The following is a 55,558-nucleotide window of genomic DNA, read 5'->3' on the forward strand; positions in this document are numbered from 1 at the left end:
GGTTTCGTCAACCGCTTCATCTACCTGACGGTGCCGCATCTCGCCCGCTCGATCACGGTTGTCATCCTGATCCAGACGATCTTCCTTCTGGGCGTCTATGCCGAAATCCTCGTCACCACTAATGGCGGCCCGGGCTACGCATCGACCAACCTGCCGTTCCTGATCTACCGCACGGCCCTTCTTGGCTACGATGTCGGCGGCGCTTCGGCAGGCGGCATCATCGCCGTCATCCTCGCCAATATCGTCGCMTTCTTCCTGATGCGCGCCGTTGGCAAGAACCTCGACAAGTAAGGGAGGCAAGACCATGGCCCGTGCCGTTTCGACCAGAAGAACCGTCGTCTTCACCATCGCCGCCTGGATCATCGCGCTGGTGATCTTCTTCCCGATCCTTTACACGATCATCACCTCGTTCAAATCCGAAACGGAGGCGATTCAAGGCTTTAACCTCATTCCTTCGGGCACGGTGGAAAGCTATCAGGCCGTTCAGGCGCAGAGCAACTACTTCAAGTTCTTCCTGAACTCGGTGATCATCTCGGTGGGCTCGACGCTGATCGCGCTGTTGATCTCTGTGCCGGCCGCCTGGTCGATGGCGTTTTCGCCGACCAATCGGACCAAGGAYATYCTGATGTGGATGCTGTCCACCAAGATGATGCCGGCCGCAGCCGTGATGGTGCCGATCTACCTTCTGTTCCGCGACTTTGGCCTGCTCGACAGCCGCTTCGGTCTGACGATCATGCTGACAATGATCAACCTGCCGATCGTCGTCTGGATGCTCTACACATACTTTCGCGAAATTCCGGGCGAAATCCTCGAAGCCTCGCGGATGGACGGGGCGTCGCTGTGGGGCGAGATCTGGTACGTGCTGACGCCGATGGCGGTGCCGGGCATTGCCTCGACCATGCTGCTCAACATCATCCTCGCCTGGAANCGGGGCGTCGCTGTGGGGCGAGATCTGGTACGTGCTGACGCCGATGGCGGTGCCGGGCATTGCCTCGACCATGCTGCTCAACATCATCCTCGCCTGGAAYGAAGCGTTCTGGACGATCCGGTTGACCACCACCAATGCAGCCCCATTGACCGCCTTCATCGCCTCGTTCTCCTCACCACAGGGCCTGTTCTGGGCAAAGCTGTCGGCGGCCTCGACGCTGGCGATCGCACCGATCCTAATCATGGGCTGGTTCAGCCAGAAGCAACTTGTCCGCGGCCTGACTTTTGGCGCCGTGAAGTAACGCACAGAAAAGACTTGGGAGGCACGCATGGGCAATATCACTCTGAAAAAGGTCAACAAGAGCTTTGTGAAGTAACGCACAGAAAAGACTTGGGAGGCACGCATGGGCAATATCACTCTGAAAAAGGTCAACAAGAGCTTTGGCGCGACGCAGGTCATTCCAGGCATCGACCTGACGATCAACGAGGGCGAGTTCGTCGTCTTCGTCGGTCCCTCGGGCTGCGGGAAATCAACGCTGCTGCGGCTGATCGCTGGCCTTGAAGATACCACGTCCGGAACGATCGAGATCGATGGGCGTGATGTGACGGGGGCCGCACCGGCCAAGCGGGGGCTTGCCATGGTGTTCCAGTCCTACGCACTCTATCCGCACATGACGGTGCGCAACAATATCGCCTTTCCCTTGAAGATGGCGAAGATGGATCAAGGGGCGATCGACAAGAAGGTGACGGAGGCGGCCNCCGGCGGCCAGCGCCAGCGCGTCGCCATCGGCCGGGCCATCGTGCGCGAGCCCTCGGCCTTCCTGTTCGACGAACCGCTGTCCAATCTCGATGCCGCCCTGCGTGGCACGATGCGGCTGGAGATCAGCGAGCTTCATCATCAGTTGAAGACGACGATGATCTACGTCACCCATGATCAGGTCGAAGCCATGACCATGGCCGACAAGATCGTCGTGTTGAGCGCCGGCAATATCGAGCAGGTCGGTTCGCCGCTTGACCTCTATCACCGGCCCGACAACATCTTCGTTGCCGGCTTCATCGGTTCGCCACGCATGAACTTTGCCACGGGCGAGTTCGCCAAGCCGCACGACGCCCATACGATCGGCGTTCGTCCGGAACATCTCAAGCTCTCGACCGAGACCGGAACATGGCGCGGCACCGTCGGTGTCGCCGAACATCTCGGATCCGATACGTTCCTGCACATCCACGTCGATGGCATCGGCCTCGTCACGGCCCGCGTCGGCGGCGACTTCGCCGTCAAACACGGCGACAAGGTCTTCCTCACGCCAGAAGACGGCCGGGTGCACAAATTCAACGACAAGGGACTGGCAATTCGATGACACGGCTTTTGGGAAAAAACGCGCTGATCACGGGATCGGCGCGTGGTATCGGACGCGCGTTCGCGGAGGCTTATATCCGCGAGGGGGCTACCGTTGCGATTGCCGATATCAATCTTGAACGGGCCAAAGTGACGGCCGGCGAGCTTGGACCTTCGGCCTATGCGGTTGAGATGGACGTGACCAGCCAGGCGTCAATCGATGCAGCGATTGCGGCAGTGGTCGCAAAGGCCGGTGGTATCGACATTCTGGTCAACAACGCGGCCCTGTTCGATCTCGCACCGATCGTCGAGATTACGCGGGACAGTTACGACAGGCTGTTTACGATCAATGTCTCCGGCACGCTGTTCACCATGCAGGCCGCTGCAAAACAGATGGTTGCGCAGGGACGCGGCGGCAAGATCATCAACATGGCCAGCCAGGCGGGGCGCCGGGGTGAAGCTCTTGTGGCCGTTTATTGCGCCACCAAGGCCGCCGTCATCAGCCTCACCCAATCCGCAGGGCTCGATCTGATCAAGCATGGCATCAACGTCAATGCGATCGCGCCCGGTGTCGTCGATGGTGAACATTGGGATGGCGTCGATGCGATGTTCGCCAAATATGAAAACCGCCCATTGGGCGAGAAGAAGAGGCTTGTCGGCGCCGAGGTTCCTTTCGGACGCATGGGCACGGCTGAAGACCTGACGGGGATGGCGGTCTTTCTCGCCTCTGCAGACAGCAACTATGTCGTTTCGCAAACCTACAATGTCGACGGCGGCAACTGGATGAGCTGAGCTAAAGCTCGTCGAAAGGAATGAACATGACGACGAAACTCTCGCTCGCCAACCTGAATGCCATCAAGGCGACAGCCGCGACCCCGGCCTATGACCGATCCTCGTTGAAGGCTGGCATCGTCCACTTTGGTGTCGGCAATTTCCATCGCGCTCATCAGGCAATCTATCTCGACGACTTGTTCAACACCGGCAGCGATCATGACTGGGCGATTGTCGGGGCAGGGGTCTTGCCGTCCGACGAGGCGATGCGGGCAAAGCTCGAAGCGCAGGACTTTCTGACGACGGTGGTCGAGCAGGACAATGACAAGAGTTCGGCCCGCGTCACCGCGCCAATGATCGATTATCTGCGGCCGGGCAACGCGGCAGCGACCATTGCTGCTCTATCGGACCCGGCGATCCGCATCGTGTCGCTGACGATCACCGAAGGCGGCTATTTCATCGACCCGGCATCCGGCGTCTTCAACCCAAGCCATCCGGCTATCGTCGCCGACAGCCAGAACCTTGGCGATCCGAAGACCGTCTTCGGTCTGATCATTGCCGGGTTGAAGGCCCGCAAGGACAAGGGCATCGTGCCGTTCACGGTGATGTCCTGCGATAATATTCCGGGCAATGGTGAAGTGACGCATGCAGCGGTGTCAGGTCTTGCACGTCTGTCCGATCCGGCGCTCGCCGAGTGGATTGAGGTCAATGTTGCCTTCCCGAACGGCATGGTGGATCGTATCACACCGGCGACTGGTCCGCGTGAAGTCGGTATCGTCGCTGACGTCTACGGTATCGACGACAACTGGCCGGTATTTTGCGAAGAGTTCAAGCAATGGGTACTGGAGGATCATTTTCCGGCCGGACGTCCGGCGCTTGAAAAGGTCGGCGTCCAGTTTGTGCTGGATGTTGCGCCCTACGAGCATATGAAGATTCGTATCCTCAACGGCGGCCATGCGGCAATCGCCTATCCGGCAGCGCTGCTCGACATCCACTTCGTCCATGAAGCGATGGAAGACAGGACGGTTTGTGCATTCCTCGCCAAGCTGGAAGAAGACGAGATCATCCCGGTCATTCCGCCTGTGCCGAACACCGATCTCACTGCCTATTTCAAGAAGGTCGAGTCGCGGCTGTTCAATCCGAAAATTGCCGACACGATCCCGCGTCTGGCGCAGGACGGTTCCAACCGTCAGCCGAAATTCATCCTGCCGACGACGGCAGACCGGCTGCGGCGCGGCGAGGATGTCGTCGGCCTTGCCTTGGTCTCGGCGCTCTGGTGCCGGTACTTTGCAGGCACCACCGATAGCGGCAAGCCGATCACGTTCAACGATGCCAGTGCCGACCGGCTGCATGCGGCGGCGGTAAAAGCCAAGGACGATCCACAGGCCTTTCTTGCGCTTTCGGACATCTTCGGCGATGTTGCGCAATCAACGCTGTTCCAGAAGCGGTTCGCGCATGCGTTGCGGACGCTCTGGGACAAGGGCACGCGGGCAACGCTGCAGCTCTATCTCGACGGAAAACTTGGAGAATGACCTCATGACGCTTCAGCCCCCGGGTAACGTCGTGGCCGCATCCTGCGGCCACTCTGGCGGGCAAGCTGTGGTTTGACGGACATGATTACGCATCCGGCAAAACTGGTGATTTTCGATTGCGATGGGGTTCTGGTCGATAGCGAGCCCTTGTCGCTTGACGTGCTGGTTCGTGTCCTTCGCAATGCCGGCGTCGATATGGACGCCGAAGAGGCAACCGAGCGCTTTCTTGGTAAAAGCCTGAAGACCATGTCGGATATTCTGCATGAGGATTACGGTCTTGCAGTCGATGATCATTTTCTGGAGCAGATGCGGCTTGATCTCTACCAGCGGTTTCGTCAGGAACTGCAGCCGGTTGCCGGGATCGCCACGGCGCTTGATCAGCTTGATTTGCCGCGCTGTGTAGCCTCGTCGAGCCAAATGGAACGTATCCGGCTCTCGCTTACCATCACCGGGCTGATCGGCAAGCTCGAGCCCCATCTGTTCAGTTCCAGCATGGTCAAGCACGGTAAGCCGGCGCCGGATCTTTTTCTGCACGCCGCAGCAGAGATGGCGACCCCGCCAGAAAACTGTATCGTCGTTGAAGACAGCCCAGCCGGGATCGAGGCGGCCAAGGCTGCAGGCATGCGGGTTTTTGCCTTCGCCGGCGCTTCTCATGCAAAGTCCGAGCGGCATCTGGAAACATTGCGGCGGCTTTCGCCCGACGTGCTGTTTGACGACATGCGGGAATTGATCCATTTTGTCCGTAAAGAACAAAGGGATGGGAACGCAGGGCTTTGATGGCGGATTTGATCGTTGCTGTCGATGTCGGAACCGGCAGCGCTCGCGCTGGCATTTTCGATCGGCATGGCAAGCAATTGGCCCGCGCGGATTATCCGATCGCCATGAACCGGCCGGAAGAAAATCACGCCGAGCATGATTCAGAAAATATCTGGGCTGCCGTCTGCATCGCCGTGAAGACGGCTCGTGCAAAGTCCGGGGTGACCGCCGAATCGATCGCCGCAATCGGTTTCGATGCGACATGCTCGCTGGTCGTCCGGGACAAGGATGGTGCTCCGTTGTCGGTCAATCGCAAGGGCGAGCCCCGTTGGGACACGATAGTCTGGCTCGATCATCGGGCGCTCAAGCAGGCTGATTTCTGCACGGCCACCGAACATCCGGTGTTGAACCATTCCGGCCGCGTCATGTCTCCGGAAATGGAAATGCCGAAGCTGATGTGGCTGAAGCAGAACCTGCCGCAGCAATGGGAAAAGACGGGCTATTTCTTCGACCTCGCCGATTTCATGTCCTGGCGGGCAACCGGCAATGCCGCCCGGTCGCGTTGCACGCTGACGGCCAAGTGGAATTATCTTTCGCACAAGGACCACGGCTGGCAGGATGAGTTTCTCCAGGAGATCGGGCTCGAGGATTTGCGCGAGCGAGGCGGTTTGCCGGAAAAGACGCTGTCCGTCGGGCAATCGGTCGGACACTTGACGGCGGCCGCTGCGGCGGAACTGGGCCTGCACGAGGGCTGCGCCGTGGCGACGGGGCTGATCGACGCTTATGCCGGCGCGATCGGCGTGCTTGGCGGATTTGCTGGCGAGCCGGACAGGCTGGAACGGCAACTCGCTTTGATCGCCGGCACCTCCAGCTGCATCGTCGCCTTTTCCAAGGACATGAAGCCGGGTTTCGGCATGTGGGGGCCTTATTACGAGGCGGCGTTTCCAGACAGCTGGCTGATCGAGGGCGGGCAATCGGCAACCGGCGCGCTGCTTGATCACGTGGTGCGCAGCCATAGCGCCGGTGGCGAGCCGGACGCGGAGGTTCATGCGCAGATCGTGCTGCGTATTCAGGAATTGCGTGCAGCCTACGGGAGCGAATTTGCAGCGCGCCTGCACGTTCTGCCGGATTTTCACGGTAACCGCTCACCGCTTGCCGATCCGCATGCGCTCGGTGTCATCAGCGGCTTGACGCTCGACAGTTCGTTCGATGCGCTCTGCCGCCTGTATTGGCGGACCTGCGTCGCAATAGCGCTCGGCATTCGCCATATTCTCGAAATGATGAAGGAGGCGGGGTACGATCTCGATACCCTGCACATCACCGGCGGTCACGTCCGCAATGTGCTGCTGATGGAACTCTATTCCGATGTGACCGGTTGCACGGTCGTTGTTCCGGAAACCAATGATGCCGTGCTGCTTGGTACGGCCATGGTTGCGGCGGTTGCTGGCGGTGTTTATCCGGACCTGCGCGCTGCCGGACCGGCCATGTCTCCCGGTGGTCATGCGCAACACCCGAATGCGGATATGCGGGAAACCTACGATCGCGATTACCGCAAGTTCTTGAGCCTCTACAGGCACCGCGCCGAGCTGGAAACGCTGTAGGCAACGGAGTTTTCAGGCTTCAAAAAAAATCGCAACTGGACGGAACCTTTTCTTTGTGCGTCCGTTTCCATGATGTCTGGATAGAGGTTCACATCGCCCCCAATGGGAACCCCAATAATTATATCCAGCAATCAACTCACACGCCCCCTCGGTGAGTTGTCAATATCAGCCAGTGCCATCCCCCGGCGCTGGCTGTTTTTTTGACCTGTTTTCTGAGGTCAGGATTTGCCGCGGGCCGCTCAGCCTTGCGGTATCATGCTTCGGCGATAATTTCGTATTCCCGGGATGGAATGATCAGGCGGTATTCGATGCGATCGGGTGCCGTCAGGTACGTCGCCTTGCCACCGATCGCCACCGGCACGACACGCTCGAGCACCGTGCGCGCAAATGTATGTTCCTCTACTTCCTGCTGGACGACTGACAGCGGCACATGTTCGACCCAGGCCATCTCGATGGCCGCATTATCATCAAACAGGGTCTCGAAACAGTCGATCGTCAGGGAGTTCACGCCCGCAGAGATGGCACCGTAGGATGCCGAATTGACGATCAGTTCGTGCAGCGCAAGGCCAATGTGCAGCGTCGCATTTGGCGACAGATGGGCATTGATGCCGGTGATCGCGATCGGCACTTGGGAATCGGGCCAATAGGCGCTGACCTGGCGCTCGGTCAACGCAAACAGATAAGCCCCCCGCCAGCTGGAATCGGTGACGAGGTCCTGTGAATAGGATAGTGACTGGATACGCCCGCGAAACTTGGTCAGGAAATAGTCGAGTGATAGGGCCTGGCGTGCAGTCTGCGTGGCAATCCCTTGAATAATGGCGAGCAGGTTCTTGGAGCGATGGCTGAGTTCGCGCAGCAGTGTCTTCAGGATACGTTCGCGATGCCGAGTTTCCGAGATGTCGGTGATCACGGAGAGAATTCCAGTCATGTCTGAAGTCTCGACGCGTTCGATATCGAGCCGGTAGGTCAGCATTCCAGTGGGCGATGGGACGTCGATTTCGGTCGATGCGGGGATTTTGGTTCCGGCAACGCCGCGTTTCAGAGCGGTCAGGCGGGCGCCGTCGTCTGCGCCAAAAACGGTTTCATCTGCGTCGGGCGCGGTTGCCAGCAGCTGCAATTCTTCAGGCAGGTTTCCGGAAAGAACAGTATCGAAATTGTCCGACTGGTAGACATAACCCGAGCCTGATTTTTTTAAAACCAGCTCCATCAGGACCTTGCTAACGCTGGCGCCGGTCTTGATCGGGGCGGGATTGCCTGCAGTGACCACACGAAGCGCCTTCCATTCTCTGATCGGCTCTGTGTGGACTTCCCTGGTTCGGGAAAGCGGCAGATTCGATCGGCTTTCTGACCGGAAATGAAACCGGCTCTATGCCAATAGATGTAGACGGGGTGCCTATTTGCCCCCCGTGAACCTTTTCAGCGAGACTGTTAACCGTGCTTTTTCAGGCGGAACCAGGCTCAGGCCGCAGCCTTGGTGGATTCATTGAAGAACAATGCCTGGCTGATCAACGCTTTGACCATGTCCGGGTTAAACGGCTTTGTGACCAGGAAGGTTGGCTCAGGACGTTCGCCGGTCAACAGTCGTTCGGGAAATGCAGTGATGAAAATCACCGGAATGGCGGTGTTCTTCAGGATGTCATTGACCGCATCGATACCGGAGCTGCCATCGGCGAGCTGGATATCGGCAAGCACCATGCTTGGCCGCGTCGCATTGAACAGTGCAACTGCCTCGTCACGCGTGCGGGCGATGCCGGTAACGGTATGCCCAAGGCTTTCGACCATCTGCTCGATATCGATCGCAATCAGCGGCTCGTCCTCGATGATCATGATGTCGGTTGCCACCTGCCGCGAAATCTCTTCGGACGCGCGCTCAAGCAACTGGTTCATCCCACTTTCGGTAGTATCGAGAACTTCGGCGGCCTCGCTGGTGCGGAACCCTTCAACCGAAACGAGGAGAAAGGCCTGGCGCGCGAGCGGCGAGACCGAAGCGAGATTGATCGAAGCACGCTTTTCCCAGGCAAAGGGTGAAACCGGTTCCGGGATGAGGACCGAGGACGAGCCGAACAACTTGGTATAAAGTTGAAACAGGGCAACCCTGTCATTGCTGGCTTCGGGAAAAATGCTGACATCGGTGATCAACGCTTCCAGAACGGCTGCGACATAGGCGTCGCCCGATGTCTGCGATCCCGTCAATGCGCGGGAATACCGGCGCAGATAGGGCAGGAACGGAGCGATCCGGGTGGAAAGTGACATGTAAAAACTCCCTCAATCTGGCCGAGGTAATGGCCATGACAGCTCGAAAACGCCAGGCGGAAAAAAAGGTTCCTTATCGGCGGAACATTTTTTTTCGCCGCGCATTATGCTGCCAGATGAATATTGAAGGTATTTGGCATTGATGACCGACAAACTTGGGGCAGGGCGCGAGACTACCAGGCCTGCGCGCACCGACAATCCAAACGCACAGATTGCAACAAAGCTTCGTGCGCTTTATCTTTCTGTACAGGAAGAAGCCATTCCGGACCGCTTTCTTGACCTGCTTGAGAAGCTCGACGCCGTCGAGCGCCAGTCGATGCCGGATGTGGCAGAATGAGTGGCGGCATGAAGTCTGAGGAGCCCAGTTTCAAGCGTGAAATGCTCGCGGCCCTTCCGAGTCTGCGTGCTTTTGCCATGTCGCTGATCGGCAGGCATGATCGTGCCGACGATTTGGTTCAGGATACCATCATGAAGGCGTGGGCCAAGCAGGACCATTTCGAGATGGGAACCAACATGAAGGCATGGCTGTTCACCATCCTTCGCAACGAACTCTATAGTCAGATGCGCAAACGCGGCCGGGAGGTTCAGGACAGCGACGGTTACTTTACCGAGTCGCTTGCCCAGCATCCCGCGCAGTACGGCTCGCTTGATCTGCAGGATTTCAAGCGGGCGCTGGAAACGCTGCCGCCGGATCAACGCGAGGCTATCATCCTCGTCGGTGCCTCCGGCTTTTCCTATGAGGAGGCGGCGGAAATTTGTGGTTGTGCGCTCGGCACGATCAAGAGCCGCGTCAATCGTGCGCGTCAGCGATTGCAGGATATCCTCAACGTGACCGGTGTAAACGAATACGGTCCGGATGCTACATCAGCGCCCATGACGTCGCGCGCTTTCATCTCCTGATTTCTGCATCGTCCGCCTGAAAAAAACCTTACCTCCAAAGTTTGGCGGGGCGGGCGATGCACAGTGTCATACGGCATGATTGCGTCGCGGGCAGCAATCGTGCAGAAACTGTGGCGGGCGCGTTGCAGCGCTAGGGCGGTACAGGATTGTGGTGCTGCCTGAGCTGGATATGGAATTCATGAACAAAGAGACGAGCCATCTGCAGCCGGCTGTGGCAGCTGCTCTGACATCAGCCGAAAGGCTTGATGTTCTGCGCGCGGTCGTACCAGATATGGCTGAATCGGATGCTGATTTCAGCGACCTTGCGGAAATCGCTGCCAATCTCTTCGATGCACCCGTCGCATTGGTGACCCTTGTCGATGCTGAAAACCAGTGGTTCAAGGCAGCCAGTGGCGTGAGCGAGACGCAGGCACCTGCGGCTGATTCCTTCTGTGTGCACACGGTCGCCGGGGCAGTGGATGGCGCATTGGTGGTTGCAGATGCAACTGCAGACGTTCGCTTCTCTAATCAGCCGCGCGTTACCGGTGAACCCTTCCTGCGGTTTTACGCAGGGGTTCCGCTGGTCATCAACGACCAATCGGTCGGCACGATCTGTGTATTCGATGTCAAGCCACGCGCCGATCTCGCACCCCATCTTGTTGTTCAGTTGCAACGGCTGTCCCGCATCGCGTCTTCTCTCTTCACCCTGAAGCACGAAGCTCGGCAGCGCGCCTTGAAGGAAGCCGTGCTGTCCCGCGAGGAGCAGCGGCATGCAATGGCGCTGGATGCGGCAAATGTCGGCAGCTGGCTGTGGGATATCCGCTCGGGCAATGTTTCCTGCAACGGGCCAATGCTGCGGATGTTCGGCATGCCATCCGCCAAAAATGTCCAGGCCCGCGATATTTTTAGTGCCATTCACCCCGAGGACCGCGTGGCGACCCTGTCGAAGTTCCGGTCCGCCATGACGCACGACCAGGAATATGACGGCACCTTCCGGGTTGCATCGACGGGACGCTGGCTGCTTGGCCGCGGCCGTGTTCACGAGCGCGATGCCGAGGGCAAGGCGACTGTTTTTCTCGGAATCAATGTCGATGTGACTGAGGAACAGGGAGCGACCCAGCGGACCCGGCTTTTGCTGCGCGAACTCAATCACCGCGTCAAGAATACGTTGGCCATGCTGCAATCCCTGGCGCGCCAGACGCTGCGGCAGACAAGTGACCCGCAAGAATTCATGATCGCCTTTGCCGGGCGGCTGCAGGCAATTTCCGAAGCGCATGGGCTGCTTTCGGACCATGAATGGGGTGAAATCCGCCTGTCGGCTTTGTTGGCCAAACAACTGGCGCCGCATGTCCGGGATTATGCGAAACAGATCGAGGTCCACAAGGACGAGATCCTGCTTGGACCGGATCAGGCTGTTGGACTGGGGCTCGTCCTGCACGAACTGGCAACCAATGCGGCGAAATACGGATCGCTGTCGGTTTATGGCGGCCGGGTGGTTTTAACCGCCCGTAGTGTCGATGAAGAGGGCCGCCGTGTCCTGCATATGACCTGGACGGAGGTCGATGGGCCGCCAGTCGAGGAGCCGAAACGGCGCGGTTTTGGCTCTATCCTGATCGAACGCAGCCTGGACAAGGTGATGGGCAGTTCGGTGAAGGTCGAGTATCTACCGGCAGGCTTGACCGCGATTGTCCGCCTGCCGCTCTGAAAAAATCTTTTGCTCTTTCTCAAGACTGGTCACTGTCGCCAGACTTTCGCATCAGTCCAAGGACTGTACCCACGCCGACCGCAAGACCTGCGGCCAGAAGCGGCTGCTTGCGGAACAGTGTCAACGCTGTGGCAATCGCAAAAGTGGTTTGCGCCTGCGATCGGCGGCGCTTTTCGGCGGCGACGCGCTTATCGCGTGCATTGAGCGCATAGATGAGGCCGATAATGATGAGGCCGATAACGATGGAGATCGCTGCCAGGATGATGGTGGCTTTCAAGGGCGTGTAGAGTGCACTCAAATAAATCGCGCCTGCGACGAGTGCGAAGATGTAGGCAGTGAGGAAGAACAGCGACGCCACAGCCCACATCGCGCCATTGCGCCTGTAGCGCGAGACGGTAGCGCTCACATCCGTCACGACAAGCGCCGAAAGCATTGCGGCCAGAGGACCCATTTTTTTCTCCAGGAGGGAGTTCACAAAGGCAGGATGACAACCGTATTGTTTCGCCAGCCTCTGACAGGAAAGCAGGCGGCCTTTTGGACTGCCGCCTGTCTCAATCGCTTTGTTTATCGGCGGATCATGGAAGCAACCAGCAGGCCGAGGGCCGCAGCGGCGCCCAAAGTTGCAACAGGGTGCTGGCGGACGGTCCGGCGAACCTGTTTCTCTGTCACCGAGTAGCGGCTGCGCAATTCGGCAAACAGCGCTTCGGCATTTTCCAAAAGATCCTGGAGCCCGGCTTCCGCTTGGTCACGTGCATCATGAGCCCGCTCGCGAACGTCCTTGGATGCTTCAGAGGCCCTTGAACGCACATCTCTCGAAGCGTCGGCGCCGCGTTGGGACAGAAGCTTGGCCAGTGAAGCGATCTCGTCACGGATTTCGCTGATCTGATCTTCAATCGGGGCATCGAGAAGGCTGCCATTGCGCTTCCTTGCGCCGGAAAAGAGACCTGTGGCCATGAATAAACTCCTTCGTGCGTCGGAACCGGAGGTTCAAGCCGTATCCCGATGTGCTGTCGTGCCGGCAAGTGACATCGTCACCGTGTCAGCGGTTCGCCACATCAACGCGCAAGTTGGAATTTGGTTCCATAGTTCGAAGTGATCTAGGCTGCCGTATGGGGCAGCACGAACGGGACATTGCCCGGCGGTGTTGCGTTGACCCGCATTGCGCAACCGAACACCGCTTCCATCACCGCATCTGTCATCACCTCGTTCGGATGCCCCGTCGCATGGACCCGTCCGGCCTTCATCATGATCATCCTGTCGGCAAACATCGCCGTCAGATTGAGGTCGTGCATGATGGCGATGACGCCGCCGCCGCGTTCGCAAAAATCCTTGGCCAGCCGCATGATGGTCAACTGATGGCGGATATCGAGGTTCGATACCGGCTCATCCAGCAACAGGAAGGCGGGTTCGCCATGCTGGACCGGTTCCCAGATCTGGCAGAGCGCCCGCGCCAGCTGAACACGCTGCTGCTCGCCGCCGGAAAGCTCTTGGTAGAAGCGACCGGCAAAACCGGACAGGTCGACGGCTTCAAGCGCATCGCGGGCAATCCGGTCGGTATCGGCGGCATCCGCTTTTGCTCCGACCGACAGGCCCATGCGGACGATTTCTCGCACGGTGAACGGAAAGGAAATGACGGTGGATTGCGGCAGTACGGCCCGTTTCAATGCCAGTTCCCAGGGCTTCAACGTCGTGATGTTATGACCGTTGATGCTGACGGTGCCGTCATAGGGGATTTCACCGGCAATGGCCTTGAGGCTGGTGGTCTTGCCGGAGCCGTTCGGCCCGACGATCGCCGTCAACTGTCCGGCCGTAGCCTCGATATTGACGCCGTGCAGCACCTGCGTGCCGGAAAGCCGGACGGAGAGATTACTGGCCTTGATCATGGTCTAAAGCCCCATATGGGAGCGGCCGCGCAGCAGGATCCATAGGAAGAACGGCGCGCCGGCAAAAGCGGTGATGATGCCGATCGGCAATTCGGCCGGCGGAACGATGGTGCGGGCGATCATATCGGCAAAGATCAGCAATGTGCCGCCGAGCAGCGCCGATGCGGGCAAAAGATACCGGTGGTCAGGCCCGATCACCATTCTCAGCACGTGCGGAACGACAATGCCGACAAAGCCGATACCGCCGCTGACGGCAACCGAAGCGCCGGTGGAGGCCGCGACGCTGACGATGGCGATGTTCTTCAGCCGCTGAACCGGAATGCCCATGTGGAAGGCCGCGGCTTCTCCAAGCGTCAGGGCGTTGAGGCCGCGCGCCAAAAAGGGAACAACTGCGAGCGATACAAGAATGATCGGACCGGCCGACAGGATTTTCATCCAGTTGGCGCCGGCCAACGAACCGAGACCCCAAAATGTCAGGTCGCGCAACTGCTTGTCGTCGGCCATGAAAATCAGAACGCCGGTGACGGCACCGGCCAGAGCGCCGAGTGCGATACCGGCGAGCAGCATGGTTGCCACCGATGTCTGGCCGCTGCGGGTAGCAATCTTGTAGAGCAGCAACGTGGTGATGAGACCGCCGACGAAGGCCGCAACCGGCAGTGCATAGAAGCCGAAGATTGCAAACAGCGGGCCGAAAAACGAACTGCCAAGCACGATCAGCAACACGGCACCAAGGCTGGCACCAGAAGAAACGCCGACCAGACCCGGGTCCGCCAGCGGATTGCGGAAGAGGCCCTGCATCACGGCGCCAGAGACGGCCAGCGACGCGCCGACCATCAGACCGAGTACGGCGCGCGGCAGGCGAATATCGAGAATGATGATACGATCGCGCACGCTTAAAGCCTGCTCGGCGCCCTCCATACCCAGGAGCCAACGCAGGACGTTACTGAGTGAGGCATCGGCTGCCCCGGTCATGATCGATGCTGCGAACATCGCTGCAGCGACCACCATGAGCACAAAGATGAGCAACTGGGCGAGCCGTGAACGGTCGCCCAGTTGCCAATCGGATTTCAAGCGTGCCGCAAAAGACTGCGACCGGCCGTCACCCATTACCATTTCACTGCGAGGCATTCGGCTTTTTTCCGTAGATGGCTGCATTGAGTTCGCGCACCGTGCTTGCGGTGCGCGGACCGAAGCCCAGCATATGCAGGCCGTCCATACGGATGACCGTCCTGGTCTTTGCCGCAGGGGTCAGGCTCAGGGCCGGATGGCCAAACAATTCATCGTCGCTGGCGGCATGGCCGCCGCTGCGGGTCATCATCAAGACAACATCGGGCTTTGCTTCGATGATCGCTTCGTCGGTCAGCGGCTTGTAGCCCTGGAATGTGCCGGTGGCGTTGATGGCGCCGGAGAGAGCGATGATGCCATCGGCAGCCGTTCCCGTACCGGATGCCATGATCTTGCCGCCCTGCGTGCTGAGGATGAAGATCACGCGCTTGCGTTCGCCTTCCGGACGCTTGGCGGCGTCGGTCACGGCTGCGTCGAGATCCACCTTCACCTGACCGGAAAGGGCGGCTGCCTTCTCCGGCACGCCGAGGAAGTCGCCGACAGCGCGGATTTTCAGGAGAATGCCTTCACGGTCATAGGTTTCCGGAACGGTCTGGAAGGGAATATTGGCGTCTTTCAGAACAGCCAGTGTTTCGGCGGGGCCACTGCCTTCGACAGCGATGATGGCGCTCGGATTGATGGCGATCACGCCTTCCGGGGATAGTTGCCGCATGTAGCCGACATCGGGAAGCTTGGTAGCCGCTTCCGGATAGAGACTGGTCGAGTCGCGGCCGACGAGCTTTCCTTCTTCACCAAGCGCGTAGATGATCTCGGTGATGGCGCCCCCGACGGAAACGAGCCGGGACGTGTCGGCCTTCTGCATTTCCTGTGCGACGGCGGTACGGACGAACGATGCACCATCCGGCAGGACTGCCGGCAGTACGAAGGGGGTGGAGACCGCGAAAATCGCCAGCGCCAGCTCCCAGGAACGCAGCCGGCGGAAATCATAGAGAGCTTTCATGACCGTTCCTTCAGGCCGCTTCGGTGATGTCGAGCCGTGCGAGATTTTCCATGACGGCGCGCCATTCCTCGCGTTCGGCAAAGCCTTCCTTACGCTTGCCAAAGAACTGGATGACCATGTCGCCCTTGGCATCGAGTGCTTCGAGCGAGGTTACATGGCCGTCGGCGGTCGGCTTGCGAACCGCCCAGACTTCGGCCAGGTGATCGCTGCGCAGGTGCAGATGCAATGTCGGATCCATGATGTTGAGCCACGGCCCCATCGTCTGGATATTGGCGACCGGTCCCGAATGGATCTGGATGATGCCGTGATTGCCGACGAAACACATGATCGGAACTTCGATCCTGGCCGCTTCGCGCAGCATCGCTTCGACAGCTTCGGGCTGCAGCTTCCAGGCATAGTCTTCGCCAACCGATTGCAGCGCCTCGCGGCGGCCGACTTTCAGCTTGCGCAGCAATCCATGAAACTGATGCGTATCGGTCATCTTGCTCCACTCGTCACGCAGCGCCGCCACATCGACTGGCGTTGTTTCGCTTTCGGCAATGCTCTCGACCTTGGCCTCAGGGATAAAATTCTGTGACTGATCCTCAAGCCGGAATGCTTCGACGATGCTGTGATAGGCGTCGAGATTGGAAGCCGGGCGCAGGTGTATCTTGTGGACGGCTGTTCCCTGCTTGTCGAAGAACTGCAGGCTGCGGCGCACGTCGTCACCATCGGTCTTGGTCACGGCAAAGCCATGGGCCCAGGCGCCCGGAAAAATGCGCAGGTCGATATTTTCGCCAAGTACGATCGAGGCGTGTTTGCCGGGGGTGATGTTTTCAAAGACGCCGATCTTTTCGTGAACCGCACTTTCGTTGCGGGTAAGCGCCATCACTTCACCAAGTTCCGCCGCCCGTTCCAGAAAGCGATTGGCGCTGCCATCGATGCGAATGCTGGTCAGGCCGCATTCCGCGGCGACGAGGGCTGCTTCCGAAATGCCAAGCTGAGCCGCGATGTCGCGCTCGCGCATCTTCGGATTGGCGGCCCGGTAGGCGCGGATTTCGGATGGAGTCGAGCGGGATGTCTGGGTCATGTGTCTGGCCTATTTGTTCAGAATAAGTTTGCCCTGGCGGGTGATCTTCATGCGGTAGATCGCGCCTTCATGTGCAATGAGGATTTCGTTTGCGCCCCGGAAAAGCTCCCGGCTTTCAACGATGCGCTGCGTCTGGCCTGCCGGCACGACGGCCGGCGCGGCATCTGATTCATTCGGTGTCACAGGTTTCCGGTCCTGATCATGCGGCCGAAAAACAAGGGTTTTCCTTCTTCTTTAGCCGGGGCATTGTGATTAGTATCTTGACTTCATTACTCACCTTTTATTATGGACGCAATACAGGATTTTTTTAGTCCAGTTTAATCGCCGGGCCGAAATGCGCGGTCGGAGGATCGGGCTGACAGGGGCTGATGGCCGGTTGCGGTACGCCACTCTGTGAGGATGGATAAACGATGATGAAATTTGTTAGACTGCTCTCTCTGGCTATTTTGGCGGCTTCGTGTTCTGCCGCGGCGGCTTTAGCGCAGGATGCGGGCACGTCCGGCAATCTGTCGATCGAGATCAATGATCTTGCGCCATCCGAAAAAGGCTGCAAGTTGACATTCGTGGCAGCGAACGAGCTGCCGCAAGCGCTGTCGAAAGTCTCCTTCGAATTCGTGCTCTTCGATGAAAAGGGCTTGGTGGAGCGGATGGCCGTCCTCGACTTCCGCGATCTGCCCGCTGGCAAGACGAAGGTTAGGCAGTTTGATCTGCCCGGAACGAAATGCGAGGCTGTGAAGAGCCTGCTGATCAACGATGCCCCGGTCTGCGCTGGTGACGGTGTTGCCAAGGACGCCTGCATGAAGGCGTTGAAGACAGGGTCGAAATCCGCTGTTGAGTTGAAGGGCTGATGCGGATTCTGCGTCGGTATCTGTGATGAACAATACGATTAAATGGACCGGAGCGATCTTGCTGTCGCTATTGGCGCATGCCGGCGCGACGCAGCTGTTTGAGCCCAACGAAAAACCGCCAGAGCAGGCACTGATCGCAGGTGGGGAGGCCATGGAAATAGCCGTCCTCGGCAACGCGTTCGAAGAGACCGTCCTGGCAGGTGATCCCAGCGAAGCGATCGAACCGGAAGAGGTGGAACCTGAGCCGGTCGAGCCGGAGCCGATGGAAGTGGCGGAGATAATGCCCGTTCAATCCGAGGTGACTGCGGAGACGCCGACCGATATCGTTCCCACCGAAGCTGACGTCATTCTTCCGGCCGAGGAAATAGTGCCGGCCACTGCCGAGCAGCCGGAGATCACGGCAACCGTTGCGCCGGTGGAGACCGTCATTCCGGAGGAAAAGCCGGAAATAAAGCCTGAACCTGAAAAGAAGCCGGAGCCGAAGAAGGAACCGGACGAGGAAAAACCGAAGAAGAAGCCTGTCCGCAAGAAGGCGGGCGATGCCGGCAAGCAGGTCGAAACGGTGACCAAGGGGCAGGCGGATGGGGTCGAAGGTGCTGCCGCCACCGCCAGTACCGGCAAGAAGGGCAAGGCTGCCCAAGAATTCGGAAATGCGGCTGAGAGCAATTACAAGGGCAAGGTCCGCTCGAAAGTACAGCGGCACTTTCGTTATCCCAAATCGGCAAATCGTGAAGGTTTGGGCGGAACGGTGACGGTGAGCTTTACGGTATCTGCGAGCGGAGGTGTATCCAGCGTCAGGATTGTCAAGGGATCCGGATCACCGGTGCTTGATGACGCTGCGGTGAGTGCGGTGAAAAAGGCGGAACCATTTCCTAAAATTCCCGAGGCCGCCAATCGCGGCAGCTGGCCTTTTGTGATCCCGCTCCAGTTCGGCCGTTAGTGCCACGTAAGCCCGTTTTGTCTGGAACATCACGGGCCTACGCCACATCTGGAATACTGCGGCAAAACGCCCGCGGATAATATGACAAAAAAACTCATCTTTATACTTTACTCTTTTTATCAAGTTAAATAGGGTTCCTGCACGATCAGCCGGACGGCCGATTCCGAAACACGCGGAGACTGACATGGGTGACAAGCGGCAGCAGCTCAAGCCGAAGCAGAAGCAGAGCCGGGAGGCAGGAGCGCGCAACGCGCCGGTTTCCGCCAAGACGCAGGAAACACGGCTTGAAGGCCGCAGCTTTCTTTATGTCGGTGGCCGCGATTGCCAGGTGGCGCATCTGCGCCAGATCGCCAGTTCCCATGGTGCAGAACTGATCCATCATGATGGCGGCCTGCGCGAGGCGGTGTCCCGCATCGACAATATCCTTCCGTCCGTCGACTGCGTCTTCTGCCCGATCGACTGTATCAGCCATGATGCGTGTCTGCGGGTAAAGACCGGCTGCAAGAAGTGGGGCAAGGCCTTCGTACCGCTTCGCAACGGCAGCAAGTCGAGCCTGGAACGCGCTTTCCTGGACCTGAAGGCGAGCCGCAGCAACGCCAGTTGATTTGCGGTTCAGGTCGATATCCGGGCGCATTTTCCTCGCCCGACTCTCTGGAGATTAGACATGAACAACGAGCGTCCCGATCAGTTCACGATGATCGGACTGCACAAACTGGCCTCGCAATTCGGCGACGGGTTGGTTCCGGAACTGTACGAGCTTCTGTCACGCCGTGCGCGCATGATTGAAGACAATCCAAACGTCACGGAATTTCCGGCCTGGCAGGCGCGCCCGCCGGTGCGCTCCGCATTGGGGCTTGCGCCTGAGCCGAGAGATAATATCCTGCCGTTTCCGTCCGGTGCTGCTGCTGCGGTACAGACCAAGGATCGAGCTTGAGGATTCTCGCATGTATTTCGCCATGAACCGCTTCCGGATCGCGATCGGCCACGAGACGGCGTTCGAAAACGTGTGGAAGAACCGTGATTCCAGCCTTGCGGACAATGCAGGTTTCAAGGAGTTCAAGCTGTTGCGTGGTGATACCGTGGCTGATGAAGGCTATACGTTGTTCATCTCCAGTTCGATCTGGGAAAGCCGTGAAGCCTTTATTGCCTGGACCAAATCTGAGAATTTCCGGGCAGCCCTTAAAAGTGCCGGCGATAACCGGGCGATGTATCTCGGCCCCCCGAAGTTTGAAGGTTTCTCGGCCGTCGAGGGCGCTTAAAGCAGTTCCAGCAAGAGTGCGGGATGAGTTTGCCGGAATGGCTCAAAAACAGAGGTAGAGCGTTTTGGCACGCACGCGAAGCTCAGCTCTCCTTGCGCATGAAGAATGCGCCGGCGGCGACGGAAAGCCAGCCGAGCATCATCAACACGCCGCCCGATGGTGCCGACATCGGGAACAGTCCTTGACCCAGGAAATGGCGTGCCGTCAGGTCGGCGGCGAACAGGGTCGTCCCTGCTGACAGTAGCAAGGCTGCAATCGGGGCCGTCCGCATGACGGGCCAGGCGGCATAAAGCGCGATCAGGGCAGGGGCGTGTGCCAGACACATCGCAGAAGCGCCGCCCAGCAGGCGCGGATCGGCGCCATGGGATGCGGCAGCGGCGCTGATGACGCCGAACAGCCCCATCAAGCCAGCGATGAAAAGGGTAACCGGCCGCAATTGCCCGTTCTGCATGTCTATTCGTCCTTGTTCTGCATATGGTGGGCGAGCCGTGTCACCGGCTCCAGAATGATCGTCCGTAATTGCGGATGCTGCACTGTCTCTTCCAGAGCCCGGGTAAAACAGAGTAACCATTCATCGCGTTCCTCGGCACCGATCGCCGCACCGAAATGGCGGCTTCTCAGGCGTGGATGGCCGCGTTTGTCGGTATACAGCGGCGGTCCACCGAGCCAGCCGGTCAGGTACTCGTAGAACTTCTCCTCGCTGCCGGAGAGGTCGGCCGGGTGGATCGCACGGCAGCGGGCAGCTTCCGGCAGCGTATCCATCAGTTCGTAGAAGCGGTGGGTGAGGGCGCGGACAATTCTGTCGCCGCCGATTGCGTTGTATAGTGTTTCGGTCTGGCCGTCCGTCATCATCGTGTCCCTGATTGCTGGTGGTTCTAGCGTGCCGCGTTTCGCCGTTCCAACCATTTTTCATGAGGGAGGCGGGGTTGCGTCGATTAACCGCGCCGTTTGCGCGCAACCCGATCGAGCTTGACAAACCGTCCAGACGGTATGATTATTTACTTATGTCTATCGCTCATCATCGCCGCAAGCAACCGGAACTGGTCCGTCAGCAATTGCTGGAGGTCGCCGCGCGTTTGTCACTTGAGCAGGGGGCTGCAGGCGTGACACTCGACGCCGTTTCGCAGGCCGCAGGCGTGAGCAAGGGCGGGCTGCTGCATCATTTCCCCAACAAGATGGCGCTTCTGAACGGCCTCTTCGATGATCTCACCGGCAAAATGGAGCGGGCGATCGAGGAAGAAATGCGCAACGATCCGGTCGCCCACGGCCGTTTCACCCGCGCCTATCTGTCCGTCGTTTTCGCATTGGGGGAGGATCCGGATGCGCAGGGTTGGCAGGTCCTGACCATCGCGCTCTTGTCGGAGCCGCAGCTGCGCGAGCGCTGGCGATTGTGGGTGGCTGATCATGCCGATGAATTCGTCGGCACCGATTCGTCACCGGGTTGCCTTTTGGCGCGGTTTGCCGCCGATGGCCTGTGGCTGGCGGATACTCTCAAGAGCCACGATATCGACCAGCCGTTGCGCCAGGCGATGCGGGCGCAACTCATCGCACTTTCCTTGCAGTAACCGGCTACCGGAGCCTCGAATGAATCCTGTCATGCTTTACGCCGTCCTGGTTGGCGCCATCGTTTTCGAAGTGCTCGGTACCTCAGCCATGCAGGCCGCTCAGCATTTTAGCAAACTGGTGCCGACGCTGGTCATGGTGGTCTGCTATGCGATCGCCTTCTATCTGCTGTCCTATACGCTGCGTGTCATTCCCGTCGGCATCGCCTACGCGATCTGGAGTGGTCTCGGCATCGTGTTGATCTCGCTCGTCGGCTATTTCGTCTTCGGGCAGAAGCTTGATCTGGCTGCCATTCTCGGTCTCGGATTGATCATTGCCGGTGTTGTCGTGCTGAACGTCTTCTCCAAATCTACTTTCCATTAAACGCATCGCGTCACCAGATTTTCACTTGCAAAAGTGCTGGACGGATTCTATCGCTGGAAATTGAAAGCGGTTTCAATTTTATCGAGCGCTGATGAACGCGGTGCTGAAGGAAGGATTGGTCATGACCATCAAAGCAGTTGTCTGGGGCGAAAACATCCATGAGCAGACCAACGAGGTTGTCAGGAGCATCTATCCGAACGGCATGCACAACACGATTGCCGCAGCGCTGAATACGGACCCGTCGATCGAGGCCACCACGGCGACATTGCAAGAGCCGGAACACGGCCTGAGTGTCGAGCGTCTGGCAAAGACCGATGTTCTGCTCTGGTGGGGACATAAGGATCATGGCGCGGTGTCCGACGAGGTCGTCGAGCGCGTTGCCAAGCGGGTCTGGGAAGGCATGGGCCTGATCGTTTTGCATTCCGGCCATTTCTCAAAACCGTTCAAGCGGCTAATGGGCACGCCTTGCGCGCTGAAATGGCGTGAGGCGGGTGAGCGGGAACGCCTGTGGGTGATCAACCCGCGCCATCCGATCGCCGAAGGCCTGGACGAGAATTTCGTTCTGGAGAACGAAGAAATGTACGGCGAGCAGTTCTCCGTGCCGGAACCGCTGGAAACGGTGTTCATCTCCTGGTTTGCCGGTGGAGAAGTGTTCCGCTCCGGTCTCACCTGGCGCCGTGGTGCGGGCAACATCTTCTATTTCCGCCCCGGTCATGAGACCTATCCGACCTATCATGACGCCAACGTCCACAATCCGCAGGGTACTTACAGCGCCATCCATGATGCGCCGAACGTTCCCGTCGAAAAGGCGCTGGAGCCGATCGTCGAACGCGGCCCGCGCCTGCATCAGGCGGGCGAGGAGGGGTACAAGTGATGAAAACCATCCGTCTTCTCGTTCTCGGTACCGGCGGCATGGCCAATACTCATGCGATGAACTTCGCCACCATTGATGGCGTCGAACTTGTGGCGGCTGTCGATGTCGATCAGGTTCGGGTCGATGCATTTGCCTTGCGTCACAAGATCGCCAAGACATTCACCTCGCTCGATGAAGCGATTGCCTGGGGCGAATTCGATGCGGTCACCAATGTGACGCCAGACAAGATCCATTATCCAACGACGCTCAAGCTTTTGGCTGCCGGCAAGCATGTGCTCTGCGAAAAGCCATTGGCCGAGGATTATGCCAAGGCTGACGAGATGGCGTCGGCAGCGGAGAAATCCGGTCTGGTGACGATGGTCAACCTCACCTACCGCAATGTCGCCGAAGTCCAGAAGGCCCGTCAGATGGTTCTCGCCGGCGAGATCGGCAAGGTCCGCCATATCGAGGCGTCCTACCTGCAGAGCTGGCTGGTTTCCAAGGCGTGGGGCGATTGGGCAACGGAATCGCAGTGGCTCTGGCGGCTGTCGACCAAGCACGGATCGAACGGGGTACTCGGCGATGTCGGCATTCATATCCTGGATTTCGCGGGTTATGGTGCGGCAACCGACGTGGAGCACATTTTCGCCCGGTTGAAGACCTTCGACAAGGCGCCTGGCAACCGGATCGGCGAATACGATCTCGACGCCAATGACAGTTTTACCATGACGGCAGAGTTCGATAACGGCGCCATGGGCGTGATCCACGCCAGCCGCTGGGCTGTTGGCCATCTCAATGAACTGCGCCTGCGTATGCACGGCGACAAGGGGGCGATCGAGGTGATCCACACGCCGGATGGTTCGACGCTCAAGGCCTGCCTGGGTGAGGACATCGAAAAGGGCATCTGGAAAGATATCGATGCCGGAACCGTGCTGACCAATTACCAGCGCTTCATCGATGCGGTGCGCGCCGGAAAGACCGTCGAGCCGGGCTTCCGCCATGCCGCCGATCTGCAGAAGGTTCTCGATCTAGCCATGGTCACCGAGAAGGAACGCCGCGAACTCGCGGTTTAAGTTCTCTTCACCGCAGCCGTCGAGTTGCGGATCACCAGTTCCACCGGCCAGACCTCGCGCAGGTTTTCGGCCGGTGTTCCCTGCAGCATTTCCAACACCATTTCGCCGATCCGCGCGCCCGCCGCGCGGATCGATGATCGTGTCGTCGACAGCGTCGGCACGAGGTGGTCCGGGCTGATATAGGGAAAGACGTCGTCATGCGCGATCAGCGAGATGTCCTCGCCGACCGTCAGGCCGGCAATGCGGATCGCCCGCATGGCGCCCAGCGCCGACATCATCGATCCGGCGACGACGGCGGTTGGTCTGTCCTTGAGTTTCAGGAAGCCCTGCATCAGGGGAAGCCCATCTCGTCGGTGAACTCGCCATGTCCACAGAGGTCCGGATCGATCGTGACGCCACGGGCGCTCAGCGCCGTCTGATAGCCATCCTGCCGGTGTTCGGCAAAAATCCGGCCGCGATAACCGTTGAGCAGGGCGATGCGGCGATGGCCGAGATCGAGCAGATGGCTGGTTGACTGGCGCACCGCGCCGAAATTGTCGATGTCCAGCCAGCCGAAATTGCCGTCCGAATTGGTTCGTCCATGTACGATGAACGGCAGACGCAACGAATTCAGCAGGGCAATGCGCGGGTCGTCGAGAAACGGCGAATGCAGGATAATGGCATCGACGCGCTTGCTGGCGGCAAGGCGGCGATAGGTGGCCAGTTCCGCCTCGGGCGAATCCACCGTCGAGACGAGGATGTCGATTTCCTCCTGCTGCAACCGCCCGCCGAGCCCGCCCATGAACTCGCTGGTATGTGGCCCGAATTCGCCGCCGCCCTTGAGCACGATGCCGATGGCACCGACCCGGCCGGTCGCAAGTCCGAGCGCGCTTGTATTCGGCCGGTAGCCATATTCGAGGGCTGCCTTCAGCACCCGTTCGCGGGTTGCCTGCTTGACTTCCGGGTAGCCGCTCAAGGCGCGGCTGACCGTCGTCTGCGACAGTTCGAGCCGGTTTGCGAACTCCTTGAGGTTCATGCGGATATCCCTGTTGTCTGCTGCCCCAGTTTAAGACGCATCATGGCTGCGGCAAGGGGGCTACGCCCGGCACGCCCTCGCGAATCCGGTTGGAGAAGTCGGGCGCGTTGTCTGCCGTCTGCGCGCGCTTGCTGATGGCGCCGCCGCTCTCGAGCTGTTCCAGCGTAAAACCGGGGGTGAAGCCATTTACGCCGATGATGTAGGAAGGCAGGTAGCCGGAAAGGATCAGCCGGTAATCCAGCGGCAGTGCGCCGGAAGCGATGTGATTGATCATGGCGAAAACGATCGTCGTGCAGTTGGCGGTGATCGTGTTGTAATATTGCGGGGTCTCGTTGAGGCCGTTGGCGATATCGACATAGGACAGGAAAAGCGACCGCATTGCCGGCTTTGGAATGTTGAGGCGGTAGAGATAGACGTCTTCCTTGCGGACATTGGTCCGCACCCTGACGATATCGCGCTCGTCGGCGGCAATGATGCTCATCTCGAACTCTTTGAAGAATCCGCCGATTTCCGAAAAGCTCTCCGTCCGCTCCTTACGGATTTCCACTGAAAACGTGACGAACTGGCCGTCCTCGAAACCGAAGGACACCAGCGTATGGGCAATCGCCGGGCTCGACCAATAGGACAGGAGTAGATCGACGGAGGCCAGCTTGTCGAGGTTGTAGGTGCGGTTTTCCCAGCGCGCCGTGTAGTCCGTCGATGTCCGCCAGTCGAAATTGCGGACATTGGCAAGCGTGACCTCGGGACCGTTGACGACGCCTGCGACGATATGGGCGACCTCGTCTGCCCAGTCGCGGCTGTTGCTCGCCGGTATTGCGTTCCACCAAAACAGGAGAGCGGCGATCAGCAGCGGATAGAGCAGGGATGCAAGACGCGGATGCCAGCGCAGATAGGCGTAGAGTGCGAAAAGCGAAACGGCGGCCCAAACTGCAGCGATGAGTATTCTCACAGGAGCCGGGCCGGGCGCCTGATAGAAGAGCGCCATCGCGCCCCAGACTGCAAAGCCGAGAATGGCGAGGGTCGAAATCACCCGGATAACGAAGCTCAAGAGGTGAAAGCGGGGGCGTTGAACAGGTTCGCTCATTGTGCGCCAACTGTCATGGCGGCCTGCATTGCAAGCCCTTTGTGCCATTTCATGTCCATGACAGCCCCCTTCGTTTCCCTATCCTGCAATGCCAGATTTTCCCGCAAACAGACATCGTTTTTTTGTTTTTCCGCATTTTCCGGCGATGCAGGCGCGCATGTCGGCCGTTTCTGCGATGGCGACAGCCTCACCGGATGCGGGCAGTTAAGCTGTTATACCACCATTGTTTTTTGCCTGTTGAATTTTGCAAGAGCCGCATTGTTATTTGTCATATGTTTGAATAGCATCGCGTTCTTGACCAATCGGACAAAAATTGGCTGACGCCGATAGATCTACTACGCAGGACGGGATTTTTTGAATGCAGGCGGTTTTCGACGGTCACAATGATGTGTTGCTGAGACTGTGGAGCAATGCCAAGACTGGCGCTGATCCGGTTGTTGAGTTTTCCGAAGGAACGACGGAAGGTCATATCGACGGCCCGCGCGCCCGGAAGGGCGGCCTCATCGGCGGATTGTCGGCGATCTATATCCCGTCCGATCACCTCGTCCTGAAGACGCCCGACGAGAACGGTCATTATGCGACGCAGTTATCCGAGCCGCTGGAGCGGCAGCCCTCTCTCGACATCGCCTTGGAATTTGCCGCCATCGCACTCCGGCTTGATCGGGCCGGTGCTTGGAAGCTTTGCCGTTCGACGGCTGATATCCGCGCCGCGATGGAAAACGACATCTTTGCCGCCGTACTGCATATGGAAGGCTGCGAGGCGATCGGTGCCGATCTCACCGCGCTTGAAACATTTCATGCTGCCGGGTTGCGTTCGCTTGGTCCCGTGTGGAGCCGCAACAACATCTTTGGCCATGGCGTGCCGTTCGCCTATCCGATGGGGCCGGACACCGGCCCAGGCCTGACGGACGCCGGTTTTGATCTGGTGCGCGAGTGCAATCGTCTCGGCATTCTCATCGATCTGGCCCATATCACGGAAAAAGGCTTCTGGGACGTGGCGAAAACCACCGACCAGCCGTTGATCGCCAGCCATTCCAATGCCCATTCCCTAACCGCCGTTGCCCGCAACCTGACAGATCGTCAGCTGGATGCGATCCGTGACAGCAAGGGGCTGGCAGGACTGAACTACGCGACGACCATGCTGCGGCCCGACGGGTTGGAAAATGCCGATACGCCGATCTCCGACATGGTGCGCCATATCGATTACATGGTCGAGCGCATGGGCATCGATTGCGTGGCACTTGGATCCGATTTTGACGGCGCAACCATTCCGGAAGGCGTAACCGATGCGGCTGGCAACCAGAACCTGATTGCTGCTCTCAGAGGCGCCGGATATGGTGACGCCGAACTGACAAAAATATGCCGGGAAAACTGGTTGAGGGTTTTGGCTCAGGCCTGGCACGAAGCCGCCTGAACCAAGAAGAGAAAGCCCAGCACGGGCTCCAAAAAGGGAACAGAAAGATGATGCATTCATTGAACAAGCATGTCCGCATGTTGACGGCCGGTGCCGCCATGTCGCTGATCTTGATGGCGGGTGCGCCCGCATTCGCCGAAACACCGGCCGATACGCTGGTCGAAGGTTGGGCGATCGACGACATCATCAGCATGGATCCGGGCGAAGCGTTCGAGTTGTCGACCGCTGAAGTGACCGCCAATACCTATAGCTATCTCGTCCGCCTCGATATCAACGATACGTCGAAGGTTGTTGGGGATCTCGCCGAAAGCTGGACGGTTTCGGATGATGGCCTGACCTACACGTTCAAGCTGAAGCCCGACACGAAATTTGCCTCCGGCAATCCGGTAACTGCCGAGGATGTTGCCTATTCTATCGAACGCGTCGTCAAACTCGACAAGAGCCCGGCCTTCATTCTCACCCAGTTTGGCCTGACCGGCGACAATGTTGCGGAAAAGGCGAAGGCGACGGATGCGAGCACGTTCACGTTCACCGTCGACAAGGCCTACGCGCCAAGCTTCGTGCTCAACTGCCTGACCGCGACGGTCGGCGCCGTCGTCGACAAGAAGCTGGTGTTGGAGCATGTGGCTGCGGTCACTCCGTCGGCCGAATACAAGTACGACAACGATTTCGGCAATGAATGGCTGAAGACTGGTTATGCCGGTTCGGGTGCCTTCAAGCTGCGCGAATGGCGCGCCAACGAAGTCGTTGTCATGGAACGCAACGACAACTACTACGGCGAAAAGACGCCGCTTGCGCGCGTCATCTACCGCCACATGAAGGAAAGCTCCGGTCAGCGTCTGGCGCTAGAAGCCGGTGACATCGACGTGGCGCGCAACCTCGAGCCGGGCGATTTCGATGCCGTTTCGAAGAATGCCGAGCTCGCCACCACCAACGCGCCGAAGGGCACCGTCTATTACTTCAGCCTCAACCAGAAGAATGCCAATTTGGCCAAGCCGGAAGTGGCAGAAGCCTTCAAATATCTGGTCGACTATGATGCGATCGGCTCGACCCTGATCAAGGGTATCGGCGAAATCCATCAGACATTCCTGCCGAAGGGCGTTCTCGGCGAACTGCCGGAAAACCCCTACAAGCTCGACGTCGCCAAGGCCAAGGAACTGCTGGCCAAGGCCGGTCTTGCCGATGGTTTCTCGGTAACCATGGACGTGCGCAATACGCAGCCGATCACGGGTATCGCCGAATCCATCCAGCAGACGCTGGCTCAGGCCAACATCAAGATGGAAATCGTCCCCGGCGACGGCAAGCAGACGCTGACCAAATACCGCGCCCGCACGCACGACATCTATATCGGCCAGTGGGGCCAGGATTATTTCGATCCGAATTCGAACGCTGAAACCTTCACCGTCAACCCGGACAATTCCGACGAGGGCAAGAACAAGACGCTCGCCTGGCGCAATGCCTGGGATGTTCCGGCAGAGTGGACAGCGGAGAGCAAGGCTGCGCTCCTCGAAAAGGACGCAACCAAGCGCGCCGACATGTACAAGGACCTGCAGAAGAAGGTCTTGGAAAAGAGCCCGTTCGTGGTCATCTTTCAGCAGACCGAAGTTGCAGGTGTCCGTGGTAACGTGAAGGGTTTCAAGCTCGGTCCGAGCTTCGATACCAACTACGTCTTCACGGTCTCCAAGGATTGAGCCCGAGATAGACGGTGAGCATTCCTGAAACAGCACCAACGGCCGGGCGCTCACGCGCCCGTGCCAACGGCTGGGTAAAGAGCGTCCTGCGCTTCCTGGTCGTCATCGTCACGACCTATCTCGGCCTTCTCGCCGTGACCTTTTTCATCGGCCGCGTCATCCCGATCGATCCGGTTCTCGCCGTTCTCGGTGACCGGGCGCCGGCGCATGTCGTCGAGCGAACCCGCGAGCTGATGGGCTTCAACAAGCCGCTCTATGAACAGTTCTATATCTATGTCCGTGATGCGCTGACCGGCAACTTCGGCACATCGGTACTAACAACCAATCCGGTCATGGCCGATATTCGCCGCGTGTTTCCTGCCACGCTGGAGCTTGCAACGCTTGGCACCATCATCGGCAGCCTGATCGGCGTTCCGCTCGGTGTGCTTGCTGCCGTCAAGCGCGGCTCGATCGCCGACCAGATCGTTCGTGTCGTCGGGCTCGTCGGCTATTCTGTGCCGATCTTCTGGCTGGCGCTGCTGTCGCTGCTGTTCTTCTATGCCAAGCTGCGCTGGGTCGCCTATCCGGGCCGTATCGATATCGTCTACGAATACAGTTTCACGCCGATTACCGGGCTTTATCTGGTGGATTCGCTTTGGCAGGGGCAGTGGGATGTGTTCCGCGATGTGTTCCGCCACATCATCCTGCCGGCCAGCCTGCTCGGTTATTTCTCGCTTGCCTATATCAGCCGCATGACCCGCAGTTTCATGCTCAACGAACTCAGCCAGGAATATATCGTTGCGGCGCGTGCCAAGGGCCTGTCGGAAACCCGGATCATCTGGGGCCATGCGCTTCGCAACGCGGCAGTGCCGCTGGTGACGGTGATTGCGCTCTCCTATGCCGGGCTTCTCGAAGGCTCGGTGCTGACCGAAACGGTGTTCGCATGGCCGGGGCTTGGGCTCTACATCACCAATTCGCTGCAGAATGCCGACATGAACGCGGTTCTGGGCGGCACCATCGTCATCGGTTCCGTCTTCATCGCCATCAATATCCTGTCCGATCTTCTCTACCGGACACTTGACCCGAGGACGCGCGCGCGATGAGCCAGTCGAGCCTCCAGACCACGCCCATGACCCGCCGCCAATGGCTGATGTCCGACAGGCCGCAATCGCGCCTACAGGCGCGTCTTGGCCGGGCCTACATGACCTGGCAGCGGTTTTCCGCCAACAAGCTGGCCGTTGCCGGTCTCTGCATCATCCTGTTGCTCATTCTCGTCGCCATCTTTGCCGACGTCCTGGCGCCGCACTCGCCAGTCATCGGCGATCTCGGCGGGGCACGGCTTTTGCCGCCGGGAAGCCCCGGCTATCTGCTTGGCACCGACGATCAGGGCCGGGATATCCTCTCGCGCCTGCTGCACGGATCGCGGCTGACGCTGCTGGTCATCGTGCTCGTGGCAATCATTGCGGCCCCGATCGGCCTTCTGGTTGGCGCCATCTCCGGCTATGCCGGTGGCTGGGTCGATGCCGTCTTGATGCGGATCACCGACATTTTCCTCGCGTTTCCGAAGCTGGTGCTGGCGCTCGCCTTTGTCGCCGCCATGGGGCCGGGTATCCAGAATGCCATCATCGCCATCGCCATTACATCGTGGCCGCCCTATGCCCGTATCGCCCGGGCCGAAACGCTGAGCGTGCGCAATTCCGATTATATCGCTGCCGTCCGGCTGATGGGCGCTTCGCCATTCCGCATCGTGCTCCGGCACGTCATGCCGATGTGCACGTCGTCGCTGATCGTGCGTGTGACGCTTGACATGGCCGGCATCATCCTGACCGCCGCCGGCCTCGGTTTCCTCGGCCTCGGCGCACAGCCGCCGCTGCCGGAATGGGGCGCGATGATTGCGTCCGGCCGCCGCTTCATTCTCGACCAGTGGTGGGTTGCCACCATGCCCGGCATCGCCATCCTGATCGTCAGCCTCGGCTTCAATCTGCTGGGCGATGGCCTGCGCGACGCGCTCGACCCACGGGAGAGTGGCCAATGAGCACGATGCTGACGGTTGATGATCTCAGGGTCTCGTTTCCCACCCGCACCGGTGTGATCGAGGCGGTGCGCGGTGTGTCGTTTACGCTTGGGCGCGAACGGCTGGGCATTGTCGGCGAAAGCGGCTCCGGGAAATCACAAACGGGCAGGGCGATCATGGGCCTGACGCCGGCGCATGCGAAGATTTCGGCAAAGACGTTGAACTTCGACGGCATCGACCTGTTGACGGCTCCGCCGAAGGTCCGCCGAAATCTGCGCGGCAACCGCGTCGCGATGATCCTGCAGGATCCGAAGTACTCACTTAACCCGGTGATGAGCATCGGCCGCCAGATCGTCGAGACGCTGCGCACACATGAAAATGTCAGCAAGCGCGAGGCTCGCGACCGGGCTATCGCCATGCTCGAGGCCGTTCAGATCCGTGATGCGGGTCGGGTCTTCGATCTTCATCCGCACGAGGTGTCCGGTGGCATGGGCCAGCGAGCGATGATCGCGATGATGCTGATTGCCGGTCCCGAACTGCTGGTTGCCGACGAACCGACCTCGGCGCTCGATGTGACTGTGCAGCTGGAGGTGCTCGGTATTCTCGACAAGCTCGTTGCCGAACGCGGCATGGGCCTGATCTTCATTTCGCATGACCTTCGGCTGGTCTCGTCCTTCTGCGACCGCGTCATCGTCATGTATGCGGGCAAGATCGTCGAGGAACTGGCAGCGTCCGATCTCGGCAATGCCAAGCATCCCTATACGCAGGGGCTACTCAACTGCATGCCGGCGCTCGGCACCAACCGACATCCGCTGCCCGTGCTCGACCGCCAGCCGGAGTGGGCACTATGACCGCGATCGTTTCCGCTGAAAACCTGACCGTCGCCTATGACGATTTTCTGGCGCTCGACGCTGTCAGCATCGATGTCGCGCCGGGCGAATCCTTCGGTCTTGTCGGTGAATCCGGCTCCGGAAAATCGACGCTGTTGCGCGCTATCGCAGGGCTTTCGCCGGTGGCGTCGGGGCGGATCGTGCTTGACGGCAAGCCGCTTGACGTCAAGCGCCGCGACAAGACGTTCTATCGACAGGTTCAGATGGTGTTTCAGGACCCCTACGGCTCGCTGCATCCGCGCCAGACGGTTGACCGGCTGTTGCAGGAACCGCTGGCCGTTCACGGTATTGCCGATGCCGAAAAGCGCATTTTGCGGGCGCTGGATGAAGTCGGTCTCGGCTCGTCGTTCCGCTTCCGCTATTCGCACCAGTTGTCCGGCGGCCAACGCCAGCGTATTGCGATTGCAAGGGCATTGATCATCGAACCGCAGATTATGCTGCTTGATGAGCCGACCTCGGCGCTCGATGCGTCCGTTCAGGCCGAAGTCCTCAACCTCCTTGAACAGGTCCGCCGCGATCGCAAGCTCACCTACATCATGGTCAGCCACGACCTCGGCGTCGTCACGCATATGTGCGAGCGGTTGGCCGTGATGAAGAACGGCAAAGTCGTCGAGCGGCTGTCGTCTGCCGATCTGGTCGCGGGTCGCCTCAAGGAGGATTACACCAAGAACCTGATGGTGGCGAGCAAGGGGTTTGTGCGCGACGCAAGCATCGCCTGAGTCCCACTCCGGCGCTTGCTGTGCCGGCTCGTGACGCCGCCTCCACACCGGTCGTGCTAGCCTGATGATCTCCGTCTGACCCGCCTTGCGCCGTTTATTAGAAAGGCGCAAAATACCAGTGCTGGGGCATGGTCTACCTTGGAGGGGTATGTCATGAACGATATGAGCCTCATGAATCTGCAGGCAGGAAAGACGACCGTAAGCGCGGCGGCCATTGAAGCGTTTGCGTGGCAGCAGCGCGGAGACGTGCTGGATGCCGGCGACGCGTCCTACGACGACGTACGGGCCATCTGGAATGGCATGATCGACCGTAAACCGGCCCTGATCGTGCGATGCGCCGGCGCTGCGGACGTTGTACGGGCCGTACGCTTTGCCCGCGACAATCAGCTGCTTGTCGCAGTGCGCGGCGGTGGGCACAATATTGCCGGCAACGCCGTCTGTGACGGTGGCCTGATGATCGACCTGTCGCCGATGCAATCCGTACGCGTCGATGCTGCGGCAAAACGGGCCTGGGTCGAGCCCGGAGCAACGCTGGCTGATGTCGATAGCGAAACCCAGTCCTTCGGGCTTGTGATACCGACCGGGATCAATTCCACGACGGGCATTGCCGGACTGACGCTTGGCGGTGGTTTCGGCTGGATCACGCGCAAGTTCGGCCTGACGATCGACAGTTTTGTTTCTGCCGATGTGGTGACCGCGGACGGCAATCTGGTGCGTGCAAGTGCGACGGAAAACAGTGATCTGTTCTGGGCATTGAGAGGTGGCGGCGGTAATTTCGGTATTGTCACGGCTTTCGAATTTAAGCTCCATCAACTTGGCCCGCAGGTGACCGCCGGTCTCGTCGTTCATCCATTCGCCGACGCGAAAACAGTGCTCGAGCAGTACCGGCAAGCGCTGCAAACCGCGCCAGACGAACTGACCTGCTGGGTAGTGATGCGGCAGGCGCCGCCGCTGCCATTTTTGCCCGAGGAGTGGCATGGCAAGGAGGTGCTGGTCCTTGCCATATGCTACTGCGGCGACGCTGCATCAGCCGATGCGGCCACCGCCCGGTTACGCTCGATTGGCAAGCCGATCGCCGACGTCGTCGGCCCCAGTCCGTTTACCGGCTGGCAGCAGGCATTCGATCCGCTGCTGACACCCGGCGCCCGTAACTATTGGAAGAGCCATGATTTCATCGAGCTTTCCGATGCAGCGATTGCTGTTCTGCTCGATGCCGTCCGCAAGCTTCCGGGTCCGGAATGCGAAATCTTCATCGGCCATGTCGGTGGTGCTGCTGGCCGCATCGCGGCTGATGCCACCGCTTTCCCGCAGCGGAACTCACATTTCGTCATGAATGTGCATGCCCGCTGGCGCGAACCGGCGATGGACGCGGCCTGCATTGGCTGGGCGCGCCAGCTCTTCGAGGCGGCAAAACCCCATTCTGCCGGGACGGCCTATATCAACTTCATGCCGGAAGACGAGGGCGACCGCGTCGCTGCCGCCTATGGCGGCAACTATCAGCGGCTCGGCGAGATCAAACGGCGATACGATCCCGACAATCTGTTTCGTCTGAACCAGAATGTGAAGCCGAAAGGGCAGGCGGGGTAGTCTGAAGGAGACACTCCCTTCTTGAAGTGGATGCGCCAGCTCATCCGACCAACCGGCAGCCTGCATTCTTCGACGGCTGCCGTGCTGTCCGCTCTTTGCGCCTGCCGTCCGTTAACGGCAGTTCTGACACGGCAATTCCCTGTTAAAATTCGAGATAGAAATATCTTTTCAAGAGTGAAGGAAAGATGTTGCAACTATTGCAGGTCTCAATATCTTCTGCGGTTAGGTCTTAGGTTTTGACCGCGTTCACTACAGACAGCCGGCCAAGGGCAATAAACGGAGCTTTGCATTCATCGTGCCAGGCGTTGAATGATACAGGGAAGGCCAGCCCGTCTAATCTTTGAGAGAAGTCCGACATATACAAGGGATTGCCATTATGCCTCGACCTTATGGAGTGCTCCTTGCAGCGGGCGTATGCCTGATCGCTCTTACTGGATTGTCTTTTTCGCCCATCATCATGTCCGTCGCCCTGGCACAGGAGGCTGCCTCTGCGGACACTGCGGCAGCGGCAGACGATACGCCGGCGCCCTTGAGTGAAGATGAGCTTGAGGTACTGGTTGCCCGCATCGCGCTTTACCCCGATGAACTCGTCGCAGTGATATCATCCGCCTCGCTCTATCCGTTGCAGGTCATCGAAGCGGCACGTTACCTCGATGACCTCAAGAAGGATGCCAAGCTCAAGCCGAAGGCGAGTTGGGACGGCAGTATCGTCTCGCTGCTGAATTATCCCGATATCGTCAAGATGATGAGCGAAGATCTGGACTGGACACAGTCGTTGGGCGGGGCGCTGTCCTATCAGCAGAAGGATGTGCTGATCGCCATCCAGCAACTACGCGACAAGGCGGTCGCTAACGGCATCATCAAGAGTGACGACAAGATCAAGGTGAGTGAGGAGAATGACAAAGTCGTTATCGTCTCCGCCAACCCGGAAAAGGTCTACGTCCCGCAATATGCGCCCGAGATGCTGTATGAGCCGGGCTATGCCGCAGCTCCCATCAGTTATTATCCCGATCCCTATCCGAACTACTACTACCCGACAGCCACTTTTTTCGCAGGTGCTGTTACGGGGGCAATCTGGGCCTCCGTGGTCGACTGGGACGACTGGGGTGTCTGGGGCGGCCGTTGGAAAGGTGACGTCGACATTGATTGCAACCAATGCTTCAACAACATCAATGGCCGGGTGAACATCAACGACGTCGATTGGAAGAATGTCGACCGCAGCAAGATCAAGTTCGACAAAAACCAGTTCAACAAATTGGATAACACCTCCTTCAGGAACAGCATCAAGGCGGATGGCGGCAACGACCTCAAGGCAAAGGCCAATGTGATCGGCAACGATCGTGCCGCAAATATCCGCAACAAGCCGGGAAACATTAGCGTTAAGGATGTCCGCAACAGCAAGATCGATGCAGACAGGATCAATCGCGACAAGATCGGCAACCCGGCAGGCAACCGGCCGGGCCAGGCGGTTCAGAACCGCAAGCCGGATGGCGGCAAGCTGAACAAGCCTGCGGGCGACATCAAGAATAAGGCCAATTTCGACCGCCCGGTCTCGCGGCCGAAGCCTGCGGCGCGGGCTGACAATCGGGCGGCGAAACCATCCGCGCTCGGCCAAGTCGACAATGGTCGGCGCACGCAGATGCAGTCCGATCGCGGCAGGCAGGCCATGGGTGGCGGTAACCGTGGCGGCGGCGGGCATCGGCAAATGCCCCGCGGCGGCGGACGTCATCGCTAAATCCCAGGGACAAGGAAGACCGTTATGACCAAGTCAGTCAAAAGCATGCTCCTGGGTTCGGTGTTTGCCGCACTGCTCATGGGGGACGCATCTATTGCTGTTTCAGCTTTCGCCGCAGAACCGTCCGAGGCAAGTATCATTGCGAGCTTTGCCTCTCCGAATGATCCGCCTGTCTTCGATACGCCGGAGCAGGCAGTCGATGCCTTCAAGGCCGCGCTCGCGGCGGATGATTTCGGCAAGCTTGCAACGCTGCTCGGCCTTGATCCGGCAAAGGCAAAGGCGGGTGAAGGGGTGATGGACACCTACGCCGAGATCCGCGATGGGGCAAAGAAACAAGTCGTCATCCAGGATATCGACGGCCGCAAGATCCTCGATATCGGTGAGAGGCTGTGGCCGCTGCCATTCCCCATTGTCAAGGGAACGGACGGCAAGTGGTCGTTCGACACCTATGCCGGGTTTGAAGAAATCATTAACCGCCGTGTCGGAGAGAATGAACTGCAGGCCATTGCGACGATGCGTGCCTATGTTGATGCCCAGCATGAATATTCTTCCGTCGATCATGATGATGACGGCGTTCTCGAATACGCCCAGAAACTGATCAGCAGTGATGGCAAGACCGACGGGCTGTATTGGGCACCGGATGTCGGCGTTGGTGATAGCCCGGCAGGCGACGCGTTTAAAAGTGAGGCGGTGCTGAGCAAGGCGAAAGCGGGCGCAGGATATTTCGGCTATTACTACAAGATTTTGACCAGCCAAGGCCCGAACATTGCCGGCGGTAAATTCGACTACATCATCAATGGCAACATGATCGCCGGGTTTGCGTTGATTGCGTGGCCGATCCGCTATGGCGAGACGGGTATCCATACGTTCGAGGTCAATGCCAATGGCATCGTCTATCAGGCAGACCTGGGGGCTGACACTGCGAAGATGGCTGCAGGGATCAACACGTTCAATCCGGATGACAACTGGACCGTAACGTCAGACTGAACTCCCTGAACCCGATGGCAGACATGCGCGGAGAGACTGTCTCGATGAATGATGTGCAGGTTGACCACCAACCGGAAACGGTCGCTGATTTCCTCGCCTCCCGTGGCGGTCCCTTTTATGAGCTGCAGTCGAGGCTCGGTCTTTTGCAAGAGCGCACCTTGCAAGTTGGCAGACGTGCCGTGATCTTTATCGGGCTCGCCTGGTTGGTGCCGCTTCTGCTCGGCCTGCCGCACAGTCTGTCGTTTGATGCCGCAAACGGCCTGCCATATCTATTGGATGCGGGCGCCTGGGCGAAATTTTTCGTCGCGATCGGTGCGTTCATGCTGGCTGAGCAACAGGTTGAGCAACGCTTGCGGGCGAAGCTGCAGCAGGTGACGGTGGCGCCGATCGTTGCGCCGTCTTCCCTTTCGCAAGCAGCACAAGCCGTCAATCAGGCGCTGAAGCGGCGCGATTCCCGCGTCGCGGAAGCTGTCTGCCTCGTCAATGCAATCATCGCTGCGGGCATTGCGCTTCGGCACCTGCTGACGGTCGACACGTCAAGCTGGGCTGTCGCAGCAGCGCCGGGAGCAAACTCGATCACCCTGGCGGGCTGGTGGTTCGTCATTGTCAGCATGCCCCTGTTCTGGTTTCTCGTCATGCGCGGGCTTTGGCGTCATTTCGTCTGGTCGCTGCTCCTGCGGAAACTGGCGCGACTGGAATTGCGGCTGGTCTCGACGCATCCGGACGGCCGCGCCGGTCTGGGATTTCTGGGGGATTATCCAAACGCCTATGCCACGTTCATCTTCGGCATGAGCTGCGCCGTTGCCGCCGCAGTTGGCCAGAACCTGTTGCATGAAACAGCATCGATGACGAACATCACCATTTTGATGGTTAGCTGGCTGCTGATCGTATTGGCGCTGTTCGCTTTTCCGCTTTCTGCCTTTTCCAAGCCTCTCAGCGATCTCAAGAAGGCGACGCTGGTTGTTCTCGGCGCCCAGGCAACGCAGTATCATCGGCTGTCGGAGCGCAAGCTTACAGGCTTCAACGTTGTTGCCAACAACGTAGCCGAAGCCGAGCAATTTCAGGACGTCGTGGATCCTTCAAAGCAGTTCGATACCACGCGCAAGCTATCAACCTTGCTGATGAACCGCGCCGCAGTGATCCCTGTTTCAGCGGCGGCACTTCTCCCGTTCGCGATCGTCGCATCGACGCGGGTACCGTTCAAGGATGTGTTCGACCTGGTAAAGAAGTTGCTGCTGCTGTGATCATCAAAATTTTAGAGCGGCACATAAGTCCGGATTTCCGCCAATTGATTTAATTGAAGAAAGTCTCCGAGAGCATGTCCGAAGTTCGGACGCGATTAGCGTAAGTGCGGACTGAAGGCGGGGTGACCCCCATATCCAGCGCAAAAGCGTGGAAGTTGAGGTCGAGCCCGGCGATTTCGATGTCGGTGTTCTTGCCGCGGCCAGTTTCCTGATGTTCGATAGTCATGGTCTGTGATTCCTAGTTGATAGAGTTTGGGAGGACACGTTCGTCCACATTGGTTGCGTGCGACGCCGACGATTCCGACACGAAAAAAGTTTTGTCGGAATCTACGTGGCCGCGCGCAAACAGAGTGAAGATCAAGGAGGAGGTCGACACATGAGCAAGAATAAGCGGAGGAGCAGGTGGGACAGCCTGACGAAGAGCATTACTCCCCGGAAGAAGCCCTTGCGGTCTTCCGGAACCTTTCCGAAGTCGAGCTGGATAAGCTTGGCCGGATAGCAAGCTTCATTGCGGGCTCAGGCGGCTATCCGGGCGGCGCTCGTACTCGTTGACCGCGAACTCGATTTCCGCTTCCGGGATCAGGTTAGGGCCTTTGATGACGAGAAGGCCGAATCCTCGATCGAGTCGGTGCTGGACATGCTGCAGAACACGAAGACGATCATCCTCTTCAAGTCGGCAGAAGCAGTCCCGTCAGATCTCCGACACTCTCTCGACGCAATCGTCCAGGTGCCGCCGCCCGACAGTCGCTTGGTGCGTGGCGTGGTTCGCTGGGCATACGGCATCGGTGTCACCGAGCAGCAGGCGGAGTCCCTCGCAAAATCCAACTGGAAGCGCCTGAAGCTTGCAATGACACGCGGTCGGCCAATCTCGCGGGTGTTCGCAATTCTGGAAAAGATGTCGCAGGAGGAGCCGTCAGCACCAAGGCAGACGAAGGATCCCGAAGCGCTCTCGGATATCCGTCTCGAAGAAATGGAGGGCTACGGCGAAGCCAAGGAGTGGGGCCTTGAACTTGCGCACGATCTCGCCGACTGGCGCGCGGGTGCGATCACCTGGGAGGACGTCGACAAGGGAGTGCTTCTGTCCGGACCGCCCGGAACGGGCAAGACGATGTTCGCCCGGGCCCTCGCTGCTTCATGCCGGGTCAAGCTGATCGCCACCTCGTACGCCAAGTGGCAGGCGAAGGGATACCTCAACGACTTCCTGAAGGCGATGCAGAAGAATTTCAAGGAAGCCAGAGATGCGGCGCCGGCAATCCTGTTCATCGACGAGGTCGACGCTTTCGGGTCTCGCGACGATGCTCATGCGAGCGATTCTGGGCTAGTGTCACCTCTTCCGTCGAACACCACTTGCATGCGGTCTGGCTTGTCAGCATAAGACTTCTCGACGTGATATCGCGGGGAACATAACGAGCATGGACGGTTCTGCCAATGCGCCAGTGGATCGCAGCAAGCCCGCCGCCTTCTTCGGTGGCGCGGTCATCGGTGCGTTGGGCGGTCTCATCGGACTGGGCGGAGCCGAATTCCGCCTTCCTCTCCTGATCGGCATCTTCAATTTCGCCGCTCTGGAGGCAGTCATCCTCAACAAGGCCATGAGCCTGGTCGTCGTTGCGACTGCGCTGCCGTTTCGTGCCGAGACTGTTCCGTTCAGCGAGATCGGCTCCCACTGGGAGATCGTGGTCAATCTGCTTGCCGGCAGTCTCGCGGGCGCCTGGTTAGGCGCAGGATGGGCGACCCGCCTTCGCTCGGAGACCCTTTACAAGGTGATCTCCGCGCTGTTGGTCGCGATCGCGATCATTCTCATCGTCGGCCACGACGCGACCTCGGGGCAGCCGCTGCTGACGGGCGTTGCCCAACTGATCGCGGGCATCGCAGCCGGTTTCGGAATTGGCATCGTCGCTGCGTTGCTCGGAGTGGCGGGCGGGGAACTGTTGATCCCGACCCTCGTGCTTCTGTTCGGAGTCGACATAAAGCTGGCAGGATCGCTGTCGCTTGCCGTCAGCCTGCCGACGATGCTTGTGGGGTTCACCCGATACAGCCAGGATCAGAGCTTCTCCGTGCTCGGACGTAACAAGGCGTTCTTGATCGTCATGGCCGCTGGCTCGATCGTGGGAACCTTCATCGGGGGGCGGCTGCTTGGCATCGTGCCCAACGCGTTTCTGCTTCCGGCTTTGGCGGTGATCCTTCTGCTGTCCGCCGTGAAGGTCTGGCGACACAAGTAGACATCAGATCGACTTCAACTGCACTCGCTTCTCGATCTTTACGGCGTCTTCCTTCCTCTCGCCGTAGCGGTCGGTCAGTTAGGTCGTTACGCCACGGCCCGATGCTCTTCGTGCGCCGCCACCCAAACTTCCTTCGCTGCATCCAGGTTCATCCAAGCTATACCGAAGCCCACAATGAGGTCTGGCCACGGCGAGCGCCATAGGTAGAACGTGACCGCTCCCGCCGCGATGATCGCGACGTTGGCGAACGCATCGTTGCGAGCGGATAGAAACGCGGCCTTGGTTAGCGATCCTCCGGCATTGCGGTAAGCCGCCAGAAGATAGGCGCACGATACGTTAACGACGAGTGCCCCGAGCCCTGTCAGACCCAGTGCGAACGGTTCTGGAGGAATAGGGACTTCGAACTTATTCCACGCTGTCCACAGGAACGCGACCGCCGGAAGGAGCAGGATGACCGCCATGGCCATGCCAGCACGCGCCCTATTTCTTGCCGACCAGGCCATGGCCACGAAAATCAACAGATTGACGGACGCGTCCTCGAAGAAGTCAGCGCTGTCCGCAAAAAGCGATGCAGATCCAATTCTGAGTGCAACAACGAATTCGATGCTGAAATATGCCAGGTTCGCCAGCGCGACGATTAGTACGATCCGCCGAATTCCTTGATCCATAACCCGTTGCTCCTGCTACTGCGTCGGTCAGGTTCTGCTTCCCGCTCTGACCGCAGTCAAGGGGTGCAGCACAAGGAAGCGTCAGATGGACTTCAACTTCACCCGCTGCTCCAGCTTGGCGGCGTCCTCCTTCCGTTCGCTGTAGCGGTCGGTCAGATACGACGAGGCGTCGCGGGTCAGCAGCGTGAACTTCACGAGCTCCTCGCAGACGTCGACGACGCGGTCGTAGTAGGACGACGGCTTCATCCGCCCGTCCGCGTCGAACTCCTGAAACGCCTTGGCGACCGACGACTGGTTCGGGATGGTGATCATCCGCATCCAGCGACCGAGGATTCGAAGCTGGCCGATGGCGTTGAACGACTGGCTGCCGCCCGATACCTGCATCACCGCAAGCGTCTTGCTTTGCGTCGGGCGAACCGACCCGACCGCCAAGGGAATCCAGTCGATCTGGGACTTCATAACGCCGGTCATCGCGCCGTGGCGCTCCGGGCTGACCCAGACCTGCCCCTCGGACCATTCTGACAGCTCCCTGAGTTCCTGAACCTTGGGGTGGCTGACGGGTGCATCGTCCGGCAGCGGAAGCCCCTTCGGATCGAATACTCTGACTTCGCATCCGAGACGCTCCAGCAGGCGACGGGATTCGTGGGCGAGCAGCCGGCTGTACGAGACCTCACGGATCGATCCATAGAGGATCAGGATCCGAGGCTTGTGCGCGGAGAACGACGGACGAAGGGTGTCGAGATCGGGCTGGCGGAGATGACTTTCATCGAGAGCCGGGAATCCTTCAGACAATGCGCTTTCCCTCCTTGTCGAGAACCCGCTCGCCATCTTCCTTCGTGAAGGCGCCCTTGTGGGTGTCGGGCAGGATGTCGAGCACGACTTCCGACGGGCGGCTGAGGCGAGTGCCGAGCGGCGTGACGACGAACGGCCGGTTGATGAGGATCGGATGCTTCAGCATGGCATCGAGCAACTGGTCATCCGTGAGCGCCGGGTCGTCGAGACCAAGCTCTTCGTATGGCGTTCCCTTCTCCCGGATCGCCTCTCGAACAGAAAGGCCGGCATCGGAGATCATCTTCGCCAGCTCCTCGCGCGACGGCGGGGTTTTGAGATACTCGATCACCGTCGGCTCGATGCCAGCGTTGCGGATCATCTCCAGCGTGTTCCTTGAAGTCCCGCAGGCGGGATTGTGGTAGATCTTGACGTCCATCGTCAGGTCCTTTCGGTTGCGGTGTTCTTGGCGACGGCAGGCGCTGCCTCGTACCAGCCCTTCGTACGGTTCACGATCCACACGACCGACAGCATCACCGGAACCTCGATGAGAACGCCGACGACGGTGGCGAGGGCTGCACCTGACTGGAAGCCGAACAGGCTGATTGCCGCGGCGACTGCGAGTTCGAAGAAATTGCTGGCCCCGATGAGCGCCGACGGACCAGCGACACAATGCTGTTCGCCCGACATCCGGTTCAGCAGGTAGGCCAGTCCTGAGTTGAAGTAGACCTGGATCAGGATCGGAACCGCCAGCAGGCCGATAATCGTCGGCTGTGCGATGATCTGCTCGCCCTGGAAACCAAACAGCAGGATCAGGGTCGCGAGCAGTGCGAGCAGGGAGAGCGGCTGCAGTCGACCGAGAAGACGGTCGAGCGATCTCGTGGTGCCGTCGGCGGTGAGCAGCTTGCGCACGCCCTGGGCGATGGCGACAGGGATCAGGATGTAGAGGACAACCGAGATCGTCAGCGTGTCCCACGGGACGGTGATCGCCGACAGTCCCAGAAGAAGCCCGACGATCGGAGCGAAGGCGACGATCATGATTGCGTCGTTCAGCGCGACCTGAGACAGGGTGAAGTGCGGTTCGCCCTTGGTGAGGTTCGACCAGACGAACACCATGGCCGTGCATGGTGCGGCGGCAAGGATGATCAGACCCGCGATGTAGGAATCGATCTGATCGGCCGGGAGCAGGGGGCGGAAGAGCCATCCGACGAAAAGCCATCCGAGCAGTGCCATTGAGAACGGCTTGACCGCCCAGTTGACGAAGAGCGTGACGCCAATCCCGCGCCAATAGCTGCCGACCTTGGCCAGAGAGCCGAAGTCGATCTTCAACAGCATCGGGATGACCATCAGCCAGATCAGCACCGCGACTGGGATGTTCACCTTCGCCACCTCGGCGCCGCCGATGAGGTGGAAGACGCCAGGCATCATGTGGCCGAGGGCGATCCCGACGACGATGCAGAGAAAGACCCAGACGGTCAGGTATCGTTCGAACGTGGACATCTCATTAGGCCTTTGCGGATTTCACGGATGCGCCCTCGAGCGTACCGATCTGGCGAACCTGCTGCTGGAGCGCCAGGCGGTCGATGGAGGCCAGCGGAAGATTGATGAAAGCGGAGATGCGGTTCTTCAGGAAGCGGGCCGCCTGTGCGAAGGCGCGCTGGATTTCAACTTCGGAACCGACGACCGCTGCTGGATCTTCGACACCCCAGTGGGCAGTCATCGGATGGCCGATCCAGACCGGACACGCTTCGCCTGCGGCGCTATCGCAGACGGTGAAGATGAAGTCCATTTCGGGAGCGTCGGGCGTGGCGAACACGTCCCAGCTCTTCGAAGCGAAGCCCATCGACGGATAGCCCAGAGCGTCCAGCTCCTTCAGCGCGTGCGGGTTCACTTCCCCCTTGGGCTGGCTGCCCGCGGAGAACGCCTTGAAGCGTCCGCCGCCCACCTTATTCAGAATGGATTCGGCGAGGATTGAGCGTGCGGAATTGCCCGTGCACAGGAAGAGCACGTTGTAGGTTTTGTCGGTCATGGTCGTGTTCCGTGGTTAGGTCGGAGGCCGTTCCAGTTTCATGATCGTCGCAGAGGCGGGGCAGAGTCCCGAGAGCTGGCGGGTTGAAAGGATCGCCGGCGGCACCTGGTCGCGTTGGACGGAGGCGAAGCCAATGGGCTCGAAGAAGGATGCCGCGGTCGTCGTGGCGAGGTAGACCTCGGCCGAGGGGGATGTCTTGGCGAGGGTCAACTCAACCAGATGCCGCCCGTATCCTTTCGATCGGTACTCGGGAAGAACCACTACCGAGCGAAGAAGAACGGCCTCGTCATCGCACGTCTCGACCCCGGAGTAGCCGACCACGCGACGATCAGCGGCGACCAAAGCGAAATAGCTGCGATCCGAACCGTCCAGATCGTCGACCAGCAGTCCAGCCGATGTCAGGGCCACTCGAAGGTCATCGGAAACCAGAACGGGTTCTAGCTTCAATTCACGCATGGTTGCGAGCTCCCCGGCAGGTAGCAGGATGTGAGATCGGCAATCAGAGGAGCGCATAGTTCCGCATTCCCGCCGCAGCAGTCCTTGAGCAGAAACAGCGTAAGCTCGCGGAAACCTTCGAGATCCGCCCGGTAGATAATGGAGCGGCTCTGCCTTTCACTCTTGACGATGCCAGCCCGCGCCAATGTCGCGAGGTGGGCGGACATGGTGTTCTGCGGGATGTCCATCCTGCGCGCCAGTTCGCCCGCCGGAATGCCGTCCGGTTCGGCTTTGACAAGCAGACGGAAGGTTTCAAGCCTCGTTGTCTGCGCCAGGGCGGCCAGCGCCGCGATTGCGTTTTTCGATTCCATGTATCCAGAATAACGGATATATAATCGCTGTCAAGCATCAACGGCCATCAGGGCGATCGATGTGATGCATCCACCTGAAGGATGCCTGTAAATCCTTGCAATATCCGCTCGGCATGTAGCCCGCCGCGACCGGGCGCATAGGTGAAGGCTACCTCCGGCGGCGCACCTCCGTCCCACGGTCGGTCATCACGGGCCAGCGCCCAGAAGTATCCGGTCTTGGTTTTACGGTAACCAGGATCAAGCACCGGCGCACGGGTCTCGTCCATGAACAGCTTCGTCGACCGCTTCAAGTCGGCAAGCAAGGCGTCGAAGACTGGGCGCAGTTCGAAAGCAGCCCGACCGACCAGTCGGCGAGTGTTGAGCGGTCGAGATCAACGCCCTGGCGGCTCATGATCTGCGCCTGGCGGGGGCAGGAAGTTCTGGATGCGCTCGATGCCGATCTTATTGGCAGTAACGTTCCAGTGGTAACGTATCCCAGCCGTACCGATTGAAGTCGATGCAGATAGGATTCATCATCTATGTCAGGGAGAGTGTTTCATGCCATCAGACAACATCAGGAACGACGGATCACAGCGAAGTGACGGGATCCAAAGCCACGAGCGAGAGCACTATGCGCATTTCGCAAAGAATTCTCTCTCCGAACAGTCACTACGAAAGATATACGTGAGCATGGTCGGTCCGAGCAAGGAATCCCATCTCGTCCGGTTCGTCGAGAGTGTTGATCGGCTGATGTCTGGTCGGGCCTCTGCTTGCACGGAGAGTGTGATATTAGAGGGACTATCACGCCTCAGGATGTCGTTCTGAAGTATCTGATAGGATTGAAAATTGCGATCCTGCTCCCTGCACTTGAAGCTGGTGCCTCCAGGAGGTCGGAAGACGTGAACCTGGAAGAAAGCGTCTTTTTGCTTCGAAGGCTGAAATCAATGATCAACGTCATCGATCTTCGCAACGCCACCATTCATTAATGCCTTCATGGCAAACGGGAACACTATCCTCCAGCACCAGCTCAACCGTGCGAAAGAGCTCCTTGAGCGGAATCGGAGCGCTTGCGAACACTTGGCGGCGAGCCTGATGGAACGGTCTGAGCTATCAGGGCGGGAAGTGATGGAGGCGTTGAATGACAGGATTCAGCCTCGAAAAGATCCAGAATAGAGGCGGAGCAAGAGCTACCGAGGTGTGGGTCCAGGATTCTCGTCCATCTCGATTCCCTACATCGTCCGGTGCCGGGCGCGCGAGATGCTACGCTTCTTTCAATGGCGCGTTCATCCATCCATCCGTCCCTCCCGAAGTTTCGCTTTATAAGAGATCGAGACGACATCGGAGAGCCTGCTGGCATGGCCTACTCGTGATCGTTGCTGAGGCGATGAGATTCCCAACCTGCCAACATTCGGTCGATCGTCCGCAGATCGTATCCCCGCACGATCAGACGTCGTATACGCTCTGCTCGAAGGTTGGCCCGCCATTGGTGAATGGTCATTCCCGCACTCAGTTCGAAGGATGCAGCTAGATCAAGCGGCGACATGCTGACCTCCGTCGATAGTTCGGAAAGGGACAGGTCGCCGTCGAGATGCTCCGCGATGCGATCCTTCGTTCGAGCTTCCTGACCACGTGACAGACGTTGTATCGTTGTTGTCCCGATCCTGCATCCAGCATAAGTCTTGATCGCATGAGCCGTGGCTGCAATGCTGACGTGGTCCACCAGCAGACGGTTCGAATCCCGCGGAGCCCGGAAACACGGAAGGATCGCCCGCGCCAGATTGTGGAGGATGACATCCTTCACGCCCAGTCCCGGATGTTGATCGAAACTGTCTACGTCTGGCAGGCCTTCTCGTTCTGCAACTTCCAGAAGAGCCTCGCGCGGCAGGTAGAAGCTCAGGTGATGAAACGTGCTTATGCTGTCGGCGACAGGCGAGGAGCGCAGGTCGTAGATGTTCGCTGTTCCGGCAGGAAGGAAATCAGTCTGTACCCGGCGGCCGTCGATAAACAGCCCATGGGAGTGTACGTCGCGGAGCTGTATCGTCACCAGGAACGCATCTTCGACGGGGATCGGCTCAGTGAGACCTGTGTCCTCTTTGTCGCAGCGGATTTCCGTCACCGCCACTTTGGCGTTCTTCAATGTCCGAGCGACAAACGAGGGTGCCGTGTCGGTCTTGAACGTACGCCGCAGCGTCTCGCCGTAGGCTCCGTTTTCCGTCATGTCGAGACCTCCCAGAGGGACCGGCGGTAAGCAGACGTCGCGACAGCATTCCATGCCGGGCGCATGCGCGGATCTGGGCGAGGCTAACATTCTGGAACAGTTCGGTATCCCTTATTGCGTGAAGGAACTGTCCGATATGTTCACCCCAACCATAGTTGGCCAGGTTTCCTGTTTTTAGTTCTTCCAGAGAGTTGTTCGCAGCCAGCCAGTCGGCAAAACGGCTTTCGAGGTGATCGACATCCTTTCCGAGTGCCTCGAAACCCGTCTCCTGGGATGTCCGAGAGATGCGAGGCGTGGCGACTACCTTCGACTGTGACAGTAACCGACCGATGCGTTCGACGAAGTGGACGACGACATCGAACGGGATGCCGTCGAGGAGGGGGCGCGGAACCAGCGGCTCCACAATCCCCATCCGCTGAAGCTGGTAGCAATCGTAGGAGCCGTCGTTGGGGCAAGAGCCGCGCCCGACTCCCAGCCCGCCCTTCAGGTGGCCATAGAATGGATATGAGCTATCGCCTTCACCGAGACGCAGCGAGTTTCCGTGGAAAAGGCAACGCGTCAGGCTCCGGACATCCCACCAACTCCGGTGATATGGCGCTTCCTTCACACATTCCGGGCAGTATCGAAGGCTTCGACGGGATGCCCGCGGTGGGGCGGTCGTGTTTTTCGACCTGGTTGCGGGGATCGGTGTCCACCGAACGAGAGATGCTTTCTCCTCCTCGGCGATCGGCAGATCCGTCACCGCTTTCAGGATCTGCCGGATCGGGTCACCGCCGCGGTACATGTCGCTGCGGAGTGCGAAGTCGCGCGGAGTGAGTTCCTCCCCATCCATCACGAGCCGGGTGAAATAGGAGCGTGCGCCTTCACCGAAGCACGGACGCACGCGCCATCTCGAGAAGATGCGCTGGAGACGGAATTGATCATGCAGCATGGCGATAACCGAAATAATTGTGGGAGTCGTCGGGTGCCAGCCGGGTCGCGACGACATGTCGAAGATGTTCAATGAGGATGTGAGAGGACCCGTCGTTGAACGCGCGGAAGGCCGCTGTGGTAATAGCGCCCACCAAGCTTTGACCATTTTTCGAGCAGAGCACGGATTGTCTTCCAGTCGCCGCGCGCCGCAACCGCCGCTTGGGCGGCATCGATGATCGCATCATTCGTCGTCGGCCCGTAACGGAGGCGACGGTTGCCCTTCGCCGCATCGTTGTCCGCAAAACTGACAAGCCTGTCGTATTGATTTCCGGTGCGGGCGATCCTGATGATCTTGTACCACCCAGATCGCCCGGGTGGTTTGTCGTCGCCGATTTCCGCGGCCACCTTCTTGATGACCTGCGCCTTCTGCTCATCGGTCATCGACCGAAGATCGTTCTCGCGCATGAAGGTCTCGAACCCGTCCGCATAGGCCAGCTTCGTCACCGCCTTTTTTCGCTGGTTCGGCTTCAAGGCAAATGACGAGCCGGGGACATTCCTCGCCCCGTCGGTCGGCCCAATGACTGGGCGGATACGCTTGGCGCGGGCGAGTTCGCTGATCTGCCAATCCGAGAGGTAGATCCTGTCATTGGTGCCGAGATGAGTGAATTCCGACTGCGGATTGGAATCCTTTGCCGCTTGCAGGGTCCCGCCGAATGAGAAGATGCCGTACTTCGTTCGGCGCGGATTCAGGATGAAGAATTGCTGGCGATCCTTCAGCTCCCACGCCTGGATCGTCGGCGCGTTCTCGCGATCAGGTGGCAGATCCAGTTCGTGGTAGGTCTTAATCTTCTGCCAGATGATATCGTCACGCATGAGCGGCATTCCTTCTGGTTACGATGGTGGAGGGCGAAAGGCTGTTGGCGAGATCGACATCGAGTTCACCTCGGATGGCCATCTGCATCACGGCGGAGAACACGGGATTGCATTCGGTGACGTGGCGGGCCGATGATCTGCCCTCGGTGCGGCTATGGGTGAAGATCCCGTTGATCGGCATCGAGCGGACGAGGCTCTCGATCGTGGCCGGGTAGGTCGCTCTGCGGAGGCATTGCCGAAGCTCCGCCATCTGAGGATGTTCCCCCTCGACCTGCCTGTGCATCCACATCCGTTTCAGGTCTTTGAGGACTGGCAGCCGAAGAGTGGTTTCAGAAAGAAGGAGGTATCTCGCACCAAGATCGCGGTAGTGCGCTGTCCTCGCGTCCCTGAAGCCCTCGTGGACGGATCCGACATAGGCAAAGCCGCCGCCGGGGGAGACGATGGCGAACGGTGCTCCTGGCTTTCCCCGGAAAAAGAAGAGACCCGTGTTCTGCTTGGTTGGGTCGGCCCTCTTCTCCTCGTCGGAATAGATGTCGTAGAACACTTGGTGGCCGCCTGCGACATCGTCGATAATGCGGTTGAGGCCGCCCAGAACCGTCTGCACGTCCACGGCGCTGTGATAGGGCAGCAGTTTTTGCAAGCCGTTGAGTGTCATGTCCTCGTCGTATCGCCGATCGTCCCACGGTAGGACCCGAGGCGCGTATCCTGAGAATGCCGGATGTCGCAGGATGTCGCCGATCGTGTTCGTCGGAGACAGGTTCCTGCTTTCCGATCTGCCTACCGACATGTCAGACAGGACCAGCAGCGACGCGAGCAGAACCGACTTGATGCTGTTTAACAATGAAATCTCCTCTCGCCTGGCATGGCTTTGTCCTGCTTATCCACGTGCTGCCTGCTGCCTGATCTGGCGGATGGCATCATTGAAGCCTTTGGGCGTGCCGCTGGAGCCAGCAAGCTTTCGGACCCGGACCTCATCGATCCTCTTGCCGACGACGACCTTGGGCACGGCCGCCGCGAAGGCGCGCTGGAGTTCCAGGGAGCGCGGGACATAGGCATGCGGGGTTACGGTGACGGTGGTGATGATGCCGTCCTTCAGGGTTGCTCTGACCGTGATATGCGACGGCTGCCCGCCGTATTCGCCCGTCGCGGTATAGACACCGTCGGCATACGGCGTCTTGCGCGCGCCTTCAGCCTCCGCCGCCCCGGCAAGCACGAGCGTGAGTGCCGTGGTCAGAAGCATTTTCCGTGTCTGGCTTCGCATTGCTGTTCCTTTCTCAAGTGAAGACTTCGCCATTGAAATTGTCCGAGATTTCGGCGCGGCCGTCGGCGAACATGCGGACGAACGAGAAATCGAAGGTCGACATCAACCGGGACGGCGGATCGAAGAAGAGAGCGGTCGCGAGCCCGTCGGCCGTTGCCGCGTCGGCGGCAATCGCCCATGTGGCGATGACGTTCATAGTCGGTCGCCCGGTCCGCCCGTCCAGGACGTGGTGAAGACCATGACCCCATCGGCGGCGATTGGACGCCGAGGCGCAGATGGACGAATCCTTCAGGTTAGCGATCCCGATCACCATGTCCGGATCATGGGGATGCTCGAGGCCGACGGTGAGGGTACCGTCTCCACGGTGGCACATGTCCCCGCTGCCATCGATCACGAACTCAACGACGCCCTCTTCCGTCAGAATGTCGGTGACAAGATCGACGAGCCTGCCTTTTCCGACTGCACCGAGATCGATCACGAGCGGCTTGCGGGTGCTCACGGTTCGTTCATTCCGCACGAGGTCCCGAGACCAGCTCGGACGCTTGGTCGTCATGGAAGCAAGAGAGTCTTCATCCGGAAGGAGCGAGTAGCCAGCGTCGTATCCCAGACGCTCGAGATCACATCCGACGAGCGGATCGACCGCTCCGCCCGTCGCGTCGTGAAGCCGATCGTAGAGATCGAACATCGGGATCGCCCCGGACGGAAAGGTGAACGTCCCACCTTCGGGAGCATTTGCGATCCGCGAAACGATGGAGTCATCACGGAATCGGGAATAGACGCTGTCGAAGCGCTCGATCAGGTCGAGTATCCGCGACCTGACCTCTTGAGAGAGCGGAGCAGGCGTGTCGATCTCCCAAGACGTGCCTATGGCATCGAACTCGAAATGGCAGGTCAACACGCCATCCATATCAGAGGCCCGTCATTTTCAGGACGGCTTCGGGAAGTCGCTCGCCAACAACCTCGAATTTCGCAAGAACGGTTTCGATCTCTGCCAAGTCGGCCGAGGTCATTTCGAGATTGACGCTTCCAATGTTCTCTTCGAGACGGTGCTGCTTCGTCGTACCGGGGATCGGCACGATCCAGGGTTTCTGCGCCAGCAACCAGGCCAGCGCGACCTGAGCGGGAGTAGTGCGGTTCCCAACGGCAATCGACGTGATCGCCGCCACCAGTGCGAGATTGGCCTCGCGAGCATCAGCGTCGAAGCGCGGGACGAGATTTCGGAAATCTGTTGCATCGAATTTCGTGCTCGCGTCGATCTTACCTGTCAGTAATCCCGCGCCGAGTGGCGTGAACGGCACGAAACCGATCCCCAGTTCTTCGAGAACGGGAAGCAGTTCCGCTTCCGGATCTCGCGTGAACAATGAATACTCGCTTTGAAGCGCGGTGACCGGCTGGACAGTATGCGCCTTTCGAATCGTTGCGACACCCGCTTCAGACATACCGAAATGCTCGACCTTGCCTTCCGCGATCAGGCCCTTCACCGCACCCGCGACATCTTCGATCGGAACGGCCGGATCGACGCGGTGCTGGTAGAAGAGGTCGATGCGGTCGGTCTTTAGGCGCTTAGGCTGGTTCGCTGGGGAGATGTCGAAGGGCCGGAAACGGCGCTATGGGCGCTCTATCCTTCACGCCGCCTTCTCAGCGCGCGGGTGTCTGCTTTCCTCGACTATCTCAGGGAAGCATTTCCCTCCGGATCTGCCGAAGAACTGGCGGCCTATGTCGAAAAATAGCGGCGTAATTCACGTCCCCAGTTGGCGCGTCTGCGTCATGACGGCCTCCGGCCCGAAGAGGTCATTGGCGGTATGTGCTATCGAAAGGCCAGATGCATCGACGGTATCTTCCTCCGCAGGGCGAAGGGCTGATATCGCTCACTGAGGAATGCGACGGTCGAATCAAGCGAATGCAGGTGGTGAGGATGCAACATATTCCAGATGATGCGCGGGATGCTTGGACACCGGAACTGCTTTCTGAGCGTTTCCGCTACCAGCACCCGTCCTGGTATATTGTCGGTGGCTGGGCACTAGACCTGTGGCACGGTTACCAGACCCGCGATCACGAGGACTTGGAGTTCTGCATACTTTCGGACGATGTCGATATTTTTCGCGACGAGTTATCCGAGCTGGATTTCTTCGAGGTCCGCAACGGCAATTTTGCCTATCTTGCTCCTGAAACGAGGCCTCGGCCAGAGACCACCCAATTATGGGGAGCCGACATGGCGAACCTTTGCTGGCGCGTGGACATGATGATCGAACATGGCACCCGAGAAAATTGGACTTACAAGCGCGATCCATCATTCCGTCTGCCCAGATCGACTGCGGTTCGAGAAACACCGACCGGAATTCCTTATCTCGCTCCTGCTCTTGCCCTGTTGTTTAAGGCAAAACACGTTCGAGCGAAGGATGAGGAAGACCTGCATGCTGCCTTGCCGAAGCTTCACGATCAGGAAAAAGCCGATTTACGATGTTGGCTTGAGGCAATGTATCCGGGACATGAATGGATCACACGGCTTTGAAGAAAGGCAGGATGACTGCTTCTGGCGCAAAGCGACAATCTAGCTGGCTGGCGCGGATTGAAACCTTGGGCTTTTGGGAATGTGCTCGGGATAAGTCAGGAATCTGCATATCGACACTTTGAAAGTGAGGGCGTGTAACTCCCACTACCCGATCCCCAACGTCTCTTCAGAGCCAGCGTGCAGCCAGCAAGGATTCACAAAGCCAAATCCGCAAGAATCATTCAGGCCTTCGCTAGCCGCATTATTGTCAACATTTATAGGATTCGACGATGAATCCATGGCGATTGTCAACAATTCAAAGTATATGTTGCGCATTATTTGTGCCGCTATATTTCTATTGTTTTGAGCTGCCGATAATCTCTATTAGACTTGAATTTTCATCACGGTCTCATCGGCCCTAAGTATTAATTGGAGGCTATTCTGAACAAGGTGGTCGGCGTTTTGGGCAGGAAAGACGTGCTACCAAAAATTAACTGTGATCTTGAGAAGTGCGCGACGAAGCCCACTTTCGGTCATTTCGCGACCGTCGGCCACCAATGTCAACAATTACAATGACCTGAAACATGTGTCGAGCAGCATGAGGCGCTGCGGATGGGCGACGAAATACCAAAAATCTAACCGAACACTGATCACCCGACAAGCGCCGGCATCGCCCCCTCAACGATAGACATGGTGCAAGGCTGCAGTGACGACGACGCCGGAAGGGAACAGGGATGAAGCGATCTCGCCGTAAGAAACGCCTCTGGAGGCGGAATCTGTCAGACTAATCCGCGTTTATGCGTTCACAGTCCGCGTTATATGGTAGCCAGTCCGCACTTATGTGGCGACGTAGAAAAAATGGCGCACCCGACAGGATTCGAACCTGTGACCTTTGGAATCGGAATCCAACACTCTATCCAGCTGAGCTACGGGTGCATCCGCGACGGTTTGAGGCCGTCGAAGCAAGCTGTGACCGGTTCATAGCCTAGGTCGTGCCGCGCATCAATGGTGAAAGCGTCCCGGCGGCAGGAAAATCCTGTTCATTGAAAATGGTACGGCTCGCAATCGCTGCCAGAGCGGAGGGAAGGGAACAACGGGCAAGGGACGGGCGAAAAAATGCCGCGCTTTGGAGGCGCGGCATTGTTCTTTCAGGCACAGAATTGCCTAGGCCGTCTGCATCGCACCGGGGCCGGGGATGGCCTTCGGTGGGACCTTGCCGAGGATGATCATCCCCAACACTTCGTCCTTGGTGACATCCTCGGTGCGGGCATGACCGACCACCTGGCCGTTCTTCATCACCGAAACGCGGTCGGCGAGATCGAAGACGTCGTGGATATCGTGGCTGATCAGGAAGATCCCGATGCCTTCGCGCTTCAGCTGCTTGATCAGTTCGCCAACCTGCGCCGTTTCCTGCGGCCCGAGTGCCGCGGTCGGCTCGTCCATGATCAGGATGCGGGCGTCGAACAGGATGGCGCGGGCGATCGCCACCGATTGGCGTTGGCCGCCGGACAGTGCCTTCACCGGTTCCTTGAAGCGGCGGAAGTTCGGGTTGAGCCGCCCCATCACTTCACGGGCCTTGGCTTCCATCGCGACATCGTCGAGCGTGCCCCAGGGGGTGCGCAGCTCACGGCCGAGATAGAGGTTGGCGGCCGCATCGACATTATCGGCGACTGCGAGCGTCTGGTAGATCGTCTCGATGCCGTAACCCTTGGCGTCACGGGGATTGTTGATCTGCACCGGATCGCCATTGATCAGGATTTCGCCGGCGTCACGCTTGTAGGCGCCTGACAGAATCTTGATCAGGGTCGACTTGCCGGCGCCGTTATGGCCGAGCAGAGCCACGACTTCGCCCGGATAGAGATCGACCGAGGCGTTGTCGACGGCGTGGATGCCGCCGAAAGAGATGGAAATGTTCTTCATTTCCACCAGCGGAGTGCGTTGTTCCGTCATTGTCGTACTCCTTTACTTGGCCCGGCCGCGATAAACGGTATCCAGCCAGACGGCCATGACCAGCACGATGCCGATGACGATGCTTTGCAGTGGCGTATCGATGCGCAACAACACCATGCCGGACTGCAGGGATTGCATGACGATCGCACCGAGAACTGCGCCTGAGATCGTGCCCATGCCGCCGGCAAGCGACGTACCGCCGATGACTGCAGCAGCGATCGTATAGAGTTCGTCGAGCGTGCCTTGCGCATTGGTTGCTGCGTTCAGGCGGGCCGTCGAAATGGCGGCTGCGATGGCGCAGAGTGCGCCCATCAGCGCGAAGATGCGCACCGTCACCCAGCGGGTCTTGATGCCCGCGAGTTCGGCTGCTTCAGGGTTGCCGCCGATCGCAAAGACATAGCGGCCAAAGCGGGTGCGGGTGGTAAGAAAGCTCATGGCGATGGCGATGCCGACGGCCATCAGCACCGGGATGGCGATACCGAGCGGGATCTGCAAGCCGCCTTCAGGCCAGGGGATGTTGTTGGCCTCGGCATATTTCTTGGCGAGATTGACCGGCATGTAATAGCTGTTCAGCACCCAGACGGCGGCCAGCACCATGACGCAACCGACCGTGGAGAGGAAATACTCCGCCCACATCGGCCGCAACGGAAAGCCGAAGCGCTTGCGCTGCTTGCGCGAGTTGATGATCGAGGCGACGATGATGACGCAGGCGATGACGCCGACGACCCAGCTGGCCGTGGCACCGATCGACCCCTCCGCGCCGCCGCCCATCAGGCGGAAGGTCGAATCCATCGGCGCAACGGTGGCGCCGGAGATGACGAGGAAGGCCGCAGCCCGCCAGATCAGCAGGCCGCCCAGCGTGACGATGAAAGCGGGAACGTTGAGAAAGGCGATGATGATGCCCTGGAAGGCGCCGATGGCAGTTCCAAGCGCGATGCCGACTGTCAACGCTATGATCCAGGTGGCCGGGTGGTCGAAACCAATCAGCGGCGGCAGGATCTTGGCTTGGGTGATCGCCATGATCATGCCGACGAAGCCGAGGATCGAGCCGACCGACAGGTCGATATTGCGGGTGACGATGACGAGCACCATGCCGGTTGCCATGACCGAGACCGATGCAGCCTGGACCGTCAGGTTCCACAGGTTGCGTGGCGTCAGGAAAAGCCCGTCGGTAAAAAATTGAAAGCCGAGCCAGATGCACATCAGCGCTGCGATCATTCCCAGAAGCCGGGTGTCGATCTCGGTCGCCTGCAGGAAGCGCTGCAAGGCGTTCCCCTGTGTCTGGCGCACGCTGCTGGAAGGCGTGGCAATGGTGGTGTTTGCCATTTCCTGATTACTCCCCCTTTATT

At 59.2% G+C, this 55,558-nt stretch carries 58 protein-coding genes, 1 tRNA gene and 7 pseudogenes; 35 read left to right on the top strand and 31 right to left on the bottom strand.

Annotated features, from left to right (window positions below; all coding sequences use genetic code 11):
- The 9 genes and pseudogenes from ASD36_RS18495 to ASD36_RS18525 all read left to right on the top strand — a co-directional run.
- Positions 1–291 (top strand): annotated as a pseudogene (locus tag ASD36_RS18495) (sugar ABC transporter permease); the annotation flags it as partial.
- 13 nt (positions 292–304) lie between these two features.
- On the top strand, positions 305–927 hold a 623-nt coding region (locus ASD36_RS18500), incomplete at its 3' end, for a carbohydrate ABC transporter permease (protein ID WP_156393903.1).
- 1 nt (position 928) lies between these two features.
- Positions 929–1,229 (top strand): annotated as a pseudogene (locus ASD36_RS30710) (ABC transporter permease subunit); the annotation flags it as partial.
- A gap of 102 nt (positions 1,230–1,331) precedes the next feature.
- The coding region (locus ASD36_RS31515; RefSeq protein ID WP_156393852.1) for an ABC transporter ATP-binding protein at positions 1,332–1,685 on the top strand (354 nt) is incomplete at its 3' end.
- Between the two features lies 1 nt (position 1,686).
- Positions 1,687–2,285: pseudogene (locus ASD36_RS31520) on the top strand (ABC transporter ATP-binding protein); the annotation flags it as partial.
- Positions 2,282–3,055, top strand: coding sequence for an L-iditol 2-dehydrogenase (locus tag ASD36_RS18510; protein ID WP_060505889.1), 774 nt, complete (start codon positions 2,282–2,284; stop codon positions 3,053–3,055). The pseudogene ASD36_RS31520 and the gene ASD36_RS18510, both read left to right, overlap by 4 nt.
- Positions 3,056–3,081: 26 nt before the next feature.
- Positions 3,082–4,566 (top strand): mannitol dehydrogenase family protein, encoded by a 1,485-nt coding sequence (locus tag ASD36_RS18515; protein ID WP_060506079.1) that lies wholly within the window; start codon positions 3,082–3,084, stop codon positions 4,564–4,566.
- Positions 4,567–4,647: 81 nt separating this feature from the next.
- Positions 4,648–5,343, top strand: a complete 696-nt coding sequence (locus ASD36_RS18520) for an HAD family hydrolase (protein ID WP_060505888.1) — start codon at positions 4,648–4,650, stop codon at positions 5,341–5,343.
- Positions 5,343–6,923, top strand: a complete 1,581-nt coding sequence (locus ASD36_RS18525; RefSeq protein ID WP_060511734.1) for an FGGY-family carbohydrate kinase — start codon at positions 5,343–5,345, stop codon at positions 6,921–6,923. The genes ASD36_RS18520 and ASD36_RS18525 overlap by 1 nt, the downstream gene beginning before the upstream one ends.
- Positions 6,924–7,176: 253 nt before the next feature.
- Here the strand turns inward: ASD36_RS18525 and ASD36_RS18530 are convergent, their stop codons facing one another.
- Both ASD36_RS18530 and ASD36_RS18535 read right to left on the bottom strand, forming a co-directional pair.
- Positions 7,177–8,190, bottom strand: a complete 1,014-nt coding sequence (locus ASD36_RS18530) for a sensor histidine kinase (RefSeq protein WP_244482316.1) — start codon at positions 8,188–8,190, stop codon at positions 7,177–7,179.
- Positions 8,191–8,381: 191 nt separating this feature from the next.
- Positions 8,382–9,176 carry a response regulator gene (locus tag ASD36_RS18535; RefSeq protein ID WP_060505886.1) on the bottom strand — a complete coding sequence of 265 codons (795 nt, stop codon included), beginning with the start codon at positions 9,174–9,176 and terminating at the stop codon, positions 8,382–8,384.
- 142 nt (positions 9,177–9,318) lie between these two features.
- On the opposite strand from ASD36_RS18535, the gene ASD36_RS18540 reads away from it, so the two are divergent.
- The 3 genes from ASD36_RS18540 (at position 9,319) to ASD36_RS18550 (ending at position 11,760) form a co-directional block, all read left to right on the top strand.
- Positions 9,319–9,513 (top strand): NepR family anti-sigma factor, encoded by a 195-nt coding sequence (locus ASD36_RS18540; RefSeq protein ID WP_060505885.1) that lies wholly within the window; start codon positions 9,319–9,321, stop codon positions 9,511–9,513.
- Between the two features lie 8 nt (positions 9,514–9,521).
- Complete coding sequence (locus tag ASD36_RS18545) at positions 9,522–10,076, top strand: RNA polymerase sigma factor (RefSeq protein ID WP_060505884.1); 555 nt, start codon at positions 9,522–9,524, stop codon at positions 10,074–10,076.
- 178 nt (positions 10,077–10,254) lie between these two features.
- Positions 10,255–11,760 (top strand): HWE histidine kinase domain-containing protein, encoded by a 1,506-nt coding sequence (locus ASD36_RS18550; protein ID WP_060506077.1) that lies wholly within the window; start codon positions 10,255–10,257, stop codon positions 11,758–11,760.
- 19 nt (positions 11,761–11,779) lie between these two features.
- On the opposite strand, the gene ASD36_RS18555 is transcribed toward ASD36_RS18550, so the two are convergent.
- The 7 genes from ASD36_RS18555 to hemP form a co-directional block, all read right to left on the bottom strand.
- On the bottom strand, positions 11,780–12,211 hold the full coding sequence (locus tag ASD36_RS18555; RefSeq protein ID WP_060505883.1) for a hypothetical protein: 432 nt from the start codon (positions 12,209–12,211) through the stop codon (positions 11,780–11,782).
- 113 nt (positions 12,212–12,324) lie between these two features.
- A complete protein-coding gene (locus ASD36_RS18560; protein WP_060505882.1) occupies positions 12,325–12,714 on the bottom strand; it encodes a DUF883 family protein in 390 nt (129 codons plus the stop codon).
- Positions 12,715–12,857: 143 nt separating this feature from the next.
- On the bottom strand, positions 12,858–13,643 hold the full coding sequence (locus tag ASD36_RS18565) for a heme ABC transporter ATP-binding protein (RefSeq protein WP_060505881.1): 786 nt from the start codon (positions 13,641–13,643) through the stop codon (positions 12,858–12,860).
- A 3-nt stretch (positions 13,644–13,646) separates the two neighbouring features.
- Positions 13,647–14,771 (bottom strand): iron ABC transporter permease, encoded by a 1,125-nt coding sequence (locus ASD36_RS18570; RefSeq protein WP_060505880.1) that lies wholly within the window; start codon positions 14,769–14,771, stop codon positions 13,647–13,649.
- Positions 14,758–15,708 carry a hemin ABC transporter substrate-binding protein gene (locus ASD36_RS18575; protein ID WP_060505879.1) on the bottom strand — a complete coding sequence of 317 codons (951 nt, stop codon included), beginning with the start codon at positions 15,706–15,708 and terminating at the stop codon, positions 14,758–14,760. Before ASD36_RS18575 ends, ASD36_RS18570 begins: the two co-directional genes overlap by 14 nt.
- Positions 15,709–15,718: 10 nt before the next feature.
- Positions 15,719–16,777, bottom strand: a complete 1,059-nt coding sequence (locus tag ASD36_RS18580) for a hemin-degrading factor (RefSeq protein WP_060505878.1) — start codon at positions 16,775–16,777, stop codon at positions 15,719–15,721.
- A gap of 9 nt (positions 16,778–16,786) precedes the next feature.
- The gene (gene hemP / locus ASD36_RS18585) at positions 16,787–16,924 is read right to left on the bottom strand and encodes a hemin uptake protein HemP (protein ID WP_244482329.1); all 138 of its coding nucleotides are present in this window, start codon (positions 16,922–16,924) and stop codon (positions 16,787–16,789) included.
- A gap of 263 nt (positions 16,925–17,187) precedes the next feature.
- Between hemP and ASD36_RS18590 the strand changes: the two genes are divergently transcribed.
- The 5 genes from ASD36_RS18590 to ASD36_RS18610 all read left to right on the top strand — a co-directional run bounded on the left by ASD36_RS18590 (position 17,188) and on the right by ASD36_RS18610 (position 19,824).
- On the top strand, positions 17,188–17,625 hold the full coding sequence (locus ASD36_RS18590) for a hypothetical protein (protein ID WP_162246394.1): 438 nt from the start codon (positions 17,188–17,190) through the stop codon (positions 17,623–17,625).
- Positions 17,626–17,650: 25 nt separating this feature from the next.
- Positions 17,651–18,565, top strand: coding sequence for an energy transducer TonB (locus ASD36_RS18595; RefSeq protein ID WP_060505876.1), 915 nt, complete (start codon positions 17,651–17,653; stop codon positions 18,563–18,565).
- Positions 18,566–18,749: 184 nt separating this feature from the next.
- Positions 18,750–19,169, top strand: a complete 420-nt coding sequence (locus ASD36_RS18600; protein ID WP_060505875.1) for a DUF2325 domain-containing protein — start codon at positions 18,750–18,752, stop codon at positions 19,167–19,169.
- Positions 19,170–19,229: 60 nt separating this feature from the next.
- A complete protein-coding gene (locus tag ASD36_RS18605; RefSeq protein WP_060505874.1) occupies positions 19,230–19,499 on the top strand; it encodes a hypothetical protein in 270 nt (89 codons plus the stop codon).
- A 10-nt stretch (positions 19,500–19,509) separates the two neighbouring features.
- On the top strand, positions 19,510–19,824 hold the full coding sequence (locus ASD36_RS18610; RefSeq protein WP_060505873.1) for an antibiotic biosynthesis monooxygenase: 315 nt from the start codon (positions 19,510–19,512) through the stop codon (positions 19,822–19,824).
- 82 nt (positions 19,825–19,906) lie between these two features.
- Here ASD36_RS18610 and ASD36_RS18615 read toward each other — a convergent pair whose 3' ends face one another.
- Both ASD36_RS18615 and ASD36_RS18620 read right to left on the bottom strand, forming a co-directional pair.
- A complete protein-coding gene (locus ASD36_RS18615) occupies positions 19,907–20,275 on the bottom strand; it encodes a DUF423 domain-containing protein (protein ID WP_060505872.1) in 369 nt (122 codons plus the stop codon).
- Positions 20,276–20,277: 2 nt separating this feature from the next.
- On the bottom strand, positions 20,278–20,673 hold the full coding sequence (locus ASD36_RS18620; RefSeq protein WP_060506075.1) for a group II truncated hemoglobin: 396 nt from the start codon (positions 20,671–20,673) through the stop codon (positions 20,278–20,280).
- 155 nt (positions 20,674–20,828) lie between these two features.
- On the opposite strand from ASD36_RS18620, the gene ASD36_RS18625 reads away from it, so the two are divergent.
- From ASD36_RS18625 to ASD36_RS18640, 4 genes are all read left to right on the top strand, one after another.
- A complete protein-coding gene (locus ASD36_RS18625) occupies positions 20,829–21,389 on the top strand; it encodes a TetR/AcrR family transcriptional regulator (protein ID WP_060505871.1) in 561 nt (186 codons plus the stop codon).
- 19 nt (positions 21,390–21,408) lie between these two features.
- Positions 21,409–21,750, top strand: coding sequence for an SMR family transporter (locus tag ASD36_RS18630; RefSeq protein WP_060505870.1), 342 nt, complete (start codon positions 21,409–21,411; stop codon positions 21,748–21,750).
- Between the two features lie 121 nt (positions 21,751–21,871).
- Positions 21,872–22,624 carry a ThuA domain-containing protein gene (locus ASD36_RS18635; protein ID WP_060641748.1) on the top strand — a complete coding sequence of 251 codons (753 nt, stop codon included), beginning with the start codon at positions 21,872–21,874 and terminating at the stop codon, positions 22,622–22,624.
- The gene (locus ASD36_RS18640) at positions 22,624–23,676 is read left to right on the top strand and encodes a Gfo/Idh/MocA family oxidoreductase (RefSeq protein WP_112834494.1); all 1,053 of its coding nucleotides are present in this window, start codon (positions 22,624–22,626) and stop codon (positions 23,674–23,676) included. Before ASD36_RS18635 ends, ASD36_RS18640 begins: the two co-directional genes overlap by 1 nt.
- Here the strand turns inward: ASD36_RS18640 and ASD36_RS18645 are convergent.
- A pseudogene (locus tag ASD36_RS18645) lies at positions 23,673–24,691 on the bottom strand (substrate-binding domain-containing protein). The gene ASD36_RS18640 and the pseudogene ASD36_RS18645 sit on opposite strands and share 4 nt — an antisense overlap.
- A gap of 40 nt (positions 24,692–24,731) precedes the next feature.
- On the bottom strand, positions 24,732–25,775 hold the full coding sequence (locus ASD36_RS18650) for a DUF4105 domain-containing protein (RefSeq protein WP_060505868.1): 1,044 nt from the start codon (positions 25,773–25,775) through the stop codon (positions 24,732–24,734).
- 358 nt (positions 25,776–26,133) lie between these two features.
- Between ASD36_RS18650 and ASD36_RS18655 the strand changes: the two genes are divergently transcribed.
- From ASD36_RS18655 to ASD36_RS18700, 10 genes are all read left to right on the top strand, one after another.
- Positions 26,134–27,189: a dipeptidase gene (locus tag ASD36_RS18655; protein ID WP_060505867.1), complete on the top strand. Its 1,056-nt coding sequence runs from the start codon at positions 26,134–26,136 to the stop codon at positions 27,187–27,189.
- A 47-nt stretch (positions 27,190–27,236) separates the two neighbouring features.
- Complete coding sequence (locus ASD36_RS18660) at positions 27,237–28,880, top strand: ABC transporter substrate-binding protein (RefSeq protein WP_060505866.1); 1,644 nt, start codon at positions 27,237–27,239, stop codon at positions 28,878–28,880.
- 20 nt (positions 28,881–28,900) lie between these two features.
- A complete protein-coding gene (locus ASD36_RS18665; protein ID WP_060506072.1) occupies positions 28,901–29,962 on the top strand; it encodes an ABC transporter permease in 1,062 nt (353 codons plus the stop codon).
- Positions 29,959–30,894, top strand: a complete 936-nt coding sequence (locus tag ASD36_RS18670; protein WP_060505865.1) for an ABC transporter permease — start codon at positions 29,959–29,961, stop codon at positions 30,892–30,894. The genes ASD36_RS18665 and ASD36_RS18670 overlap by 4 nt, the downstream gene beginning before the upstream one ends.
- Positions 30,891–31,724, top strand: coding sequence for an ABC transporter ATP-binding protein (locus ASD36_RS18675; protein ID WP_060505864.1), 834 nt, complete (start codon positions 30,891–30,893; stop codon positions 31,722–31,724). The genes ASD36_RS18670 and ASD36_RS18675 overlap by 4 nt, the downstream gene beginning before the upstream one ends.
- The gene (locus ASD36_RS18680; RefSeq protein ID WP_060505863.1) at positions 31,721–32,482 is read left to right on the top strand and encodes an ABC transporter ATP-binding protein; all 762 of its coding nucleotides are present in this window, start codon (positions 31,721–31,723) and stop codon (positions 32,480–32,482) included. Before ASD36_RS18675 ends, ASD36_RS18680 begins: the two co-directional genes overlap by 4 nt.
- Positions 32,483–32,635: 153 nt before the next feature.
- Complete coding sequence (locus tag ASD36_RS18685) at positions 32,636–34,069, top strand: FAD-binding oxidoreductase (protein ID WP_060505862.1); 1,434 nt, start codon at positions 32,636–32,638, stop codon at positions 34,067–34,069.
- Positions 34,070–34,445: 376 nt separating this feature from the next.
- Positions 34,446–35,804, top strand: a complete 1,359-nt coding sequence (locus ASD36_RS18690; protein WP_060505861.1) for a DUF3300 domain-containing protein — start codon at positions 34,446–34,448, stop codon at positions 35,802–35,804.
- A gap of 24 nt (positions 35,805–35,828) precedes the next feature.
- Positions 35,829–36,791, top strand: coding sequence for a DUF2950 domain-containing protein (locus ASD36_RS18695; RefSeq protein WP_060505860.1), 963 nt, complete (start codon positions 35,829–35,831; stop codon positions 36,789–36,791).
- Positions 36,792–36,835: 44 nt separating this feature from the next.
- A complete protein-coding gene (locus ASD36_RS18700) occupies positions 36,836–38,035 on the top strand; it encodes a hypothetical protein (protein WP_244482314.1) in 1,200 nt (399 codons plus the stop codon).
- Positions 38,036–38,084: 49 nt separating this feature from the next.
- Here ASD36_RS18700 and ASD36_RS30715 read toward each other — a convergent pair whose 3' ends face one another.
- The gene (locus ASD36_RS30715; protein ID WP_156393889.1) at positions 38,085–38,261 is read right to left on the bottom strand and encodes a hypothetical protein; all 177 of its coding nucleotides are present in this window, start codon (positions 38,259–38,261) and stop codon (positions 38,085–38,087) included.
- A 282-nt stretch (positions 38,262–38,543) separates the two neighbouring features.
- On the opposite strand from ASD36_RS30715, the gene ASD36_RS18705 reads away from it, so the two are divergent.
- Both ASD36_RS18705 and ASD36_RS18710 read left to right on the top strand, forming a co-directional pair.
- Complete coding sequence (locus tag ASD36_RS18705; protein ID WP_060505859.1) at positions 38,544–39,410, top strand: ATP-binding protein; 867 nt, start codon at positions 38,544–38,546, stop codon at positions 39,408–39,410.
- Between the two features lie 37 nt (positions 39,411–39,447).
- Positions 39,448–40,254, top strand: coding sequence for a sulfite exporter TauE/SafE family protein (locus ASD36_RS18710; RefSeq protein ID WP_060505858.1), 807 nt, complete (start codon positions 39,448–39,450; stop codon positions 40,252–40,254).
- A gap of 86 nt (positions 40,255–40,340) precedes the next feature.
- Here ASD36_RS18710 and ASD36_RS18715 read toward each other — a convergent pair whose 3' ends face one another.
- From ASD36_RS18715 to ASD36_RS18780, 14 genes and pseudogenes are all read right to left on the bottom strand, one after another.
- Positions 40,341–40,922, bottom strand: coding sequence for a cation transporter (locus ASD36_RS18715; protein ID WP_060505857.1), 582 nt, complete (start codon positions 40,920–40,922; stop codon positions 40,341–40,343).
- 81 nt (positions 40,923–41,003) lie between these two features.
- On the bottom strand, positions 41,004–41,750 hold the full coding sequence (gene arsH, locus ASD36_RS18720; RefSeq protein WP_060505856.1) for an arsenical resistance protein ArsH: 747 nt from the start codon (positions 41,748–41,750) through the stop codon (positions 41,004–41,006).
- Positions 41,707–42,129, bottom strand: a complete 423-nt coding sequence (gene arsC / locus ASD36_RS18725; protein ID WP_060505855.1) for an arsenate reductase (glutaredoxin) — start codon at positions 42,127–42,129, stop codon at positions 41,707–41,709. The genes arsH and arsC overlap by 44 nt, the downstream gene beginning before the upstream one ends.
- Positions 42,130–42,131: 2 nt before the next feature.
- Positions 42,132–43,190, bottom strand: a complete 1,059-nt coding sequence (gene arsB / locus ASD36_RS18730; RefSeq protein ID WP_060505854.1) for an ACR3 family arsenite efflux transporter — start codon at positions 43,188–43,190, stop codon at positions 42,132–42,134.
- 4 nt (positions 43,191–43,194) lie between these two features.
- A complete protein-coding gene (locus tag ASD36_RS18735) occupies positions 43,195–43,719 on the bottom strand; it encodes an arsenate reductase ArsC (RefSeq protein ID WP_060505853.1) in 525 nt (174 codons plus the stop codon).
- Positions 43,720–43,734: 15 nt separating this feature from the next.
- Positions 43,735–44,175 (bottom strand): arsenic resistance N-acetyltransferase ArsN2, encoded by a 441-nt coding sequence (gene arsN2, locus ASD36_RS18740; protein WP_060505852.1) that lies wholly within the window; start codon positions 44,173–44,175, stop codon positions 43,735–43,737.
- Entirely contained in the window at positions 44,163–44,525 is a 363-nt protein-coding gene (locus tag ASD36_RS18745; protein WP_060505851.1) for a metalloregulator ArsR/SmtB family transcription factor, read from the bottom strand. Before ASD36_RS18745 ends, arsN2 begins: the two co-directional genes overlap by 13 nt.
- A 68-nt stretch (positions 44,526–44,593) precedes the next feature.
- Positions 44,594–44,931, bottom strand: a pseudogene (locus ASD36_RS30290) (transposase); the annotation flags it as partial.
- Between the two features lie 933 nt (positions 44,932–45,864).
- Complete coding sequence (locus ASD36_RS30940) at positions 45,865–46,722, bottom strand: AraC family transcriptional regulator (RefSeq protein WP_060505848.1); 858 nt, start codon at positions 46,720–46,722, stop codon at positions 45,865–45,867.
- A gap of 999 nt (positions 46,723–47,721) precedes the next feature.
- A complete protein-coding gene (locus ASD36_RS18760; protein ID WP_060511736.1) occupies positions 47,722–48,507 on the bottom strand; it encodes a hypothetical protein in 786 nt (261 codons plus the stop codon).
- Complete coding sequence (locus ASD36_RS18765) at positions 48,500–49,348, bottom strand: hypothetical protein (RefSeq protein WP_060505846.1); 849 nt, start codon at positions 49,346–49,348, stop codon at positions 48,500–48,502. The genes ASD36_RS18760 and ASD36_RS18765 overlap by 8 nt, the downstream gene beginning before the upstream one ends.
- A 36-nt stretch (positions 49,349–49,384) precedes the next feature.
- Positions 49,385–49,768, bottom strand: coding sequence for a hypothetical protein (locus ASD36_RS18770; RefSeq protein WP_200954914.1), 384 nt, complete (start codon positions 49,766–49,768; stop codon positions 49,385–49,387).
- Between the two features lie 13 nt (positions 49,769–49,781).
- Entirely contained in the window at positions 49,782–50,675 is an 894-nt protein-coding gene (locus ASD36_RS18775) for an FAD:protein FMN transferase (RefSeq protein WP_060505845.1), read from the bottom strand.
- A gap of 1 nt (position 50,676) precedes the next feature.
- Positions 50,677–51,333: pseudogene (locus tag ASD36_RS18780) on the bottom strand (aldo/keto reductase); the annotation flags it as partial.
- Between the two features lie 3 nt (positions 51,334–51,336).
- Here ASD36_RS18780 and ASD36_RS31525 point away from each other — a divergent pair.
- Positions 51,337–51,498, top strand: a pseudogene (locus ASD36_RS31525) (LysR family transcriptional regulator); the annotation flags it as partial.
- 185 nt (positions 51,499–51,683) lie between these two features.
- The gene (locus ASD36_RS18785) at positions 51,684–52,280 is read left to right on the top strand and encodes an amino acid transporter (protein ID WP_082512275.1); all 597 of its coding nucleotides are present in this window, start codon (positions 51,684–51,686) and stop codon (positions 52,278–52,280) included.
- 838 nt (positions 52,281–53,118) lie between these two features.
- Here the strand turns inward: ASD36_RS18785 and ASD36_RS18790 are convergent.
- The 3 genes from ASD36_RS18790 to ASD36_RS18800 all read right to left on the bottom strand — a co-directional run bounded on the left by ASD36_RS18790 (position 53,119) and on the right by ASD36_RS18800 (position 55,535).
- A tRNA-Arg gene (locus tag ASD36_RS18790) sits at positions 53,119–53,195 on the bottom strand.
- A 228-nt stretch (positions 53,196–53,423) separates the two neighbouring features.
- Entirely contained in the window at positions 53,424–54,209 is a 786-nt protein-coding gene (locus tag ASD36_RS18795; RefSeq protein ID WP_037098954.1) for an ATP-binding cassette domain-containing protein, read from the bottom strand.
- 12 nt (positions 54,210–54,221) lie between these two features.
- Positions 54,222–55,535, bottom strand: a complete 1,314-nt coding sequence (locus ASD36_RS18800; protein WP_060505843.1) for a sugar ABC transporter permease — start codon at positions 55,533–55,535, stop codon at positions 54,222–54,224.
- Positions 55,536–55,558 lie beyond the last annotated feature (23 nt).

Origin of the sequence: Rhizobium sp. Root1334 (genome assembly GCF_001426665.1) — a bacterium.
Classification (GTDB): Bacteria; Pseudomonadota; Alphaproteobacteria; order Rhizobiales; family Rhizobiaceae; genus Pararhizobium.

What these genes read in the sequence shown, in the direction of transcription:
- ASD36_RS18510 (WP_060505889.1), top strand. Translation starts at nt 2,282, where the DNA reads ATGACACGGCTTTTGGGAAAAAACGCGCTGATCACGGGATCGGCGCGT.
- ASD36_RS18515 (WP_060506079.1), top strand. Translation starts at nt 3,082, where the DNA reads ATGACGACGAAACTCTCGCTCGCCAACCTGAATGCCATCAAGGCGACA.
- ASD36_RS18520 (WP_060505888.1), top strand. Translation starts at nt 4,648, where the DNA reads ATGATTACGCATCCGGCAAAACTGGTGATTTTCGATTGCGATGGGGTT.
- ASD36_RS18525 (WP_060511734.1), top strand. Translation starts at nt 5,343, where the DNA reads ATGGCGGATTTGATCGTTGCTGTCGATGTCGGAACCGGCAGCGCTCGC.
- ASD36_RS18535 (WP_060505886.1), bottom strand. Translation starts at nt 9,176, where the DNA reads ATGTCACTTTCCACCCGGATCGCTCCGTTCCTGCCCTATCTGCGCCGG.
- ASD36_RS18540 (WP_060505885.1), top strand. Translation starts at nt 9,319, where the DNA reads ATGACCGACAAACTTGGGGCAGGGCGCGAGACTACCAGGCCTGCGCGC.
- ASD36_RS18545 (WP_060505884.1), top strand. Translation starts at nt 9,522, where the DNA reads ATGAAGTCTGAGGAGCCCAGTTTCAAGCGTGAAATGCTCGCGGCCCTT.
- ASD36_RS18550 (WP_060506077.1), top strand. Translation starts at nt 10,255, where the DNA reads ATGAACAAAGAGACGAGCCATCTGCAGCCGGCTGTGGCAGCTGCTCTG.
- ASD36_RS18555 (WP_060505883.1), bottom strand. Translation starts at nt 12,211, where the DNA reads ATGGGTCCTCTGGCCGCAATGCTTTCGGCGCTTGTCGTGACGGATGTG.
- ASD36_RS18560 (WP_060505882.1), bottom strand. Translation starts at nt 12,714, where the DNA reads ATGGCCACAGGTCTCTTTTCCGGCGCAAGGAAGCGCAATGGCAGCCTT.
- ASD36_RS18565 (WP_060505881.1), bottom strand. Translation starts at nt 13,643, where the DNA reads ATGATCAAGGCCAGTAATCTCTCCGTCCGGCTTTCCGGCACGCAGGTG.
- ASD36_RS18570 (WP_060505880.1), bottom strand. Translation starts at nt 14,771, where the DNA reads ATGCCTCGCAGTGAAATGGTAATGGGTGACGGCCGGTCGCAGTCTTTT.
- ASD36_RS18575 (WP_060505879.1), bottom strand. Translation starts at nt 15,708, where the DNA reads ATGAAAGCTCTCTATGATTTCCGCCGGCTGCGTTCCTGGGAGCTGGCG.
- ASD36_RS18580 (WP_060505878.1), bottom strand. Translation starts at nt 16,777, where the DNA reads ATGACCCAGACATCCCGCTCGACTCCATCCGAAATCCGCGCCTACCGG.
- ASD36_RS18590 (WP_162246394.1), top strand. Translation starts at nt 17,188, where the DNA reads ATGATGAAATTTGTTAGACTGCTCTCTCTGGCTATTTTGGCGGCTTCG.
- ASD36_RS18595 (WP_060505876.1), top strand. Translation starts at nt 17,651, where the DNA reads ATGAACAATACGATTAAATGGACCGGAGCGATCTTGCTGTCGCTATTG.
- ASD36_RS18600 (WP_060505875.1), top strand. Translation starts at nt 18,750, where the DNA reads ATGGGTGACAAGCGGCAGCAGCTCAAGCCGAAGCAGAAGCAGAGCCGG.
- ASD36_RS18605 (WP_060505874.1), top strand. Translation starts at nt 19,230, where the DNA reads ATGAACAACGAGCGTCCCGATCAGTTCACGATGATCGGACTGCACAAA.
- ASD36_RS18610 (WP_060505873.1), top strand. Translation starts at nt 19,510, where the DNA reads ATGTATTTCGCCATGAACCGCTTCCGGATCGCGATCGGCCACGAGACG.
- ASD36_RS18615 (WP_060505872.1), bottom strand. Translation starts at nt 20,275, where the DNA reads ATGCAGAACGGGCAATTGCGGCCGGTTACCCTTTTCATCGCTGGCTTG.
- ASD36_RS18620 (WP_060506075.1), bottom strand. Translation starts at nt 20,673, where the DNA reads ATGACGGACGGCCAGACCGAAACACTATACAACGCAATCGGCGGCGAC.
- ASD36_RS18625 (WP_060505871.1), top strand. Translation starts at nt 20,829, where the DNA reads ATGTCTATCGCTCATCATCGCCGCAAGCAACCGGAACTGGTCCGTCAG.
- ASD36_RS18630 (WP_060505870.1), top strand. Translation starts at nt 21,409, where the DNA reads ATGAATCCTGTCATGCTTTACGCCGTCCTGGTTGGCGCCATCGTTTTC.
- ASD36_RS18635 (WP_060641748.1), top strand. Translation starts at nt 21,872, where the DNA reads ATGACCATCAAAGCAGTTGTCTGGGGCGAAAACATCCATGAGCAGACC.
- ASD36_RS18640 (WP_112834494.1), top strand. Translation starts at nt 22,624, where the DNA reads ATGAAAACCATCCGTCTTCTCGTTCTCGGTACCGGCGGCATGGCCAAT.
- ASD36_RS18650 (WP_060505868.1), bottom strand. Translation starts at nt 25,775, where the DNA reads ATGAGCGAACCTGTTCAACGCCCCCGCTTTCACCTCTTGAGCTTCGTT.
- ASD36_RS18655 (WP_060505867.1), top strand. Translation starts at nt 26,134, where the DNA reads ATGCAGGCGGTTTTCGACGGTCACAATGATGTGTTGCTGAGACTGTGG.
- ASD36_RS18660 (WP_060505866.1), top strand. Translation starts at nt 27,237, where the DNA reads ATGATGCATTCATTGAACAAGCATGTCCGCATGTTGACGGCCGGTGCC.
- ASD36_RS18670 (WP_060505865.1), top strand. Translation starts at nt 29,959, where the DNA reads ATGAGCCAGTCGAGCCTCCAGACCACGCCCATGACCCGCCGCCAATGG.
- ASD36_RS18675 (WP_060505864.1), top strand. Translation starts at nt 30,891, where the DNA reads ATGAGCACGATGCTGACGGTTGATGATCTCAGGGTCTCGTTTCCCACC.
- ASD36_RS18680 (WP_060505863.1), top strand. Translation starts at nt 31,721, where the DNA reads ATGACCGCGATCGTTTCCGCTGAAAACCTGACCGTCGCCTATGACGAT.
- ASD36_RS18685 (WP_060505862.1), top strand. Translation starts at nt 32,636, where the DNA reads ATGAACGATATGAGCCTCATGAATCTGCAGGCAGGAAAGACGACCGTA.
- ASD36_RS18690 (WP_060505861.1), top strand. Translation starts at nt 34,446, where the DNA reads ATGCCTCGACCTTATGGAGTGCTCCTTGCAGCGGGCGTATGCCTGATC.
- ASD36_RS18695 (WP_060505860.1), top strand. Translation starts at nt 35,829, where the DNA reads ATGACCAAGTCAGTCAAAAGCATGCTCCTGGGTTCGGTGTTTGCCGCA.
- ASD36_RS18700 (WP_244482314.1), top strand. Translation starts at nt 36,836, where the DNA reads ATGAATGATGTGCAGGTTGACCACCAACCGGAAACGGTCGCTGATTTC.
- ASD36_RS30715 (WP_156393889.1), bottom strand. Translation starts at nt 38,261, where the DNA reads ATGACTATCGAACATCAGGAAACTGGCCGCGGCAAGAACACCGACATC.
- ASD36_RS18710 (WP_060505858.1), top strand. Translation starts at nt 39,448, where the DNA reads ATGGACGGTTCTGCCAATGCGCCAGTGGATCGCAGCAAGCCCGCCGCC.
- ASD36_RS18715 (WP_060505857.1), bottom strand. Translation starts at nt 40,922, where the DNA reads ATGGATCAAGGAATTCGGCGGATCGTACTAATCGTCGCGCTGGCGAAC.
- arsH (WP_060505856.1), bottom strand. Translation starts at nt 41,750, where the DNA reads ATGGCGAGCGGGTTCTCGACAAGGAGGGAAAGCGCATTGTCTGAAGGA.
- arsC (WP_060505855.1), bottom strand. Translation starts at nt 42,129, where the DNA reads ATGGACGTCAAGATCTACCACAATCCCGCCTGCGGGACTTCAAGGAAC.
- arsB (WP_060505854.1), bottom strand. Translation starts at nt 43,190, where the DNA reads ATGTCCACGTTCGAACGATACCTGACCGTCTGGGTCTTTCTCTGCATC.
- ASD36_RS18735 (WP_060505853.1), bottom strand. Translation starts at nt 43,719, where the DNA reads ATGACCGACAAAACCTACAACGTGCTCTTCCTGTGCACGGGCAATTCC.
- arsN2 (WP_060505852.1), bottom strand. Translation starts at nt 44,175, where the DNA reads ATGCGTGAATTGAAGCTAGAACCCGTTCTGGTTTCCGATGACCTTCGA.
- ASD36_RS18745 (WP_060505851.1), bottom strand. Translation starts at nt 44,525, where the DNA reads ATGGAATCGAAAAACGCAATCGCGGCGCTGGCCGCCCTGGCGCAGACA.
- ASD36_RS30940 (WP_060505848.1), bottom strand. Translation starts at nt 46,722, where the DNA reads ATGACGGAAAACGGAGCCTACGGCGAGACGCTGCGGCGTACGTTCAAG.
- ASD36_RS18760 (WP_060511736.1), bottom strand. Translation starts at nt 48,507, where the DNA reads ATGCGTGACGATATCATCTGGCAGAAGATTAAGACCTACCACGAACTG.
- ASD36_RS18770 (WP_200954914.1), bottom strand. Translation starts at nt 49,768, where the DNA reads ATGCGAAGCCAGACACGGAAAATGCTTCTGACCACGGCACTCACGCTC.
- ASD36_RS18775 (WP_060505845.1), bottom strand. Translation starts at nt 50,675, where the DNA reads ATGGATGGCGTGTTGACCTGCCATTTCGAGTTCGATGCCATAGGCACG.
- ASD36_RS18785 (WP_082512275.1), top strand. Translation starts at nt 51,684, where the DNA reads ATGCAACATATTCCAGATGATGCGCGGGATGCTTGGACACCGGAACTG.
- ASD36_RS18795 (WP_037098954.1), bottom strand. Translation starts at nt 54,209, where the DNA reads ATGACGGAACAACGCACTCCGCTGGTGGAAATGAAGAACATTTCCATC.
- ASD36_RS18800 (WP_060505843.1), bottom strand. Translation starts at nt 55,535, where the DNA reads ATGGCAAACACCACCATTGCCACGCCTTCCAGCAGCGTGCGCCAGACA.